Raw genomic sequence first — 56,199 nt, forward strand, 5'->3', positions numbered from 1 at the left:
ACGCTGCCGGAAAACAGCGTTTCAGGCAAAAGCCGTCCGCCCGGGGTTGAGCGGCGGCTAAGCGCGGTCGCAATCGGGCAATCAAACTGGGAGCATGACATGAACTGGAAGACGACGGCGACGGCTGTAGGCCTCGCTTGGCTGGCGACGACGGGCCTCGCCCGCGCCGAGGGCGAGCTGAACATCTACAACTGGGGCAACTACACCAGCCCGGAGATGATCAAGAAGTTCGAGGACGCCTACAAGGTCAAGGTCACCGTAACCGATTACGATTCCAACGACACCGCGCTCGCCAAGATCCGCCAGGGCGGCCACGGCTTCGACATGGTTGTCCCTTCCGCCTCGGTGGTGAAAGTGTGGATCGACGAGGGCCTGGTTCTCGAAAGCCGTCCTGATCAGATGGAGAATTTCAAAAATGTCGATCCCCGCTGGGTCGACGTGCCGTTCGATCCGGGCCGCCATTACTCGGTGCCGTGGCAGTGGGGCACGACCGGCGTTACTGTTAACAACTCGGTCTATTCTGGCGATCCGAACACCTCGGCGATCTTCATGGACCCGCCCGCCGAACTCGTCGGCAAGGTCAATGTCGTGCCCGAGATGTCCGATGTCATGTATCTGGCCATCGCCTATGTCGGAGGCGAGCCCTGCACCGGCGACAAGGAAGTGCTGAAGAAGGTGCGTGACATGCTGGTGGCAGCCAAGCCGAAATGGCTGTCGATGGATTTCGGCAACATCGAGAAATACATCAAGGGTGATATTTCGGCCGGTGTAAACTGGAACGGCGCCTCCTTCCGCTCGCGGCTGAAGAACGACAAGATCGTCTATGGTTATCCGAAGGAAGGCTATCCGATCTGGATGGACAATCTGATGATCATCAAGGACGCCAAGAACACCGAAAACGCCAAGCTGTTCATGAACTTCGTGATGGACCCGGAGAATGCCGCGATGCTTTCGAGCTTTGCCCGCTACGCCAACGGCATCAAGGGTTCGGAAGCCTTCCTGCCTGAAGACATGAAGGATGCGCCCGAGGTCAATATCCCGGCCGAATTTGCCGCGCACGGCAATTTCAACCTCGCCTGCGCGCCGGATGTGCAGGCGCTCTACACCCGGATCTGGACCGATCTCCTGAAGTGATATCGACGCGCCGCCCGGTTCGCCGGGCGGCGGCGTCCTAAACAAGAGGTGTTGCATGGCGCTCGATCCGGAAATCAAGGCGATGCTCGACCGGCTCGCGGCCGAGCAGGCTTCGTCGCAGCAAAAGGTCACGCTGCAAAGCGCGCGCCGCGACTATCGCGCGCAATACCGCGAAATGAGCCGTGCGCCCGAAGGTGACGTGTCCGAAACCACGATGCGGCTGCCGGGCGGCCATGCCGATGCGTCCCTTCGCATATACACGCCTGCCGGCCTTGCCAGCCCCGCGCCGGTGATCCTCTATCTGCATGGCGGCGGCTTCGTGCTTGGCGACGCCGACACCTATGCGCCGCAATCGGCCCGCATTGCGCTCGAATGCGGCGCGGTGGTCGCCTTTCTGGAATATCGACTCGCGCCGGAGCACCCGTTTCCCTCGGCTCTTGAAGACACGCTGCTCGCGGTGAACTGGATTGCCGGCAACGCCGCGTCGATCGGCGGCGACCCAAGCCGTTTCGCGCTGATGGGCGACAGCGCTGGCGCCAACCTGTCGATCGCCGCCATGTTGAAGGATCGCGGGCCGTTCAAGGGTGCGTGCCTGCTCTACCCGCTGGTCGATGCGCGGCCATATCTCGGCCTTGCGCCGAAATCGGCGTCGGACGAGGCTTTCGCCACTGGCCATTATCTGGAATTCGCCGAGACCGAGTATTTCGCCAGGGCCTATCTGCCGGATCACGCTCTGGCGTCCGATCCCCGGGTTTCTCCCGTGCTGGCCGCAGATTTGGGCGGGCTGCCGCCGATCCTGTTCTACTGCGCCGAAAACGACATCCTGCGCGATCAGGGCCGCGCATTCGCTGAACAATTGAAAGCTGCCGGCAATGATGTGAAATACCGCTGCTTCGACGAACTCATTCACAATTTCATGCAGCATTCCGGCATTTCGAAGCGCTCCGATACGGCCTTCCTGGAAGTATGCCGTGCCATGAAACAGATGCTTGCGGCATAGCGTATCGAAATGACCGCTGTGCCTTTTCGTGTCGAAAGCCTGCATATCTATCCGCTGAAGTCCGGGGCCGGCCTTTCGGTCGAAACCGCGCGGCTTGAGCCGGAAGGGCTCGTCGGCGACCGGCGCATGATGGTCGTGGACGAAGAGGGAAACTGCATCACCGCCCGCAAGACTTCGAAGCTGATGCAGGTGCGCACGCATCTGGATGGTGACGAGGTGGTGCTGACTGCGCCCGGCATGCCGGTGCTGGCCTTTGCGCGCGACACGCTGCACCGAACCGATACGGTGACGATCTGGGGTGACAGCGTGATTGCGCTCGACGCAGGCGATGCCGCTTCGCAATGGCTGCAGGATTTTCTCGGCAGGCCATGCCGCCTTGTGGTGAAGGGCGGCCAGACACGTCGCCCCCTCGGGTTGGGCGGCGGCGGCACCGTCAGCTTTGCCGATACCGCGCCGCTGCTTCTGACCAATGCGGCATCGCTTGCCAACATGAACCGCTTCCTCGAAACCGAGGCTGAAATGCAGCGTTTCCGGCCCAATCTGGTCGTCAGCGGGCCGGATGCCTATGCGGAAGACAGCTGGGCGACAGTGCGCATCGGCGAGATCGAGTTCGAGGTGGCGGGCGCTTGCGACCGCTGCGTCATGATCACGCTAGACCCGCGCACGGGTGAGGGCCGGCCGGATCACGAGCCCCTTGCCCTGCTGGGCAAGCAGCGGCGCGGCGAGGACGGTAAGGCCTATTTCGGCCAGTTCCTGATTCCGCGGACGATGGGAAGATTGACAGTCGGCGACCCTGTCGAAGTGCTTGCGCGCAAAGTCCCGATCACCATCCTGCCGGGTTCTGCGGTGCCCGTCACGCGGCTGCCTTTGACTACCGGCGCGACCGGTGGCGCCTCGAATGCCCGTGGGCGCGAAAGGCTGCTTCGCTGCGTTGCCGTTATCGACGAAACGCATGATTTCCGCACCTTCCGTTTCCAGCTGGAACCGGGCGAGGCCATCGACTACAAGCCCGGCCAGTTCATCACGCTGCTGCTCGACATCGACGGGCAGACGGTGCGGCGCAACTATACGATCTCGTCCTCGCCGTCGCGTCCGCACCATGTTTCGGTGACGGTCAAGCGGGTCGAAGGCGGTCGCATTTCGAACTGGCTGCATGACACGCTGAAGCCGGGGGACACGCTCCGCTCGCTCGGCCCCAATGGCCGCTTCCATCTCGCCACCGCCGGTTCCGTCGAGCGCCTGCTGCTGCTGTCGGCCGGCAGCGGCATCACGCCGATGATGTCGATGCTGCGCTTCATCGCCGATGCCAACCTGCCGCTCGATATCCATTTCCACCACAGTGCGCGCAATGCGGAAGACGTTTCCTTCCTGCACGAACTGGCGCTGCTGCGCCGGCAGATGGGTGGGCGGCTGCGGCTGTCCTGGAATCTCACCGGCGTCGACGCCGCGCAGGAAATGCTTGCGTCCACCCGCTTCGGAGAAGATAGCCGGCCCAATGTCTTGAGCGGACGGCTCGATGAAGGCGTGCTGCGCGCCGCCTGTCCCGATCTTGCCGAACGCCTCGTCTTCTGCTGCGGCCCCGACGGCTTTCGCAGCAAGGCCCGGCAGATCTATGAGGACTGGCAGCCCACACCGAAACACCCGTTTCTGGAGGAAACCTTCGGCCCGGATCGCTCGGCTGCACCGGAAGCCGAGATAGGCACCTACACGGTATCTTTCCTGAAAAGCGGCAAGTCGGTGGAAGGCGAAGGGGCCGTCACAGTGCTCGAACTCGCCCGCAAGGCTGGCGTCGAACTGCCTGCCGATTGCGAGGCGGGCATCTGCGGCACCTGCCGCTGCAAAGTCGTTTCGGGCGAATGGCGCATCGCGCCTAACGCCGCCGATCCCGAACGTGCGGCACTTTCCGACGAAGAAAAACAGTCAGGCTACATCCTGGCCTGCTCCACCAACCCGGTCGGCGCCGTCGAGCTGGATATCTGACGAGAACGGTTTTCCCGTTGCCTTCAGCTGCGTGCGTCGGGGAATTTGACGTGTTTCAGAAGATGCGTCGCGCCGTCGTTTATGTCGCGCGTGATTGCAGCGCGCGCCCGCGCGCCATCATGTTCCTCGATCGCAGCCACTGCTTCTTCATGGTAGTCGATGTCGAGAATGGCGGCGAGATTGTTCTCGAACCCTGTCGTCAGGTTCCGCAGAAACGGACCTACCTGCATCCATACGGTTTCGATCAGGAAGATCATTTGCTCGTTGCCGCAATGGCGGTAGATGGAGAACTTGAAATTGTAGTTCTTCCGCAGATAGTCGTCGATGTCGCCCTTGCGCGCCGCCTCGGTGAGTTCGGTGCAATGGCGGCGGACCGTGCGCAGGTTGTTTCCGTTGATTCGCTGCGCGGCAAGTTCGGTTGCCGAGCCTTCCAGGATCATCCGCACGGCGGTCAGTTCCGAGAACCGGTCGGCGGAAATCATCGGCACTTCCATGCTGCCGTTCGGCATCGGGCTCAGCGCCCGCAGCGCCTGCAGGCGCATGAAGGCACTGCGCACCGGCATGTCGCTGGTGCCGAGCTCCTTGGCGACCTTGCGCGACGTCAGCTTCTGGCCGGGTGCGAACTGGCCGGACATCAGCGCCCGCACGAGTTCCAGATAGACCTTCTCGTGCAGGGGAACGGTGTCGACTGCAGTCAGTCCGAATTGGGTTTTATCGGCCATTGGCGGTGTGCTGCTTCATGCGTCCTGAAAACTACGCAGATGGCTTTATCTGCCGCTATGAAAATAAAGGTGCTGAACAATACCTGACTGCGGAAGTCAGCGATTTTTCAAGTAGATAATAGACTCTTGATCCGCAAAGCCGCAAGCGGCGATGTCACGTTATCTACGGTTGTTCGCAGGCAGCGCGGCATGAAATTCCGCCTATATTTTCCTGTCGGTAGATCGTAGTTCTCGAACCATCGGCTGCGAGCGTCGTGATTTCCCACTAGCGGTTACACCTGGCAACAATATTTTATCCAACTTTCGAGGCCCTTGACGCGTTGTCCCATTTCTTATGCTAATGGGCTGCCTGATCACTCGTGATCACCAAGTGAGGAATTCGATCCATGCGTAAAATGATCATTGCACTGGCCGCTGTCGTTGCACTGAGCGGCTGTACCTCAACCGAACGGGATGTCGGTATAGGTGCGGGTGCCGGTGCCATCATCGGTGGTATTGCAGGCGGCGGCAGGGGCGCGTTGATTGGCGCCGGTGCCGGTGCACTCGGCGGCCTTCTGGTGCGCAATCTGCGCAACGGCTACTGCCAGTATCGCGACCGTCACGGCCGCATCTACACGGCGCGCTGCCGCTAATCGGTCAGCAAACACCGAAGATTGCGAGGTTTTCGCGGTCTAGTTGAGACAAACTGATGCCAGCTCTGTATTTCGGGCTGGCATCAGCCGTTTGCAGGCAGTTTTCCTTGAAATCTTTCGATCGCTGCCGATCACCACATCCGACGCAGAAGCGCCCGGCACTTGTTAAGTCCGACCCCGACTGACATTCCGATAAACGTGTCGCCGACCTCGCCGGTCTGGGTCATGATGCCGATATCGACGCCTACAATCGCAATTCCCTTAAGTGCCTCAAGAGCGTCTTCGGCCAGTTCTGGTTGCGGATTTTGCGCGAACTCCGGATCCTTTGCGTATCGGCAGCATACATCCCGGATGAGCCGGATTTTGCCTTCGACTCTGTCGAAATCGAAATCGTCGATCACGCCAAGGAGGCCGGAGAGTTCATCCGCTACATGAATGGTGGCACCTTCGTTGACTCCGGATTGCCGTAGAACCTCCCCCTCAACGTCACGAAAGCGCTGGACAAAGCGTTCGAATTCTTCACCTTCGCGCGGCATCCCTTGAGTTGCGCGACGCCCGACCTCGACACACTCGCGCAGGTCCGCTTCAAAATCAGGGTCTTCAACCAGATCGGAGAAAGCCCGGCAGGCTTCTTGCATCACCGCAACTGCATCTTCACGCGGCATCACGTCACCCCGCGTCAATGCCCTTCTTTCTTCAATGCGGTTGATAACTCTGCCCCAATACTGCGGGTCCTTGAGTATTCCCATGTTCCCCTCCGCACATCTTGCAGAAAGTTACAGGCATATAATCAAGTCTGCATAGTTCTCAAAATGGTGGAGGTGTGATCATCAAGCCTGAAATCGCTTGAGAAAAATGGTGCCCAGACGCGGATTCGAACCACGGACACGCGGATTTTCAATCCGCTGCTCTACCAGCTGAGCTATCTGGGCCTGTTGTGGAACCCGGTTTGAGCCGGTTCCCCACTTTGCAAGGGCTTGGCAACCCGGGAAAGCGGGTGGGTTATAGCATGAGATTTCCGCCTGTCCAGCGCTTGAAAGCCGATTGCGACAAGAAAGAACGCAAGCTTGAAAAAAGCTCAGCCGGCGTCAGGCCGTGATCCCGAAAACTGGGTACCGGTTTTCGGAAAAGATCACGGTCAACCCTGGAGAGGTTCAGTTTTTGATAGAATCGTCGAACCGCTCTAAGTATTTGTTTTCACGAAATTCCGGACGGAAAACCGTTTCACACTTTTCCTGGAATTGCTCTAATTCGCCGGCTCGTCGCCTTGCTCTTCCTCGTCGTCGCGAACGGGAATGGCATAGCTACCCGAAAGCCAGCGGTTGAGGTCGACATTCTTGCAGCGCGTCGAGCAGAACGGGTAGGTTTCGCGCGCGGACGGCTTGCCGCATTCGGGGCAGGGCCGCTTCGGCCGCAGCGGCGTGACGTTGCCAGGCGCGTCAGCACTCATGCCCGCGCCCCCGACAGCCAGTTGAAATGCACCTTGAAGCCTTCTGCCGTCAAAAGGCCGACCGTCTCGTAGAGCGGCAGGCCGACGACATTGGTGTAGGAGCCGACGAGCTTGACGACGAAGGTGCCGGCCAGCCCCTGCACGGCATAGCCGCCGGCCTTGCCGCGCCATTCGCCCGAAGCGAGATAGCTTTCCAGTTCCTCGCGTGCGAGCCGCTTGAAGCGCACGCGTGTTTCCACCAGCCGCTGGCGCAGCTTGCCGTCCGGCGTGATCAGGCAGACGCCGGAATAGACGCGGTGCGAGCGGCCGGAAAGAAGCTTGAGGCAGTTCGAGGCCTCGTCAAGCAGTTCCGCCTTGGGCAGGATCCGCCGCCCAACAGCGACAACAGTATCGGCGGCCAGAATGAAGGCCCCGGCAAAGTCAGGCTCGGTCTTCAGCGATTCGAGCGCCTTCTCGGCCTTGGCCTTGGACAGGCGCTTGGCCAGCGAGCGTGGATGCTCGGCGCGCAGCGGTGTCTCGTCGACATCGGCCGGCAGCAGCCGGTCGGGCTCGAGGCCCGCCTGCTGCAGAAGCTCGATCCGGCGCGGCGAAGCCGAGGCAAGCACAAGCTTCTGGAAAGCGCTCATCTAATTCCCGTCGGTTGGAAAACGCGACTCGCGAACCGCTTACTTGAAACGGTAGGTGATGCGGCCCTTGGTCAGGTCATATGGCGTCATTTCGACGAGGACCTTGTCGCCCGTCAGCACGCGGATGCGGTTCTTGCGCATGCGGCCGGCCGTGTGGGCAATGATTTCGTGTTCGTTTTCGAGCTTGACGCGAAACATCGCGTTCGGCAGCAGTTCTGTTACCGTGCCCGGAAACTCGAGGACTTCTTCCTTCGGCATTCTTTACCTTTGGTCTGGATTGTATTTCGGCACGCCGGCCGGAATTTCGGCGGAACCTATATGATTATATGCTCTTTGTGAACACGCTTAATCGACGTAGGCCCAGCGGCCTTCAAGGAAGGAAACGCTGGGCGATTCTGGCCTTCAGCCGCTCGCGCACATCGCGGTAGGCAGCCATGATCTGCTCGCGCGTGCCGGTCGCCGTTGTCGGGTCGGCTGTCGGCCAGTATTCGACCTCGACGGCCATGGAGCGCGTCAGTTCCAGTGCTGCGTGGTGCGCCTCCGGCGCCAGCGTCACGATTAGGTCGAAATAGTCGTCCTCCAGCTCGTCCAGCGAGCGTGGCTGGCGGTCGTTGAGCGACAGGCCGTCCTCGGCAAGCACGGCGTCGACGAAAGGGTCGCGCTCGCCTGTGCGCACGCCCGCCGAGGCGACGAAGGTGGTTGCCGGCAGCACCTTGCGGGCCAGAAGCTCGGCCATCGGAGAGCGCACGGCATTCATGCCGCACATGAACAGAATGGATCGGGGAGGGGCGTTCGGCTCGACCAGGACTAACCCCGCCAGTGCAGGACGCAGACGAGCGTGAAGACGCGGCGCGCCGTGTCGAAATCGATGTCGATCTTGCCGGCCAGCCGGTCCATCAGCGTCTGCGAGCCTTCGTTGTGAAGGCCCCTGCGACCCATGTCGATCGCCTCGATCTGGTTCGGGCTTGAGGTGCGGATGGCCTCGTAATAGCTCTCGCAGACCATGAAATAGTCTTTGACGATGCGCCGGAACGGCGTCAGCGACAGGATATGAGTCATCACCGGGCTGTCGTCTTCATGCGTGATGGCAAAGACCAGCCGGGAATCGATCATCGAGAGTTTCAGCTTGTAGGGTCCGTTGCCCTCGTCATTGGCCGGCTGAAAACTGTTTTCCTCGATAAGGTCGAAAATCGCCACCGCCCGTTCGTGCTCGATGTCGGGCGTCGAACGGCCGATCGATTCGTCAAGCGCGACGTCGATCAATCTGGAGCGTTGGCGGGTGACGTCGTCCATCCCTCACTCTTGCAGGTTCAATCTGATGCCGACGGAGCGGCCATGCGCGTCGAGCCCCTCGGCCGTGGCGAGCGCGATCGCTGCTGGCGCCAGCGCACGCAACTGGTCCGGCCCGAGCTTCAGCAGCGAGGTGCGCTTCATGAAATCCAGCACCGAAAGCCCGGAGGAAAACCGTGCGGATCGCGCCGTCGGCAGCACATGGTTCGAGCCGCCGACATAGTCGCCGATGACTTCGGGCGTATGGCTTCCGATGAAGATCGCGCCGGCATTGCGGATTTTCGGCAGCAGTGCCTCAGGATCGGCAACGGCGAGTTCGAGATGCTCGGCAGCGATACGGTTGGCGAGCGGGATCGCCTGGTCGATATCCTTCACCAGGATCACCGCGCCGAAATCGCGCCAGCTTGCCGCTGCAGTCTCCGCCCGTGATAGCGATTTGAGCTGGCGTTCGACCGCTTCCTCGACCGCCTTGCCGAATCCGGCGTCGTCGGTGATCAGGATCGACTGCGCCGATGCGTCGTGCTCGGCCTGCGCCAGAAGGTCGGCGGCGATCCAGTCGGGATCATTGTCGGCGTCGGCTATCACCAGCACTTCCGATGGGCCGGCGATCATGTCGATGCCGACGGTGCCGAACACCTGCCGCTTGGCCGCCGCGACATAGGCATTGCCCGGCCCGACGATCTTGGCCACTGGCGCGATCGTTTCGGTGCCATAGGCAAGGGCTGCCACGGCCTGCGCGCCGCCGACGCGGTAGATTTCACTGATGCCGGCAATATCGGCGGCCACCAAAACCAGCGGATTGATGCTGCCGCCCGAGGCCGGCACCACCATGACGATGCGCTCGACGCCAGCCACCACGGCTGGAACCGCATTCATCAGTACCGAGCTTGGATAGCTCGCCGTGCCGCCCGGCACGTAGAGGCCGACGGCCTCGACTGCGGTCCAGCGCGAGCCGAGTTCGACGCCGATCGGATCGACATAGCGGTCGTCCTGCGGCCGCTGGCGCTGATGGTGCGAGCGGATGCGGTCGCGGGCGAATTTCAGCGCTTCGACGGTCGCTGGGTCGGCATCGCGATAGGCTTGCGCGATATCTTCCTTCGACACGGCGATGCCGAGCTTGTCCAGATCGGCGCGATCGAACTTCAGCGTCAATTCCTTGAGCACAGCGTCGCCGCGTGCGCGCACATCGGCAATGATGGTCCGCACCACTGCATCCACATCCGGCGAAGCTTCGCGCTTGGTCGTCAGAAACGCTGCAAAGCGCGTCTCGAAATCGGCATCGGATGTGTTGAGCGTAATTGCCATTTTTTATGAGAACTCGTCATGCTTTGTGTATGGGGCGGGAACTTGCTTCCCAGGCAGCGCCCAGGTCGGCCAGGCGCGCTTCGATGCACTCGACCTGCAGCGCGATTGCGCCGCCGCCGGCGAAAATCAGTTCGATGGCGCCGGCCGGTGCGTCTCTTTCGTGAAATTGTATCGCCAGGAGAGAGAGCACGTCCTCGGGCTTTTCGCGGTCGATGCCGGTTGCCCTGACGCCGAGCACGCGGTTGAAATCGAGCACGCTCTTGCGGCGCTGATAGCGCGGGCGGAAGAAGCCCTCCCTGGTTTCCCAGGCGAAGCGGTTGACGCTCATGATGAAGCGCTTGGACGCCGCGGAAAAATCCAGGTCGCCGACCTTCATGACGGCGTCCTGGACATGCGCCGAGACGATCTTCAAATCCTGTTCGTCGAGTGCGACGAGTTTAAGCTGGTCCATGTACGCGCCGGCGCCTGTGCGAAGGTTTCTGGCTTTGTGTTATGCGGTCTTGGCAAAGCACGCAACCGAAACGCCAGCCGGCGCGGAGCAGTTCCTACGAAGACAGGCGTTCGATGGTCGCGCCGCAGCCGGAAAGCTTCTCTTCCAGCCGCTCGAAACCGCGATCGAGGTGATAGACGCGGTTGACCACGGTTTCGCCTTCGGCAGCCAGCCCGGCGATGACCAGCGATACCGAAGCACGCAGATCCGTTGCCATCACCGGCGCGCCCTTGAGCTTCGAGACGCCCTCCACGATGGCAGTCTGGCCGGCAAGCGTGATGTGAGCGCCGAGACGGGCCAATTCCTGCACATGCATGAAGCGGTTCTCGAAGATCGTCTCGGTGATGCGGGATTTGCCCTTGGCCATGGTCATCAGGCCCATGAACTGGGCCTGGAGATCGGTCGGGAAGCCGGGGAAAGGCTCGGTCGTCACGTCGACAGGTGAGATGCCGCTGCCGTTGCGGCGAACGCGAATGCCGGAATTGACCGGAATGATTTCGGTGCCGGTCTGCGCGAGCACGTCAAGCGCACCTTGCAGCAGGTCGGCGCGCGCGCCTTCCAGCAGCACATCGCCGCCGGCCATCGCAACAGCCATGGCATAGGTGCCGGTCTCGATGCGGTCGGGGATAACGCGGTGACGCGCACCGGACAGCGCATCGACGCCTTCGATGGTTATGGTCGAGGTGCCGGCACCGTCGATCTTGGCGCCCATGGCGATCAGGCATTCGGCAAGGTTGACGACTTCCGGCTCACGGGCGGCGTTTTCCAGCACCGTTTCGCCGCGCGCCAGCGTTGCCGCCATCATCAGCACATGCGTCGCGCCGACCGAAACCTTCGGGAAGACGTAGCGATTGCCCCGCAGCCGGTTCTTGGCCTTGGAGAGTATGTAGCCGCTGTCGACATCGATATCGGCGCCCAGCGCCTGCAGGCCGTCGATGAACAGGTCGACCGGGCGCGTGCCGATGGCGCAACCGCCTGGCAGCGAAACCTTGGCCTCGCCCATGCGGGCGAGCAGTGGCCCGATAACCCAGAAGCTGGCGCGCATCTTGGAAACCAGCTCATAGGGAGCGGTGGTGTCGACGATGTTGCGCGCGGTGAAATTGATGGTGCGCGAGTAGCCTTCGTGTTGGCTCTCGCGGCGGCCATTGACCGAATAGTCGACGCCGTGATTGCCGAGAATGCGGATGAGCTGCTCGACATCGGCCAGGTGCGGCACATTTTCCAGCGTCAGCGTGTCGTCGGTCAAAAGCGACGCGATCATCAGCGGCAGGGCGGCGTTCTTGGCGCCGGAAATCGGGATGCGGCCTTCCAGATGGTTGCCGCCGACTATTCTTATGCGATCCATGAGAATCATTTCTCCGGGATGTTTCCCGGTTTTGTCCGTTTATCCTTGCGGTCCGTCTAGACCATCGTGAAATGCCGTTCAAGAAATAGGATTTCGGTCGTCTCGCCGAAAGCCCGCTCATGAATCAGCTAGTTTCCTCGTCATGCGTCTGCGCAGCGGCGATTCCCTCGGGTCGTGCATCTTCCTCGCCGGTCCGGCGCGACCGCGCCTGCGCCTTGCGCTTCTGCAGATTGGCGCGCAGTTCCTGGGCAAGACGTGCCTTGCGGTCGTCTTTCGTCGGCGAAACTTGCGTAGTTTTGTTCGAATTCATGAAGATTGCCCGAACGTGTCCCCTGTTCGATCATCGCGAGAGGCGAAAATACCTATCATTATGGCCGCGCCGTGTCCGTGCAAAAACACTGCAAACAAGTTTCACACATAACTTGCGCTTGCCGGATTGATGTGGCAGAAGCGCCGCATTCGACAGCTGCGGTAGCTCAGTGGTAGAGCACTCCCTTGGTAAGGGAGAGGTCGAGAGTTCAATCCTCTCTCGCAGCACCATCCTATCCGCTTGATAGGAAACAACTATCTGATTTCCCTACCGTATCGGACGCCTCCAGTGGTACACAGGAGCGATACACAGTGGGTATTTCTATGCCGTCTCCGACACGCAATCCGGACACCGGAATCTTCCAATACCGCGTTCGAGTTCCCACCGATTTGGTCGAGCGGGCCAAGGGGAAGTCGATCATGCTGCCCGTGGATGGGCGGCACCGGCCTGTGAAAATCGGGGTCCAGGTCAAAGTTTCTCTCTCAACGCGAGACCTCCGAGAGGCCAAAGAGCGCTTCCGCGAAGTTGATGCAATCGTCCAAACCTACTGGGACGGGCTTCGGAAGGGTCCCCAGCCGCTCACCATGAAGCAGGTGTATGCCCTGGCGGGAGAAATGCGGGCCGTCTTCATCGAGGCCTTTGACGACGAGCCCGGAACGCCGGAAACGTGGCTACAGGTCATGAAGGCCAATGCCGAGGCAGGGGCTGGAACATCGTCCCTCGCGATCCCCACGCCAGCGGTGAAGCTTGCCGCGATGGAGAAGCGCTTTGGCGGCCTAGTGAGCGCCTACTTAGCCGGAAAGGGCCTTCATGTGGACGAGAAGTCGCGGAAGGCATTGGTTGGCGTGGTAGCCGAGCCATTGTCGGATGCTGCCCGGATCAACATGGCGAAGGCATCCGGCGACTATTCCGACACGGGCGAAACTCAGCGCTACCCGAAATTCGTCCCCACTGAGGTCCCGCAAACGGCCACGGGAAAAACCGCCTTCAAGTCCATTATTGACGAAGAGGTGCGGAGACGTTCACTCGGCACAGAAGGCCGAACCGTCAACAGCAAGTCCATAAGCAAGTTCCGCCGCCACACCGACGCATTCGAAGCCCACCGCGACAACAAAGACGCGGCCACCATAACGCCCCAGGAGGTCCGCGTTTGGGTCGAAGCGCTACAAACCGGCGGGAAACTCAAAAACAAGACGGTCGGGGATTACCTTTCAAGCGTCCAAACGGTGCTGGAGTGGGGCAGGGAGCACGACAGCGCTTTTCATCCCTCAGTCAATCCGGCCTCACGGGTGAGGGGACCGACCGTCCGCGCCGCGACAAGTGGGGAGCGAGCTTACACGCTCGAAGAGGCGAAGCGCGTCTTGCTGTCCGCGCGAGAGGCCCGGAGCGACAGCCTGCGGTGGCTGCCGTGGCTGTGCGCCTACTCCGGGGCTAGGATTGAGGAAGTGGCAGGGCTCCGGAAGGAAGATTTCTTCGAGACTGGTGGGCGCTGGTTCTTTCATATCAGGCCCTATGAGGGGCGCGATTTGAAGAACCTTTCCAGCGAACGCCGGGTGCCCGTTCATCCTGCCTTGGTGGAAGAGGGGCTTCTGGCATTCGTGGAGGCAAAAAAGAAGGGAGGGAGGCTCTTCACCTCCTCGCCTTCTCAGGCCATTTCCAGGTGGCTGATATTGACCGTGAAGATCACCCGAGGGGTGCCACCAAGCCACGGATGGCGGCACCTCTTCGAAGACCTTTGCACCGCTGCGGGTATGTCGGACACCGCCCGGTCGTACATCACTGGCCGCGCGTCAGGGACCTCACGGGACCGGTATGGCCGTAGCGATGCCATGCTTCCCGGCCTTGCTGCTGAAATGGATAAAGTCCAACGGTTGCTGTGAAGGGTCTCGAACAAATCGCTTCTCAACTCAGTCGGCTAAGCCTATCCATGTGTTCGGGCGATAAGGGGGAGGGTGCAACATTTCGGTGCGGCGCAATTTCATCATTCAGATCACGTTTGCCATTTCAGTTTTGTGGCTGGCTTTCTTTATCTGGCTCCTTATTGGCGCTGAAAAATGTTCGGGGGTTGTGGCTCCCTGGTGGGATATTCGGGCCCAATTTCTCAGTTGTAAGGGGGCGAACGAGGTTGGCGACTTCCTAGCGGGAGCATTCGCGCCCGTGGCGTTTATATGGCTTGCGGCTGCGGTGTTCATGCAACGGTCCGAACTACGCGCCCAGCTCGAAGAGCTTGCCAGCACAAGAGCGGCACTAGAGGCTCAAACCGACGAAGCGCGGAAGCAGGCTGAGTTTTTAGGCATTCAGTCTGCGATCCTCCAGGCACAAGAGGCTGAACGGAAGCGGGAGCAGGCTGACGAAGAATTTGATGAGGCCACAAAAGCTCTTATCATTTGGGTAGAAAATACACTTCCATCTACTTTGGTGGTGTATGTTTGGTCTGGGCCCCTCGAATTCAGTAGAGCTGAGACGACTGACCTTGCGCCTCTTTTTGTACGCCGCTCTGTCCTGGGTTCAGACGTGGAGTGGGTACGCTCGTTTGCAAATTGCCTGCATAGCGCAGTTATGAGCTACGACACTTTCCGCGAGGACGGGGCTCTAAGCGAAAGAAATAACCTCAATGTTTCTATCCGAGAGATCAATCAGCTAATTGGCTTGTTTGATGAGATTGGCTCAATGGTTCCTGGCCTATCCGCCCCACACCGGCGGAAGTACGAAAGCTATGACTTCGTCCTTGCCAAAGAACGGTTAGAGAAATTTATCCAAGGCTGTGGTGAGCGTTTGATTCAATTTTAAGTTCTTTAGCTGCCCTTTGAATGGTGTGAAAATGTCAACGGCGAGGGAGGGCCGCATTCGCGCGGCCCTTCACGCTACCAAGGCAAAGACGTTCCACCACGCGGAGGCGTAGCCGGTCGGTCCTGGATGAGGTGCGCAAACAGAGAGGCCAGAGGGATGAAATTCCCCATAGGCACAAATGCCCTGTTTATCGTCTTCAGCTCAGATTGAGCCAGCTCGCGATCCTCCGCCACGCTTTCTATCAGGGCCTTTGATCCCCTGGCCGCCTCTGCCATCCACCCGCCCGTAGGCGACCCGAGCACGGCGTCTGTAGGGGACCCAGAGGCACGAGCGGACCCGAACTGGGGACCGAGCGGCGTGAACATCAGGCCACTGTCAATCACCATGGGGATGATCGAAGAGGTGGCCGTTCGGGCCGCGCCGTTCTTGAGGAGGTTCGCGGGGTCCATGGTCTCTTCCCAAAACTTGTCCGTACCCTCTTCACTGGCGAGCTGTACAGGTGCCGAGCGGACCACGTAAGTCGCCACACCAGCCGCCAATTCGCCCAACAGAAAGACCGCCATACGGGGGTCCATGTGGTGGAAGTTGTAGAGCGTGGACTTGGCCCAGGCTCCCAGCACGAAGTTGCGGAACTGGGTGAATAGCCCGAACACAGGGACGCTCATCCACTTGGACAAACCACCCACGTCGTTCTGCTGCACCAGCCGGTTGGTGTACCGGTTCATGGTGTAGGTGAACTTGGTGAGGATCGAAGGGTCCCACTTGTTCGACCCGAGGGCCACCAGCTTCCTACCCTCCACGGTCGAGTGATCGAGCATGTTGGAGAAGAGGCTCTGGACCTCCTTTGGGCCGAGGCCAATGGATGCTAGGCGCTCCTTGTTCCTGCCGGAGAGCTTGTCCAGGTCGAAGGCTCCCTCAGCCGTCCGGGTCTTCTTAGCGATCCCGTAGAGCTGCTGAGCGATCGCCTTCACCGCCCAGCGTTGCTGGTAGGTGTGAATGGCTCTCATCAGGGAGACATCAGCGGTGAGCTTCTGCCCGTAGTCGAGGACTGTATCGACCCCGTTAGCGAACCTGGAGGACGCAGTCGCTCCAATCCTGTCGTCATCGAAACGGAAGTCGTAGCGGCCCCAGAGGTCGTCCAGACCGGTCCCTGTGATGGCCTCCAGCTCTGCCAGAAGGTTGTCCTTACGGGCGACTGATTGGCCCGCTTCGGTAACCATGCGGCGCATTGCGGGGAGCTGTTGGGCAGCCGCACGGAAGCCTGTCATGGACGCAATCTTCCAGCTCTCCTGTATCTGGTTCAGGCCCATGTTGGACATGAGCCGGATGAACTGGAGAACCTTGAGCCTGCGGACCCACTGGTTGTACGCCTTCTCCTGACCAAAGACCGGGGTGCCGTTGATACGGGCCCAGCCGAAGTCGATGTTGTCGATGGCGTTCTGCATGGCCGCCTTGTTCTTGGCATAACCTCCGGGCTGCTGTCTCCAGCTCTCCCGAACGTGGTTCTTGAGCTTCTCCAGGTCGCCTTCGGTCTTGATACCGTCCATCAGAAGGGCCCCGGTCTCGGGGTTCCTGATCTGGGTGTTGGCGAAGGCGACACGACCCGAGAGGTGCCGGCCATAGCGGCGGGCAGTGAACTCGGCGTCCTGGATGAACAGGTCGTGGATGGTCAGGTCCATACGCCCACCCGTGCGGGTAGGGACGGAGGCCCCGAAGCCATAATCCATGAGCGTCCGACGCTTGAGGCGGGAGATGCCCTTGGAGCCGTCTTCCTTCTTGGCCTGATCGACCAGTCCGGAGAGCACGTCGAACACCTTATCCATCTCGTCGTCGGAGATGACGTTGGCATCGTCCAGGGCTTCCGTGAACGCTCTCTTGAAGGCGTCCTTATCACCGCGCCCGAGGGCTCCGTTGATGCCATCCTCGATCCCGAAGCCAGCCTTACGGATGTTGGCCCAGTAGCCCTTAGCCATGCGGTTGGCGAGGCCGTCGTCCAGCTCGGCCGTGTGCTTGAGGATCGCCTCCTTGATGAAGGCTTCCATGTGGCGAGCCTCCACCGTGTTGTCCAGCTCCGCGATACGGGCGTGGTCCGAGTACATCGGGACGTAGTTCGGGTCAGGGTTAAGGTCGGCTAGGCCGCTCTTGCTAATCTCCTTGGCGTAGGAGCCGTAATAGGCCCTCAGGGCACCGGCAGCTCGCTGGACGGACTGTGGGGTGTCCGGGGAGAGATGCTCGTCCTGGGCCGCTTTCCAGACCGCTGTGCGGAACTCGTCGGCAGCCTTTGCGCGGGCCGTCAGGTTGAGCCGGAAGAGGCCCCGCTCCTTGACGTGTTCGGCCATTGCTGTCTGGAAGACCTGGTTGAAATTCCCGAGGAGCTTCTTCTCCAGCGCGGAGGCGCGGACAGTGACGCTATCGGGGACCACTTCATGGCCCTTGAAGCCAGCCGTTTCCTCGAAGAAGGTCTGCCCTACGAGGCGGGTGAGGGGGTCCGGAGCGGTGGTCATCTGACCAGCCACGTCGAAGCGGAGGCCGCCGCCTATGGCTGTGGGAACGTCAGCGTCGTCCAGGCCCCATTCGCCGGGGACAAGGGCGTCTTTCAGGTCCGTGTTACGGGCCGCTCCGCCTGCCCCTTGGCCTCCTGGGATGAACCCACGGGCCGTCCTGATGGCGTCCTGTCCTGCCTGAGCGAGGACCTGGGCTTCCAGCTTGGTGGCCGGGTTACGGGCGAGGGCACCGGAGACACCGCCGAGGAGTGCGCCCACGCCAAAGGCCATGAGCGGGTCGGTGTTGGGGTCTCCGAACATCTCACGAGCGCCCACTTCCATGGCCGCGTTGGTCGTGCCGCCCACTAGCGCCGACCCAGCTACACGGGTAAGGAGGCTTCCGCCGGCTGTTTTTAATAATGCCCCTGTGAAACCGCCTGTAAGGGCGTTGATGGGCAAAGACACCGGGTCTGCCATTCCCGCTATGAGGCGTGCGCCGATGCCCGACCATCCTCCCTCAGCAAGGCGCTGTTGCCGCTCTATGTCCTCGTGAACGTGTCGGAGACGGCTCTCAAAAGCCGCTTGCGATCCGGCTGTGAGAAGGCCGTCGTGATAGTTCTCCGGGATGGTCTCGGTGATCGTTTTCCAGTCCTCGGAAGAAAGTCCTTCATAGTCGGGATCAATAGCCCCCTCGGAGAACTTTCGCACGGCCCAAGCGGTATACCAGTCAGTTTGTGCCGCTGCCGTGAGTTCGTCCAAAAAGCTATCGTAGGGCTTGACCCGTAGAGCCTCCCTCTCGGCCACCGTAAGCACCTGAGGTGCCGACGTGTCCTGGTGAATGTCGTAGTTGATGGGGGCGTTGGTTTCCTCTACGCCCTCGTAAGGGTTCGTCTGGGGGGCCTCGTAGGTGCCACCGAGAAGGGCCGCAGCTTTCGCCTTGTGTCCTTCCATCTGGTTGTTCACCTTGTCGGCTACGGTGCCTGGAGCGCCGCCGTTGTTGGCGTCCGAGGCGCTCTCGCGACCGACTGAACCGGCGTTGATGGCGGAGTAGATGTCCATGAGGCCCATGCCTGGGCGAACACCAGCATCCTTGAGGTACTTACCTGCGGCTGCCACCTGGGCCTCCACGGGCATTCCCTTGTAGACGCCGTACTTCTCGCGCTGGGGCTGGCCCCACTGGATGAGGCCGAAGTGCTGGCCCCACTGGGTGGTGGGTCCTGCCTTCCATTCGTCAAAGGTGCCACCGGTCTCATAGGACATGACAGTGGCGAGGTCTTGGGGGCTGACCCCTAGGAGGGCGGCCTCATTCTTGATTGCCTCGGCTAGGCGAGTGCTCATTCTTGCTCCTGAATTGTTGTAATCGTTGGTTTGAGGGAGTTGAAAAGGCCCCGGAACGTGATGCTCTCGGGGCCTTGCGGTGGGTGAGGGGGGTATAGTGATCGGAGTTGGCGTGGGGCCACACTGTCCAAAGGACGAATCGTCTCCCGTTCGGCAAAGCGCCAAAGAACGGCTGTAAGCGAGGGCTTGGCGACGGTTGAGAGATTGGTACTCTAGGTTGAGGCAAACATGGGAGGGCGTCTGTTGGATCAGAAAACCGCAGAGTTTATTTTGTCACTGCAAGAGGAAATCGATGGCCTATGGCGATATCTAGGCCATAAAGATCGAGCAGACGGGTTTCACCAGCAAGCAGAGTCCATCCGCGAGAAAACTGACGCATACCGAAACGAATTTCGGGACTTTCATCTCAGGATATTCGACCAAAGCGAAAGGTATATAAACGTCGTCGCCGTCGTGGGCTATGCCGCATACTTTGCCACATGGAGCTTTGCGAAAGAACTTCTCCTGAAAGAGGAAGTCGCCTTCGTTGCGCTAATGGGCATGATTTCCGCTGGGCTTTTTTGCCTATGGGAGATGCTGGTTATTCAATATCGAATGAAACAGCTTGGCGAACTAGGGCAGGCCTTTCGGGATATGATTTCGCCGGACGATTTTGAGCCAATCCGGCAGGCCATCCTCAACCGCGAAATGAAGTGGACGTTGTTTCTCACGCCGATTTGGCGAATTTCGCTGACTGTTTGCATGATCACGGTCTTTATAGGGGCCGCAGTAATGGCGCGAAGGGCCTACCTGTCGCTTTAGGTTGGCCCTTGCCGTTCATATCAGCGACCCTTCTCAACGCGTACAATGCCTGCCCGAACGGCAGCTCCCCACGACATCGTAGGGCGGCCCGGTACGGTGATCGCCCAGTTGCCATTCTGGTCCTGGGATAGCGCCTTACGCTCGTCCTTCGGCAGTGTAGAAATCCACTCTGCGAACTCAGCGGGGCTGCGAGAAGGCATAACCTCCAGGCGGCCTAGCGCCTCCCTGCCAAGCTTCTGGAGGGCTTGGTCGTCTCGGGTAACGGTCGCTGTGCGGGCCTGACGAGCCTCGGAAGCGCTCAGCATTTCGTCAAGCAACGCCACGTTCGCCCCCGTCGCCTTCAACACGGCATCTGCTTGCGCCACAGCACCAGCTACAATGTGGTCCACGACTTCAAGCGGGATATCAGAAGGAAGCTCGGTAGGGGCTTCACCTGTCTCAGCGGCAAGCCAAACGGCATTGTTCACCGCGTCCTGGCCGATGATTTCACCGATGTTCGCCAGCGCGTTGTCAGCCGCCTTCACGGCCTCCGGCATGACTATCTCGTCACTCTTGGCGCTGGTGTTGTTCTGCTGCTGCGTCTGCTGGGCAGTTGCCGGGGCCGCCTTGCTGGAAGGATCAAATCCGGCCTGATTAAAACCCGGGGGCAGCAGTCCCGCCGCGCGGGCCGCCTCAACGGTAGTCTCCCCCACGCCGGGGATGATGACATGGCCGGGGCGGAGCTGCTGGACGGAGACACTCTGCGGAGCAAGGTTCTGCGTCACCTGATTACCTTTCCCATCGAAAGACACAGAATGCTTCTCAACGGGGTGAACGCTGGCCTCAGCCCGACCGGGGGAGACATTGCGGGTTTCCAGATAGCTCCGGAGCTGGGTGAGTTCATCGCCTGCCGGTACGGCGGACCAATTGTCGGTGTTCGAGTATTTAATGCTCATATCTTTTCCTTTTGTGGGTTTGTGGATGGTGTGTCCGAGGACAAATTGATGACACCCCAACTAGGGGTTAGGGTGTTGTAGGCGGGGGAGAAGGACGGGATCGACACCCCGTCGCGGGGGAAGACACAAGGAGGGAGGAGACCCCAGGAAGGTGCCTATAGGTGGCCTATCGGGGGCTGTAGGTGGACGTTCAACGTCGCCTAGACGTGCGGCGATCCATGGTCCTTTGAGGGTGGACCTACCTACGTCTCTCTTTCTGGGTCTTTCCTGTAAGGGATCGATGATAGTGGGATGATCGTTGGAGGCCGTAGGCCGTGGGATGATCGTTGGACTATCGTTATAGAGGATCGTTGATTTGGGAGGGGCTGTAGGTGGTCGCCCTATTCGGTGAAACCGGTAAGGACAGCCTGTCGGTAGCCTATAGGTTCTTACTACACGGACGTTCCCCACCCCACCTATCACGCCACTTTCAGCAGCCTCGGCATGGCTAGACGCTTCACGTGATAGGCTACTGTCTTGTGATCGCAGCCGAGCTTCCTGGCTATCGAGCGGTGGCTAAGCCCTGGTGTCATGTTGAAGAGGCGTTCAACCTGGGCCCTGATGGTCCCGCCCGAAGCTCTTTCAAGGTTCGACCGAACGAAGCCCCGACCGTCTGGCGTAATGAGGTCAACAGGCTTCCCGTCAGGTGCCGTGAGGGTGATCCCATAGCTTTCCTTGATGGCCCAAGGCGTCAGCCTGTACCGGTGGAAATACTCGGGACGGGTGGTTCCCGGCTGGGTGAGCATAGGAACCTCTTTCCAGTCTAGGATCGGCCATAGAAGCCCGAGAGCGCTCATTCTGGCAGAGAGTTCACGAGAGCTTAGCCCAAGCTCATCGGCCAGCCTTCCCACAGTGAGGCATCCCCGTATGAACTCGCCGGTATTAGGATTGAATACCTCGCCTTTCGTCCTGGTACTGACTGTCAGGGGGAGGGGTGGTCTACCGGCGTCGCGCCGCTCCGTGGGGATGTAGCGCAGCGGTCGCCCTCCATGGGCCCGAGCGGTGGCCTTCTGGCCTTCTAGCCATTCGTGAAATCGAGTGGTCAACGGCGCTGACGCCATTCAGCAATCGCCGCCTCCGCCTTGTAATATTTCCTATTCAGCACCTTGAGTTGCAGGGCCCCATGCCACGTGGCCTCGGTAAGCATCTCCTTTGGATAGCGGCCCACGAGGTGCGCCCAGAGATTGAACACGGTATTCACCTCCACGTAACCGAGGCCAGACGCCTTCTCGGCTAGGCCGCTTGACCCCACCCCGTGCTGGGTGATGGTTCTCCAGGCGATATCCCGGCGCTCTGTCTGGGGCGTGTCTTCCGCTGGGGGAACGGTGGCGTCCCACAGGGCCTTGTCTGCCGCTTTCTTTTCGGCCCTATGAATTTCCCACGTCGTCATGGTCGCTGTTTCAAGCATTACGCGCATCTTCCACCAATTGCTGGTCGTTGCGCTTTGCCCGGCCTCGACTAGCGCTGAGGTTCAAACGGCGGAGGTCGAGCGTGTCACGGTTATTATAGCGGACAACCTCGCGGCGACCGACGCCAAGGATTGCTCGCGCAACGGTGATCTTCCTGCCCGGTATCCCATTGATGGACGTGCGGACATATTCCTGGGTTTGGTGTCCGTTCGTGAACCCGTACCAAGCGCCGGTCACGCCGCCCTCTTTTAGCCTGTCGTAGTCCCAGGCGTCAGCCAGCGCGAAGCACCTGCCCTCATCGTCCAGCGGCACTCGGACTGCTTCTACGCCCCATTCGTCAATGAAGCGGACTGCTTCTCTATTCGCTTTCCGTGGCCGCCCACGCGGCTGGGAGCGGCGCTGATATGGTATTGTTTTTGCTGTCATTTCGGTATCCTTACGGGGGGTTTAGGTGGTGTGTTGGATTGGGGTCATGCGTGTAAAACAGAGGAGACGCCGTGTTTGGTGGTCGTCTTGGTGGATTGAGGTCATGTCTGTAAACCGATGGTCCGACGCAGACGCGCCAAAGCAGGGAGGGGCCGCAGCCCAGCGTGCTCCCTCCTCCCCGCCAGCGGAGAGCCACCTGACACCGCTGGAGACGGACGGGCAGACCACTAGGCTGGCAAGGATGAGAAGAGTTGTTGGAACAAGTATGAGCGGAGGCACGACAAACGGAGGAACTACGCGGAGAGAAATGAAGGGGATGCGTGGTTCCTGAGGGACGACCTAATTGAGGTCATTCCTAAGGTGCGTCCCAATCAAAGGTCGGTCATTCCTGAGCTAGGCCGTAATTCCCCCACGGCCCCCTCCAAGACAACGAAAAGCGCCAGAGCAGTTCCCCGCTCCAGCGCCATAAGGTTCGGCTGGGTGGCCTAGAGGCTCCCTGCCTGGGCCTTAGTTCGCGGTGGCTTCCTCGTCCTCCCGATCCCCCTTCGGCCCCCAGAGCTGCTTCACCAAGGGCACGTACCTGTCCTTGCGGATCAGCCGCATCATCTCACCTAGCTTCCCTTCGGCGGCGAGGTAGTTGACGAACACTGCCCGGTCGGTGATTTCGCCACCCGCTGAGAGCCTTTGGGCCGCCATTGCGGACTGTTCCGCGACGTGAGAGAGCGATAGAACCATTCCCCCTTCGTCGTCTCCTATCCCCATCGTGTCTTCCTGCCACCCATTCGGCATTTGGGCAAAAGCCTTCAAGGCGTCCTCGGTGGTCTGGAACATTTCCTTGAAGTGCCACGTATCGGTGGGAGCGCCACAGGCGATAGAGCGGATGGACGAGGTAAGCCCCACCACGGCATCGCAGAGGTGCGCTATGGCCTCGCTGCGGCGGTTGCTGGTGGGGATAGGAGTGCTGTTGCCGGTGTCTGTCGGTGCGGGTGTCATTTGCATCTAGCGGCCCAAGCCGCCCCCTTGTTTGAGTTGTGTACAAGGGGAGTGAAGACAGAGAGTAGATTATCTAACAAGTTGTTTTTAAACGATTATGTCACCACGTAGATACGTGATAGATTATGTCACCACGAGGCGACGTTTCTTAATTGGTATATTTCAATGAGTTCTTTAAAATTGCTTGGCCGCCCGGTCATTAATGGACAAATTGTCGCACCTGCTATTGTGCAGCCTTCGCGCTGCGGAGTATGCGAAACACGCTGGTCCGCCCGATCTTAAGCTCCGCCGCAATGGCGTCTGCTGTCTTGCCTTCCCCTTTCAGCCGAAGGACCTCAGCGGCCTGCCTCCGGGCTGTGGGCACCCGGCCTTTGTACTTGCCGTCCGCCTTGGCCTTCGCAACGCCTTCCCTCTGGCGCTCCAGCATTAATTCCCGTTCGAACTCCGCAATGGACCCCAAAAGGTTCAGCATTAGCTTGCCGTGGGGGGTGCCGGTGTCCAGGTTCAGCGCCAGAATGCGGAGCGCCACGCTCTTCTCTTTCAGTCGTTCGGTGATCCTCACGAGGTCCGCCACCGACCGCGCCAGTCGGTCCAGCTTAGTCACCACGAGCGTGTCTCCCTCGCGGACGTAATCGAGCGCCCGTTCAAGCTCGGGCCTCTTGTCCGCTACGGAGGATATCTCTTCGCTGAATGTCCGGTTGCATCCGGCCCCCGCTAGGTCCCTTAGCTGCCCCTCTAGGCCTGCTTTCTGGTCAGTGGTGGAGGTGCGGGCATAGCCCACGAGTTGGCCTGTCATTGGCTCTGTTCTCCTGTCCTGCGTTGAAAGTACCACACGGTCTTAAGGCATTGTGGTACGCCCAGTGCCAAAAGTCAATATCAATGTTATTGGCACTGTCATGGGCGGGCCTGTTGAGGTGCCACACGGGCAGGGTCTATTGGAACTAGTTGCCGCTCGGCTGGGAGGCTTTCACGCGGGGTATCGGCACGGGCGCGTGTGAAGGGCCGAAGGCCCCACGGGGGGTATTCGCACGAGCCACAGATGTCGATCTGGGGTCTCACATTTTTCAGTCAATTTGAAACGGTTTCGTTGCCGCCACTGGCCTGAACACGGGACCAGACATTTTTTATGAACTGCCTTGCCTCCGCCAACTCAGGGTCCTTGCCCAGGTCGCGCTCAGCAATCACTGTCTGTACCCATTTGGGGCCATGATTGCCGATGCTCTTGCAGAAATTCTCAAGTTCGCCAACCGGAACTATCCAGAGACCATGTTGCTGGCACATACGACGAAGTATTTTCATCATTTTGCTAGGATCGCCTCTTGGGATGGCGTCGTCACCGGCTTCTTTGATGGCTCCCCAGGGGGAACCTTTTTTCAGGGCAGTTTCAATCTCGCGCTTAATTTCTAGCGGGAACTCAGTGGCCTCTTCTACCTTAGCCAGTGCTGCCTCAATTTGCTTTGTAACGCCCTTGGCATCGAGCCACGGCTTCCGCTCCTCAATCGCCTTCTTAAGGGAGCGCCAATGAGGCTCCACGGCATCCCAATTAATTCCGAGGGCCCTGGCAGTTCTTTCGAATGGCCGTTGCTCGTTCATGATATCAACGTCAGCAATTACATCGACGGTAACGCCAACGGATCGCAGGGCCTCGGCCAAGGCAGCCATACGGTGTTTCCCGCTCGCGTGGATGAACATGACATCTGGCGCGGGCCCGTCATGAACCTCGGGCTGAGCAAGGAGGGCCTGGTAAAAGAGGCAGTCAGCGTCGCTTTCACAAATGACAACGCGTTGGTGAAACAGGCCCGACAAAACGGATGAATACTTCATAAGCGGGTCGTTCGAGATTTCGCGGGCCTTCTCCTGGTCTAGCTCTTTTACCCGGTTAACTGCACCGTCGCGCTGTATTCGGACGACACGGAGGTTTGCGGGAGCAACATTGAGAAGCCCTGTGAGGACATCGGGACTATGGGTTGCAATAAAGAGTTGCGCGTGTTTCGGTCGCTCTTTCGCTAAGAATTCTCCTAGTAGTCGCGCTTGTGGTGGATGAAGAAATGCCTCTGGCTCGTCCAATAAGAGTATGGACGGGGATTGGGCCGTTAGTGTGTGCAAAACGACAGTGGCAAAACTGCGCATACCGTCGCCTTGCCGTTCGAGCCTAACAGTAGAGGCTATGAGGCGCTGATTGTATGACGAAGATGTTCTATCTTCGTCGGGCTGCAACAGGGGGCGGCGGCCTACCAACAGAGGTATCGAACTTCCACCAACTTTAAAAACAATGAGGTCTTGGTCAAAGGCGGTTTTGAAATACTGAGAAATACGCTCCTCTGTTTGGTTGTCTGTATATAAAATTTGGATTGGATGCGAAGCGGGCTCTAACAATACTTCGAAACTGGCTACGGAATTGCTTCCAGTTATGCGGTGCTCAGTGTTTATCCGCCTGCAAAAGAACGGCCTAACTTGCTCAAGGTAGTGTTCCCAGCCATTCAGAATTGCAGAGGTCTCAAAGGTGTACCCATAGCCGGACAAGCGGATTGAGTTGTCCGATACGCTGCCGGTCCGCTGGCTCTCGCGTTCAACTAGCTCCAACACCTCGGACGATGTTCCCACTTTCCGCAACTTCACATTAGGGATGATCGTGCATTTGCTGCGGGTTCCAATGTGGTACTCCAATTCGCGCAGAGCTTCACTTTTTCCGGCATTGTTAGGGCCGACGAACACCACAATGTCGTGAGGGTGGAGGTTGACGGTCGTGCCGTCTGAGAAGGTGAGGCTCTCATAGGTGATCGAAGGGCGTTCCGGGGTAGTATCGGAGCCCGCAGGTTCTTGGACAGCCTCGCCATTTGTCCCCAGCGCGTCATCTCCCAACATTTTCACGCCCCCTAGCGTCCAATTCCCCTAGACCAACGGTGGTTCGGAAACGTCGCGATTGCAATCCCTTGAGAACTGCAAAATGTGCCTCGGGCGCTGCGCAGCTCAATTACGCCAATCGACACCCTGAGCGTTCAGTGCGATATTCTGACCATGGGTTCTGCAGTTCCGGGGGGAACAGATGCGGTGGGTCTTCTTTTCTGCCATTTGCGCGGCGTTTCTATGTGGCTTCTCGGCTGTGCGGGCGGAAGGAATACTACAAGGGGTTGTCTCTACTGAGCGGCTCAACCTCCGGGCCGCCCCCAACCCCTCTGCGGAGGTTCTAGCGGAGCTTCCACAGGGCACACGGGTTTTGCTTTTCCCCGATAGGTCGGGCGAGTGGCGGAATGCCGGAGCCACGGTAGGAGGCGTCTCGAAGGTTGGATGGCTGCATTCAAAGTTCGTGCAAGAACTCGCAACGGAAGCAGCCCCCGTCGCCCCCGCTCCTCTGCCAGTCGCTCCCTCTCCGGCTGCCCTTCCTCGACACTCTCCGTTGTCGATCACAAACACCAATCTAAAATGCCGGGAAAATATAATAGGAGAAGGCCTAGAGCGCTGTAGTCTTTGGATCGATCTTAGTTACGCCGGAGACCGTGACGTTGAAGGAGAATTTCAGGTTTCTTGTAATGCGTCGGCAGAGTTGGAGCATCGGGGAGATATCTTCACCAACAGAAAGACGTTCGATGCGAGCACGACGCTATGGGTCAATAACGGGTATGGCTCAGCGATGCTGGAAGTCGTTATTCGTCCCAGCTTCTCAATTGAACCCCTTAATCGGGTGAAGGTGAGGGACCTGGAGTGTCGACATAGTCGATATTGACTTGTCTTGAGGTACATAGGGATGGTACACAGCCGCTTGTAATTGGCCGCCAGATGCCAAAGGAAATCAAATAGTTAGTGCGAAGGCTGAAAAGTTCAATCCTCTCTCGCAGCACCATTCCCAAATCATTGATAATCTTCAAGCATTTGATTGCTGTAGCGTGCAGCATCGTTGCGCAACTTCAGTTGGCATCGATTCCAGATCGCGGACTATGCTCTGAGAAGCTACGGTTGCTTGCTGCTAGCGTAGGCGCTGCCATTGCCCCGGAAATGGGCGGTCCTTGGGGGTATCAGGAGAGTGTCTGCCAATATCGACCGGCATTCTGCCAGCCGGAACAGGCCTTGTTCTAACCGCCGTATTTTGGCGCGGAAGCCAGTGCTGCGTTGAGGTGTTCGTTCATCAGCGTTGCGGCTCTGGCTCGGTCTTCGGATGCGATTGCGTCGATGATCATGACATGCTCGCGACACCAGTCGCGCACGCGCCTTCGATTTGTGTAGCCGCCGAATTCGAGGAGCCTGCGCAGCCTGTTCTGCTGCTGGATGGCCTGCTGGAAGAACACGTTGCCGCTGAATTCCGCGATCATCTCGTGAAACTGGGCATCGGTGTCGAACAGCTGGCGAGGATCGAGCGCGCTGATGTCCGGATGCGCTTCCAGATAAAGATGATGCATACGCGAGCGCTCAAGTGCTGCCGCATCCGACCGGAAAGTTTCGAGCATGATGCCCGCAGGCTCGATCGTCCTGCGGAAATTATAGCTGTTGCGAAGCGCCATCTGCGTGTCGAGCGTGGGCAGGAACGTCCAGCCCCTGCCGCTGCTTCTGGCCAGCAGGCCGTCGCTTACAAGATGGGTCAGGGTTCTGAGCAGCAGTGTTCTGTCGACGTCGTAGCGCTGGAGAATCTGGGTCTGGGTAAATGTTTCCGACAGACCGCCCGAAAGCCGGTCTTCGACGATCCTTGTATAAAGATCCTGGTCGGCCGTTGTCGGAACCTCGACCTCAAGCCGGTGCAATTCTTCCGGGCGCGCAGTCAGCAGAAATCCGTGATTCTTCTTGGCTTCGACAATGCCGCGTTCTGCCAGCAGGGAGAGGGCTGCTCGCACCGGAGTACGCGAAACGCCGAGCATATCGCCCAATTGCTGCTCACGCAGGCGATGTCCGGGTTCGAAACGAGCGTCCCGCGCAATTTCCAGAATCTGATTTGCCAGACGGTAGCGATTCTGGCGTGGACTGCTGACCATGCGTGCTCACTTTCGTATTTTCTATCGTATATTCATACAATGATTTGCGTCAATCGTACAAGAAGGTGCAGTATGAAAGCTGTACGCCTTGCCAAAAAAACAAACAGGGGCGGTCGATAAACCTCGAGATTTTTCGAATTTTGCCTGTGTTTTTTGCAGTTTATGCCGTGATAGCTCGTTTATCGAGCAGATTTTGGGCTGGCTCGGCCTCACCGATTTCCGCTTGACTTCCATTTTTTCAAGATTGTATGTTTGTTCTCAAAAAGAGCAATAACTTATCCAGAGAAAGGGAACTGACATGTTTAGATATTTGCTGGCCGCAGCTATCCTGCCGCTTTTCGCCACTGCCCCGACAATCGCCGCAGAGCTTCCGAAAGAGGGTCTGGTGGAGGCCGGTGCCGTCAACTATGGCGTCGCTGCTACCTTTGCCCCATTCGAATTCCAGAAGGATGGACAGCTGACGGGCTTCGACATTGACCTGATCGGCGCGCTCTCCAAGAAGCTTGGCGCCGAAGCCAAGGCGTCGAATATGGAGTTCAAGGGCCTGATACCGGCTTTGATCGGCGGACGGCTCGATATCATCAATTCCGCAATGTACATCAACCCGCAGCGCTCCGAGCAGGTCGACTTCGTTCCCTATCTGAAGATCGGCAATCAGGTCATCGTCCAGAAGGGCAACCCGTCGAAGGTAACCGGCCGCGACGATTCGCTTTGCGGCAAGACCATCTCGGTGACGCTTGGCGGCATCCAGGAAAGCCAGGCGCGCGCCGACGACAAGCGTTGCACCGACAAGGGGCTGGACGGCATCAAGGTTCTGACGATGCCGACCGCTCAGGACTCCGCGCTGACGCTTCGCCAGGGCCGCGCCGATGCGACCTTCGATTCCACGCCGGGTGCAGTTGTGCTGCTGGGTGCCTTGCCTGACGTCTATGAGACGGTCGGCGAGGAATTCGAGTCCAATACCAACATCGGCATCGCCACGCGCAAGGGCGACACGCAGATGCAGGAATCGCTGAAAGCCGCACTTGCAGAAATCGTCGCGGACGGCACCTACAAGAGCCTGATCGAGAAATGGAAGCTGCCCGCAACGGTTTCCATCTTCAACTGATCTGACATCAAACAAAGAAAAAGGAGCGCGAATGTCACTCGAACTCGTCTTCGAATATCTGTTTTCGCGCACCTTCTTCGATGGTGCGGTGCTCACGCTTTTGATCACCATCACATCGCTGTTCTTCGGCGTGCTGGCAGGGCTGGTCGTGGCCCTGCTGCAGGAAACGAAAATCCGCAGCCTGCAGGTGGTGACGCTCGTCTACCTCTGGCTGTTCCGCGGAACGCCGGTGCTGTTCCAGATCATCTTCATCTATAATGTCCTGCCGACCTTCGGCATCCGCCTTTCCGCCTTCCTCAGCGCGGTGATCGCTCTCTCGTTGAACGAGGGCGCCTATATGGCGGAAATCCTGCGCTCCGGCCTTCAGGCGGTGAAGACCGGGCAACGCACCGCCGGTCTGGCTCTCGGCATGACGAAGGCAAAGGTCATGCGCTTCATCGTGATACCGCAGGCCGCCCGCATCGTGCTTCCGCCGATGGGCAACCAGATGATCGGCATGCTCAAGACGAGCGCGCTCGTCTCTGTCATCGCGGTCGAGGAATTGCTGCTCGTTGCCAACCAGACCGCGAGCGCCAGCTTCCGCTACTTCGAGGCGCTGACGGCCGCGGGCATCTATTATCTCGCTTTGACGACGATCTTCATGGCCGGACAGTTCTTTCTGGAACGTTCGCTCGATCCGAAGCGTGGACGCCGCAAAGCTGCCCCTGCTCCGCTCATCGAGCGCCTCACCCATATGACCGAAACTGCCGAGACCCGGTGAAGGATCAAGACATGCGTTCGCAAGATCATCAGCCGCTTCTGGACATCATCAATATCGACAAGAGCTTCGGTGCTTTGAAAATTCTCAAAGGCTGCAGCTTGAAGGTCAACCGCAAGGAGACCGTCGTCGTCATCGGCCCGTCCGGGTCGGGCAAGTCGACATTGCTGCGTTGCCTGAACCTTCTTGAACCGGCAGACAGCGGTGCCATTCTCTTCGACGGCAAGGATATTGCCGGCGATCTCCGTAACGCGCCGGCGGTGCGCCGCGAAATCGGCATGGTCTTCCAGAATTTCGAGCTGTTCCAGCATCTGTCGGCGGCGGAAAACATCATGCTGGCGCCGATGAAAGTGTCGGGCCTCAGCAGGTCAGACGCCCACGATCTGGCCACCGATCTTCTGCGCAAGGTCCACATCCCTGAAAAGGCCGACTTCTTCCCGGACGAGCTTTCCGGCGGCCAGCAGCAGCGCGTGGCGATTGCCAGGGCGCTGGCGATGAAACCCAAGCTCATGCTCTACGACGAGCCGACTTCTGCGCTCGATCCCGAGATGATCCGCGAGGTTCTCGACGTCATGGCCGAGCTCAGCAGCGACGGCATGACCAGCATCGTCGTGACGCATGAAATGGGTTTCGCAAAGCGCGCGGCCGACCAGATCGTCTTCATGGAAAGCGGCCAGATCATCGAGAATGCCACCAGCGAGGATTTCTTCAGCGGCACGGTCAATGAACGTGCGCAGCGTTTCCTCGATCAGATCCTGCATTAGACCACAGCCCGGAACCCACACATGTCCATCGCACCAGATGCCGCTCGGATGAAGCGCGAGCTCGCCGAACTGATTGCAATTCGCACCGAAAACCCTCCGGGCAATGAAGCCGAGGCCGCGGTCTACGTGCGCAATCTGCTCGAAGCCGAAGGGTTCGCAACCGTATCGACCGAATACAAGCCGGGCCGCTTCAACATCGAGGCAAAGCTCGAAAACGGACCCGGACCCGTCTTTGCCTTCAACACGCATATGGACACGGTTCCAGCAGGCGAGGGGTGGTCGTCCGACGCTTTCACGCTTCGCGAAGCCGATGGCAAACTGTTCGGCCGCGGTGCATGCGACTGCAAGGGCCCGCTCATCTCGATGATCGAGGCGATGCGCATGCTGGCGCAGGACCGTTCGTCCTGGTCGGGCACGCTGCTGGGCGTTTTCGTCGGCGACGAGGAAATCGCCAGCGAGGGCGCGAAGTTCTACGCCGCTTCAAAGCCGAAGATCGATTTCGCCGTGGTTGGCGAGCCAACCTCCAACGCGACGTTTTCGGCCCATAAGGGAAGCCTGCGGCCGGTCGTGCGCATTCACGGCATTACCGCGCATTCGGGCACGCCGCATCTCGGCGAAAACGCGATCTACCGGGCCGGCCAGTTCCTCACCATCGTCGAGGCGCATCACGAAAATTACGTCAGGCATCAGTCGCATCCACTGGTCGGCAATGCCAGCCTGACTGTTACGCGCATCAATGGCGGCCATGCAGACAATGTGCTGCCCGGTGCCTGCGACCTGCTGCTCGACCGCCGCATGGTTCCAGGCGAGGAAGAAGAAGCCGTCCAGAAGGAATTCGCGCTGCTTCTCGAACGCGCCCACACGCAGTTCGGCATCCGCGCCGAGATCATCGACTACAAGGCGACCACCGGTCCGGCGACGCAGACCGAAGAAAGCACTTCGATCGTGCAGGCGAGCCTCGCCGCGTGCCGCGCGCACGGCACGGCGGAGCCCGGTCCGTTCGGGTTCCAGGGCGGTTGCGACCTTGTGCATTTCCGGTCTGTCGGAGCGCAGGGAACGGTTATCGGGCCGGGAAGCCTTTCGGTTGCGCACAAGCCCGACGAATTCGTTCCCGTGGACGAGTTCATAACCTCGAGCCTGATTTACAGGGACGTCGCAAAAGCGATGCTCAAGGCATAGGACATGCGCGCCTCACTCCATCGCGCGATGTTGCACTACGGCGGCAACTTGATGCTGCACACGGCATCGTCGGGACCGGTCTCCGGTCTCGATGCGCTGTATCTGCATCTGGATGATGGCGACGTTGCCGGCACCGGTGAAGTGCGCATCAACATCGCCTATCTCAACGGTCTTTCGGAAGATGCAGTTGAGCAGGAGGCGATTGCGCTGTTCGAAACCATCGACTGGTCAAGAAAGCCGGAAGCGTTGCTTGCCGATGCGACGATCCTGAAAGGCGTGAGCGCTCCGGTGCGGATGTTGCTGGATGGCGCGCTGCACGATCTCGTTTCCCGACGCGCCGGCTTACCCCTGGCGCATTGGCTGGGCGGCGACCGGACGCGCCCGGTGAGGCATGCTACCAACCAGACGCTTTTCATCTCGTCGTCGGAGCGTTTTCTGGAGCAGGCGGAAGCCTATGTCTCGCGCGGCTTTCGGGATCTGAAGGTGCGGGTCGGCTCTGGTGGCTTCTCCGAAGATATGGCGCGGCTTGAAAGCCTGCGTGCCCGTTTCGGATCGAAGATCAAGCTTGCCATCGACGCAAATGGCGCGTGGACGTTCCACGAAGCCTTGGAAAACCTGTCGGCACTTGTGCCGATCAACCTTGCCTATGTCGAACAGCCGATCGCTGCCGGCGACTGGGCGGCACTTTCCGAACTCGCGAACAAAAGCGCCATACCGCTGATGCTCGACGAAAGCGTCGCCGGCCAATCCGACGTCGATGCGATCATCGCGGCTAACGGACGGCTTTGGGCGCATCTGAAGCTGGTGAAGATGGGCGGCATCGCCCCCACGATTAAAGCCGCAACCCGGCTTCGCGAGGCGGGTATCCCATTCATGATCGGGCAGATGAACGAGGGCGGTCTGGCGACGGCCGCCGCCTTGCACGTTGCCTGTGCAGCCCAGCCGCAGTTTGCCGAGCTCTATGGCGCGGACGGCATCGAGAACGATCCGGCGCCGGGCCTCGCATACGAAAACGGAAGCGTCAGCGGCACGCAGTCTCCGGGTCTCGGTTTGGAATTCGACGCGTCGAAAACGCGTCTCATAAGGGAGTTTGGACAGTGAAGAATATCGGCGTTCAGCAGGGACAGGAATCCGCCTTTCCCAAGGAAGAGTACGAAGCACGCCAGGCCCGCGCGCGCCAGAATCTGGTCGAGGCAGGCATCGATGCGCTGGTTGTGACGGGACCGGAGAACATCTTCTACCTGACCGGCCAGCAGACGCCCGGCTACTACACGTTTCAGGCGTTGGTCCTTCCGGCGGAAGGCGATCCGGTATTCGTGATCCGCCAGCTCGAATATTTCAACTTCATCGCCAACACCTTTATTTCCGATGCCGAGGTCTATCAGGACGGCGATGAGCCCGTCGGCTTCCTCGTCGCGCTTATCGAGAAACGTGGGCTCGCTTCAAAGCGGGTGGCGATAGACAAGCGCGGCTGGTTCCTTCCGATTGCCGTTTACGAGACGCTGCAGGCGCGCCTCGGAACCATCCATGACGGTGCCGGCGTGCTTGAAAAGCTTCGTGCCGTCAAATCTCCGTTGGAAGTCGAGAAGCTCGAAAAGGCTGCCGGCTATGTCGATGCTGGCATGAAGGCCGGTCTGGCGACGGTGCGCGCGGGCGCGACAGAAAACGATCTCGTCGCCTCGATGATGCAGGCGGCGATTGCCGCCGGCTCCGAATATATGGGCATGGAGCCGCTGGTTTCCTCAGGGCCACGCACCGGCGTTCCGCACGGAACATGGCGTCGCCGCAAGATCGAGGACGGCGATCCCGCCTTCCTCGAAATGGCCGCCTGCCACGACCGCTACCACGCAGCCCTCATGCGCTCGGCCTGGGTCGGCAAGCCTCCGCGCGAAGCGGTCGACATGATGAAGACCTGCCAGGAAGCACTTCAGGTGGCGCTGGACGCCATCCGCCCGGGCGTTGCCTGCGAGGTCCCGCACATTGCCTGCCAGAAGGTCATCGACGCGGCCGGCTACACCGACAATTTCCGCAAGCGGCTGGGCTACAGCGTCGGCATCTCCTTTGCGCCTGACTGGGGCGAGGGCGCAATTCTCAGCCTCAATGCAGGCGTGAAGACCGAATTGCAGCCGGGCATGACGTTCCACCTGCCACCTGCGTTGCGCATCTACGGCCGCTTCACTGTCGGCGTTAGCGAAACCATCGTCGTTACCGAAACCGGATACCGCGCACTCGGCACGATCGGGCGCGAGCTTCTGGAAGTCTAGGGTCAAGGAAACAGGAATAAGAACATGAAAGACATCAGCGAGACACGGGCCCGGCTGAAGGGCATCTTCAACATCACGGTCACGCCGTTCACCGCAAATGGCGATATCGACACGGCCGGCTTCGCACGCAGCATCGAGCGCGTCATCGGGCTCGGCTATGACGGCATCCTGATCGGCGGCACCTATGGCGAGTTTCCGGCGATGTCGACCGAGGAGCGGGCCGATCTTTTCCGGCACGCGATGAACGTTGCCGGAGACCGCGTGCCGGTCATGCTGTGCAGCGCGCATTCGGATATCCGGGTCGTGAAAGATCTGACGCGCCTGGCAGGCGAGCTCGGCGGCCTGCCGATGGTGACGCCGCCATACGTCTCCGAAGTCACCGACGGCCAGATCGTGTCGTTCTTCCGTGACATGGCGCCGCTCTCGAAGACCGGCATTCTTGTCTACAACGCCCCGGGCATCGGCATCACGCTTTCGCCTGCCATTCTCGAGCAGCTTGCCGATATCGACAATGTCGCGGGCGTCAAGCAGGGCGATCTTACCCCCACCGCAATCGACCAGATCGCCAACCGCATCGGCGGCCGTATTCGCCTGTTCTGTGCGTCGGATCTCGCTTTCCTCGGGCCGATGATGGCAGGGTTCGACGGCATCAGCTCGACCAACAGCTGCGCGCTGCCCGAGCTCATTCTCGATACTTATCGCGCTCTGGAAAAGGGCGATGCAACCACCGCGCGCGACCTGCACCGCATCTGGTATTCGTTCCGCGCGCTGGCGCGCAAGCACGGCCAGCCGCAGACGACCAAGGCCGCGATGAACCTTCGCGGGTTCGACGGCGGTTCGGTACGGGCACCCCTGCGCAATCTGGAAAAGCCGGTGATCGAGGAGATTGCCAAGGTTCTGGAGACGCTGCGCGGCGATACGCGCACGCAGGTTACGCTCGCCGCGTAAAGGCAAAAGCCTCCCAAACAAAAACCCCGGCTACATCGCTGTAGCCGGGGTTTTTGTTTGCCCGGTTTCAGGCGGCGTTGCGTCCGTGCAGTTTCGCGCAGGCATCAACGATACGGTCGCAGGCCGTTCGCAAGGTTTCCGTGTCGACTGCATAGGCAATGCGAACATGTCCCGGTGCGCCGAAGGCCGAGCCATGGACCACGCCGACATGCGCGGTTTCGAGAAGGTAGGACGCGAACTCGAGATCGGAACTTATCACGCGCCCGTCTGGACGCGCGGTGCCCAGCAGCTTGGAGCAGTCGGCAAAGACATAGAACGCGCCTTCAGGCGTATCGGCGTGTAGCCCATCGATCTTGCCCAGTGCTGCAAGAACGATATCGCGCCTCTGGCGCAAGGTTTCGATCCAATCCGCCATGAAGCCGATCCCGCCATCCAGTGCAGCGATGGCCGCGCGCTGGCTGATCGAACTCGGATTGGAGGTGCTCTGGGATTGCAGAACCTGCATTGCCTCGATCAGCCAGGCCGGTCCTGCGGCATAGCCAAGGCGCCATCCCGTCATCGAGTATCCCTTCGACAGGCCATTGACCGTCAGGACGCGCGCTTTCAAAGCGGGTTCGATTGCGGCGGGGGTGGCGAATTCGCCTTCGAAGCGCACATGCTCGTAAATGTCGTCGGCCATTATGAGAACGCCATCGTGGCCTAGCAGAACGTCGGTCAGCGCCTTCATTTCAGCGTTGCTGTATACCGCACCGGTCGGGTTGTTCGGCGAGTTGAGGATGACCCATTTCGTCTGCGGGGTCAGTGCCGCCGACAGCGCTGCGGGAGTGAGCTTCCAACTTTCCGCGGCAGAGCATTGGACGATGACCGGTTCACCGCCTGCGAGCCGGATCATGTCCGGATAGGAAACCCAGTAGGGGGCAGGTACGATCACTTCGTCGCCGGATGCGAGCGTTGCCAGAAGCGCGTTGAAGATGAGCTGCTTGGCGCCGGCGCCAGCAATTATCTCGGAAGGCTCATAGGAAAGGCTGTTTTCACGCGCGAATTTGCGCTGGATCGCAGCTTTCAGCTCGGCTGTGCCTGCCACGGCAGTATATTTCGTGTCGCCGTCGCGGATCGCCGCGATACCTGCTTCGCAAATCGCCTCGGGCGTCGCGAAATCGAGTTCGCCTTCGCCGAGATTGATGACGGAATGGCCTGCTGCCGTAAGCGCGCGAACCTTGTTGGAAATTTCAGCGGTCGGCGAAGCGCCAACGAGTTTCATGCGGGGAGCAAGCGATGGATGCACGGTCAGATTCCTTGTGGTGAATTCTTTACATTGTATAATTGTTTTCATATTGTGCAATCTGTGATTGGCAAATTATGTCGTGAAATCAGCATTTCTTATGAAGAAGCGCTTGTTCGCGTGTGAGCAGAAGTGCATATATTGAATGATTGCATGCGATCATAAATTACAGGGTTTGCGATGAGTTTGGTGCTTGTCACGCATGAGATTGACGAACCCGCGCTGTATGGTGCGGCGGCAGCGGTGATCGCAGCGCGACGTGGCGGCCGGGTGCTCTATCCCGAATTCCGTTTTGACACCGGCCTGCACGCGGATGCGGTTCAGCATGTGCTCGCAGCGGGCGGACTTGGGCCAAGCGGGCTCTATTGGGCCGATCGCCTGACACAGTCGCCGGCTCGCGCGGCTTCAAGCGTCGATGAGATCGTCGCGGAGGCGCATGAGAACGAAATCGTTGTGCCTATCCATCTCGAGTATCTTCGCAACCCGACCCTTCCTGGCACCATCGTTCGTGCGGCCCAAAATGCAGGGGTCGAGACGACGATCGTCACGATAAGAACCTCCGGCGATAGCTTTGTCGTTGAAGGCGATACGCTTGCGGGCAGGGACGGTTTCGGGCGGATCACGGATCGCCCGGAAAGCGCCTCAGAAAATAGTATTCCCCTGGAGATAGGGCTGATCGCCGCCGAAGGGGACCAGCGCGGCGTCTACCCAGCTACGCTCGCCAGCCTCGCCGACGCTGCGGACAGCCTGTTGATAAATCTTACGGTCCGGTTCATCGATCCCGTTGCGTTGCGCGACGCGGGTAATTTTGTAATTCCCGCCTCGCTTGCCGGCCTCGTTCTGCCGGGCGGTGCAGCGATGAAGAATGTTCCCGGGCAGATAGAAGCTGCGGCGGCTGGTCTCGCTGCCGGCGTCCCTACAGTTGGCTTGTGCCTCGGCATGCAGACGATGGCGACGGCGATCGCATGGCGTCGTTTTGGACGCGGAACCGCCAATCTCGCTGAGGCCGATCCGGCAGCGCCGATCAAGACCTTCGTGCCGATGGCTGGAGAGAAGGGGCCGAACGGTCGTCCCTTGCCGGAACACCGGACCGGGACACATTCGAGCGCTGTGACGGCGCAAACGCGTCTTGCTGAAATTCTCCCCGCCTCGGCAGATGTTCATTACAATCATCGCTATCGGCTCGATCCAGCGCTCGTGAAAGACCTCGAAGAGGCTGGCTTGCGTGTCGCCGCTACGGGTCTCGATGGCGCAATCGTTGATGCGATCGAGGATCGGGATCATCCCTTCTTCATCGGCATGCAGGGCCATCCCGAACTTGGCTCCCGCGAAAACAATCCGCACCCGCTGCTGTCCGCATTCCTGTCGGCAGCACTCGCTCACGCTCATTCGCATTGAAACCGGGACTTTAAAAAATGGATCTCAACATAAAAGGCCGCAGCGCGCTCGTGCTCGGCTCCAGCCAAGGGCTGGGCTTTGCCATCGCGCGCAATCTGGCGCTTGAAGGCGCATCGGTCACGCTGATCGGCCGTTCAGGCGAACGGTTGAATGCGGCTGCGGAAAAGATCCGCGCCGAAAGTAGCGCGGAAGTGAATACCGAGGTGCTGGACCTCTCCGATTCCGCCGCGCTCGAGGCATGGGTTCCGGTCATCAGCACGCGTGCCATCGATATTCTCGTCAACAATGGAGGCGGTCCTCCGCCCGGTGCGATTGCCGGTGTTGCTGCCGATGTCTGGCGCGCGCAGTTCGAAACCATGGTCAACGCGCCGTTCCGCGTAACAGCGGGTGTGTTGCCGGGAATGCGCAGCCGCAAATGGGGCCGCATCGTCAATGTCGTCTCGTCGGGTGTCGTGCAGCCAATTCCAAACCTTGGAATTTCCAACACCTTGCGCCTTTCGATCCTGGGCTGGGCAAAAACGCTTGCAGCCGAAGTTGCGGCCGACGGCGTCACGGTAAACTCGGTCATTCCGGGCCGCATTCATACCTCGCGCGTCGACCAGCTCGACAAGGCCGCGGCAGACCGCACCGGCAGCACGCCGGAAGCCGTGGCCGAGGCCTCGCGCGCCGGTATCCCGATGGGCCGCTACGGCAAGCCCGAGGAATTTGCGGACGCCGTTGCATTCCTGGCGAGCGAGCGGGCCAGCTACATCACCGGCACGACTTTGCGCGTGGACGGTGGAATGCTGCGGAGCGTGTAAGGCCGGAACGCCAGCATTTCGAGCCACCTCCGCTTGGGAAAACCGCTGCGATGTCGGCTGATGACGCATCTTTGCATTGCAGCATAAGCCGCACATGCTACATCCTCGCGGTATGAAGAAAATCGGCTTCCTATCGTTCGGGCATTGGTCGCCCTCGTCCCAATCGCAGACGCGGTCTGCGTCCGATGCCCTTTTGCAGTCGATCGACCTGGCGGTCGCTGCGGAGGAACTGGGCGCGGACGGTGCTTATTTTCGCGTGCATCACTTTGCCCGCCAGCTCGCCTCGCCGTTTCCGCTTCTGGCGGCAATCGGCGCGAAGACCAGCCGCATCGAGATCGGCACGGCAGTCATCGACATGCGCTACGAAAACCCGCTCTATATGGCGGAGGACGCTGGCGCTGCCGATCTGATCGCCGGAGGACGCCTGCAACTCGGCATCAGCCGCGGCTCGCCCGAGCAGGTGATCGACGGATGGCGCTACTTCGGTTACGCCCCGCCGGAAGGCCAGACCGACGTCGACATGGCCAGGCGCCATGCCGAGGTATTCCTGGAAGTTCTGCGCGGGCAGGGCTTCGCGAAGCCCAACCCGCGGCCGATGTTTCCAAATCCGCCCGGGCAGCTGCGTGTCGAGCCGCATTCGCAGGGCCTGCGCGACCGGATCTGGTGGGGCGCTGCCACCAACGCCACCGCAGAATGGGCAGCTGCAGCGGGGATGAACCTGCAGAGTTCGACGCTCAAATTCGATGAGAGCGGAAAGCCCCTTCATATCCAGCAGGCCGACCAGATCCGCGCCTTCCGCACCGCATGGAAGACGGCGGGACACGAGCGCGAACCGCGGGTGTCGATCAGCCGCAGCATCTTCGCCCTGATGGACGACCGCGACCGCGCCTATTTCGGCGGCGATGAGAGCGAGGATCACTTCGGCTATATCGAGGCCGACACGCGCGCCGTGTTCGGCCGCAGCTATGCCGCCGAACCGGACGTCCTCGTCGAGCAGCTGAAAAAGGACGAGGCAATCGCCGAGGCCGACACGCTGCTCCTGACCGTCCCCAATCAGCTCGGCGTCGACTACAACGCACATGTCATCGAGGCCATCATGACCCATGTTGCCCCGGCGATGGGTTGGCGCTGACGTCTGCCTTATTGCTCAGCCGACATACCGATTTCGGATTATGGAAAGTACATCTTGTCGACCTTTGTGAATACTTGTCCGTTTTTGGCAAAGATGTTTGAGTAATAGAGGGGGCAGAACAAAGGTTCGCCTCTATGTTGCATCTAGTCGGAAATGCTCGTCTGCGGAGCATTCATGATCTTCTCGGCCCGCTTATCAAGGGCAGAAGAATGCTCGACATTGGAACCATCGGGCACGAGTTCGAGGCCCGGCAGGAGATCGGCACCTTCTACCTTTCCGAATTCGTCGGCCTTGCCGGCTATGTGAAAGGCATCGACATTCTCGAAGAAGATGTCGCCCGCGCCCGCGCCGCCGGCTTCGAGGTTGTCGTCGGCGATGCCGAATCCTTTGTCGATACCGAACCCTATGACGTGGTCTTCGCCGGCGAACTGATCGAGCACCTGAGCAATCCGGGCCTTTTTCTCCGCTGCTCGATCCGCAATCTGAAAAAGGACGGCGTCCTCGTCATCACGACGCCGAACGCTTTTTCCATGAGCCGGCTGCTGAAATGCATCTTCGGCCTGACCAACGAGCCGCCGGTCAATCCCGAGCACACCTGTTACTACACGCCGCAGACCTTGCAGCAACTGTCCGTTCGCGAAGGCTTCGAGATCAAGCAGATCTATTTTTCCGACTATGACTACGGAACGCGCGGCGTGACGATGAAACGTGCTTTCATGCTGCGCGTGAACAAGATGCTCTGCGATCTGTTCCCGCAGCTCAGCCAGTCCTTCATCGCGGTCTTGGGGCGGCCGTCCGAAGCACGCGATGGGCTTTCGCCGTCGGGTGCCTGAAGCGCTTCCCATTCACGCCGACGCCCGCTCCGCCGCCGGCCGCCACAGTGGCTGAACCTTGTGGCCGGCGTTGAACAGGAAGATCAGCACGCCGGAGCGGTTGATGATCTGCAGCCCGACGATTGCGCTTATCACCGCCAGGATGGGAAGCGTGAAGAACGTGATCGGAAACAGGTCGGAGCCGTAATTGCCGAAAAAGCGGCGGAAGATGATGCCGGCGTAGTCGAACAGGATCGCGTGGCTGCAGAACAGGAAGAAGCAATAAGGCTCGAACCGCATGAACGGTTCGGCAAAGGATGACTTCCGGATAAGCTCCGTCAGATACCAGAAACCGGCGGCCATGGTTATGCGCAGCAGCGTGTCCAGTGTCAGCCGCAGCGTATCGTCCATATCCGAAAGCAAGATACCCTGAATGCGGAAATAGAGGAAAATCGCGGCCGTCGCCGCAAGGCCGATCGCAAGAGGGTGCGCGATCCGGTCGATCTCCTGCTCGTTCGCCCATGACAGGCGAATCCACATGCCCATGGCGAAAAACAGCATCAGCTGCGGCCTTTGCAGAATGTAGAGGTCTTCCCCGAAAAGTGTGAAGACGACGAGCAGCAGGATGGTCGCAACCGGCAGCCGCTTGATCGCGAAATAAAGCAGCGGCGAGAACAGGCAGCAGACGAAAAGGTCGCGCAGGAACCACAGCGGCACGACCAATGGCCACTCAGTCACGGCAAGGAAGGCGTTGGCCATACCGGGCACGGTAAACTCCGGCCAATTCCGCCAATTGTCGGAAAGCAGCCCGTAGGCACCCAGCAGCGCCAGCGCCAGCACGTTCCAGGCCACCAATGGCACGACCAGCGTCTTCAACTTCGATTTGTAAAGATCGAGCGTGCCCAGCTTGAGCAGGCTTGAGACGATGAAATAACCCGAAACCACGCTGAGCAGCGAAACCGAGCTCAGCCCCATCAGCCTTGTCAGGATGAAGTAGACGATGTCGAAGAAGCCGGCGTCGCGGTCATAGACATTCTCGGCGATGCCCGGCTGGACGTGGACGAAGGTCATGAAGAAGATGCACAGCGTCCGCGCGATCTTGATGCGGTTCGACATCGTCTTGGCGACAGGCGACAGGCCGGTTGCGCTTGGCGCGGGCGAAGATGTTCTTGCTGTCAAAACGTTCTCCTTGAACAGCCGCGCGGTGGTTTCACCGCTTGGCTGCAGGTGTTCTCGTTGAAAGAGCGATGCCGGAGCGAATCCGGGTGCAACATCGCAGCGTGCCACTGAGGCAGCTCCCATCCCTGGCGCCCTGCATGCAGGGCCAGATGCCGGCCGACTTGCGGCTGGCACAGGACATCGACACCATGTAAGCCGTTTGGGTGGTTCAAATGTGAATGTTGTGCAATTTCTGCGCGATTTCCGATTCACGAAATGCAACGTCGTTTAATACAAAGGCTGCAATGGGAGCTGCGTCGCTGGAAAGCAGAGATTATCGCCTATGAAGAAATTGGCAGGCCTGTTTGGTCTGGACAAAAACCCGGGGCGGGAACGGCGCGCCCGGTTGAAGATCGAGACCGCGGGAGCCGCCGTCTACGTGATCGGTGACGTCCATGGCTGCCTCGACCTGCTTCTGGCGCTGGAGCGCTTGATCGTGGCCGATGCGCGCGATCTGCCGGGGCGCAAGATCATCCTCATGCTCGGTGACTATGTCGATCGCGGGCCTGCCTCCGCGCAGGTGATCGATCACCTGATGGCCCCGCCGCCGGCCGGTTTCGAGCGCATCTGCCTGGCCGGCAACCATGAAGTGGCGATGTTGGACTACATCGACAGGCGACTGACGCTGGGCGACTGGATGCATATGGGGGCAGGGCCGACACTTCTGTCCTACGGGGTCGACCCCGAACGCCTCGGCTCGATTTATCAGTCCCGGCAGGTCGACGACATGATCAGGCATGCCATTCCGGCAGGACATGTCGCGTTCCTGCGGTCGCTTCCGATTCTCATCGAGGCGAAGCGATACATCTTCGTCCATGCCGGCATCCGGCCCGAACTCGATCTCGACCGGCAGTCGGATGACGATCTGGTCTTCATTCGCACCGCCTTCTACGAGAAGGCGCATCTGATGAAGAAATATGTCGTCCATGGCCACACGCCGGTCACGGAAGCGAAGCTTGAAGGCACGCGCATCAATGTCGATACGGGCGCCTTCTTCTCCGGACGGCTGACCGCCCTGCGGATATGGCAGAACAAGGGCCGGTACCTCACGACCTGATCCGAGCGGCAGGCGGCTTCCTCGGGCGGAAACCGTCAGGCCCTCAGGCTTTTGTCAGGCCGGCCTGCTCGATATAGTAGGACGAGTAACGGTCGAGATATTGTTCCGAGCCGCCATAAGCGCCGTAACGCACCAGCTTTTTCATGTCCGTCTTGTTCAGGATGATGCCGAGCAGCTTGGAGGCGATCTGCGGTTCGCCCTGCAGCGTCGCCTTCACCAATGCGCGCGGCGTCACGCCCCACTCGGAGACCATCACGAATCCATCGGCAAACGGCGCGAACGCCTTGGCGTCGACCACCGGGCCGAGCGGCGGCAGGTCTACGACGATGTAATCATAGGCGTTGCGGGCGTCGGTCAGGAGGTCGTTCATTCCCGGTCCCGAAAGCAGCTCGCTGGTGTGCGACAGCCGCCCGCGAACCACGGCGGGGATGATGTTGAGCTTGGTCGTGCGGTCGACCATGACCGTGGTTTGCCAGCGCTGCTCGCCGACGATCGCCTCGACCAGCCCTCTGTCCGGGGACAGCGACAGTCCGCGGCTGAGGCCCGGGTTGCGCAAGTCGCCGTCGATCAGCAGGGTTCTCGCGCCGTTGGCGGCCAGAAGCCCGGCGAAGTTCGCCGCAACCGTCGTCTTGCCTTCGCTCGGCAGCACGGAGACGAAACCGATCACCTTGCAGGGCCTGCCCTGCAACACGACATCGCAGGCGATCTTGGCGTTGCGAAGCGTCTCTGCAAACGACGACGAGGGGGCATTGATCGCGACCCGCAGAATACGTGGCGTGACGGGTTCCGGCCCTTCGCGTGGCGGTTTGTCGGCGCCATTTGCACCGTTCTTGGGTGGAGCACTGGAAAGGCGCGTACCGACGATCGGCAGATAGCCGAGGAAGTTGATGTTGAGCGATGCGCGCACGTCTTCGCCAGTGCGGAAGAACCGCTCGCGGAACTCCTGGAAGGCGCCAACCCCGGCCCCGCCAAACAGGCCGAGCACCAGCGACAGGCCGAGCACCATCGTCTTCTTGGGGCTTGAGGCGCCCACCGGATCGACGGCTTCCGAGATCACGCGCGCCTTGGCGATCGGGAAGGAGCGCTGCTGCGAGGCTTCCTCATGGCGGGCGAGGAAAGTCTGGTAAAGCGTCGCCAGTGCTGCTGCCTGCTGTTCGAGTTCGCGCAACTGCACCATCGACTGGCTGGTTTCGGAGCTTTCTCCGGCCATCAGGCCGACATTGGCGCGCAGCGAATCCTCGCGCGATTTTGCAACCTCATATTCCGTGCGGTAGCTCTCCGTGAGCTGGTTGAGTTCCTGGAAAATCTGCCGCGAAAGGTCTCCCTGTTCGCGCCGCAGCGCGACGGCCTGGGGATGATCCTGGCCGAAACGGTCGCTGATCTCGCGCTCGCGCTTGGTGACGTCGAGGTAGCGCCCCTTCAGGTCGTTGATGACCGTGTTGTTGCTGCCCTTGTCGGAGGGGATCGTCGCGTTCTTGACGGCGTTATCCGGGCCGCTTTCGATGATCGACTTGAACTGGTTGTAGCGCGCCAGCGCGTTTGCGGTATCGGCTTGCGCCAGGATGAGCTGGCTGTTGAGGTCGGCGAGTTGCCGCTCGGAGATAAGCTCGCCCCGGGCCGAGGTCAGGCCGTTCTCGGCGCGGAATTTTTCCACGGCAAGTGCTGCGGCCTGCGAACTGTCGCGCAATTCGGCCAGCCGCCCCTGAAGCCAGACGGTTGCTCGCTGCGTGGCATCGAAATTGGCGTCGAGCTGATCGGAGAGATAGGCATTGGCATAGGCGCGGGTGATCGCGCCGGCGAGTTTCTTGTCGTAGGCCTGGAACGACAGGTCGATGACATAGCTGCGCCCCACACGCTCGGCTGACATGCCGGCCTGCAGCAGTGCTGTCGCCTTGCCGATCTTGCCGTTTGCGATCGAGGTCGCGGAGAGTTCGGGCTGCGAGGAAAACAGGCCGATGACCGACTTGATCTGATCCTTGACCCAGCCGATCGGCGAGCGCGGCGGATTGAGAAACGCGTCGTTGTTCTGAAGGTTCTCGGCCATCACCACCGCGCGGGCGAGGCGGGCCGATTTCAGGATTTCGACTTCGCTCGAAACCATCGAGTCCGCCTGAACGCGGGACGGCCCTGAATCCTTCTCTTCGGCAAACTTGGTCAGCGTGTCATCAAGCAGGATGCGGGTGCCCGATGTGTATTGGGCGGGCGTGAACAGAAGATAGACGACGCCGAGCGCAAGGCCTACCGCCGCGCAAAGAGCCACCACGCGGATTTGCCGCATAGCGATAGTCATCAGGCGTTCAAGATCGATGAAGCGATCCGCCTCATCCGGCTCCACGGCCAGTCTGCTGTTCAAGGGAATGTTTCTCTGGTGCATGATTTCGTCGACGCCAGGCGTCACTTTCGTTTTGGATGCTCTTCGATCTCATCCGATGTGCTCCGCCACTGTGATGCGGCATCAAGCATGGTTATGAGGCGAGAATGCGTTTGCGGCGGCCTTGCGCCGCTATCTATCTTCTTGACGATCATGCCATGTCGCGGCCGATACGCTCGGCCGCGACGAGCAGTGTTTCGATCAGGCTGCCGCGCTGCGGCGCTGCTGTGACGCGATCATTTCGACGATCGGGTCGAACACGAGATCGCGGATGTCGTCGCGTGCCAGCGCGAAAGCAACGTTGGCCTGAATGAAGCCTTCCTTCGAGCCGCAGTCGAACATGCGCCCGTTGAAGGGTGCCGCGTGGAATTCCTGTGTCTGGGCGAGCCGCTTCATCGAATCCGTAAGCTGGATTTCGTTGCCAGCACCGCGCTCCTGCGTGCCGAGGAGGTCGAACACCTCAGGCTGCAGGATGTAGCGGCCGTTGATGTAATAGTTAGATGGTGCGACGGCGGGCGCCGGCTTCTCGACCATTTCGGTGACCGCAAATCCGGTGCCGACGTCCTTGCCCTTGCCGACGATGCCGTATTTGTTGGTTTCGGTCGGGTCGCACTGCTCGACGGCGATGACATTGCCGCCGGTCTGCTCATAGAGCTCCATCACGCCGGCAAGGCAGCCCTTGTCGCCAAACGACACCATGTCCGGCAGCAGCAGCGCGAACGGCTCGTCGCCGATGATATCGCGCGCGCACCACACTGCATGGCCGAGACCATGCGGGGCCTGCTGACGGGTGAAGCTCACCGCGCCCGCGCTCAACTGGATCTTGTTCAGCGAAGCAAGCTGCTCCTGCTTCTTGGAGCGCGTCAGCGTGTCCAGAAGCTCAGGCTGGATGTCGAAATAGTCTTCGATGACGTGCTTGTTGCGGCCGGTGACGAACACGATGTGCTCGATGCCCGCTTCCAGCGCCTCGTCGACCGCATACTGCACGACGGGACGATCGACCACCGTCAGCATTTCCTTCGGCATTGCCTTGGTTGCCGGCAGGAAACGTGTTCCAAGCCCAGCGACCGGAATCACTGCTTTTCTGACTTTTTTCATTCTATCATCCCTGCTTTGAGTGCTTTTTTCAAAATATCCCCCGTCCAATTCCGAGATTTCAGATTATCCTGCCTGGCCGGCCGCCTTTCGGCTTCGAAGCGGTTCGGCAAACCGTCGCAGCCGCGCTGCGATCGGCATTCTGAGATGCGTCAGCGCGACCGGATCGCGCAACGCCGCGCCCATCGCCTTGAGTGGCGCGCGGTCCTTCAGGTGCTGTACGAGCGCCAGAAACGATGCCGCCTTTTCAAGGCTGCGGGTGCGCCGCGCCTGCGCCGATTTGGCGGCATCATCAAGGCGATGCTCGCGCAGGAACGCTGCGTCAGCCTCGAACATCGCCTTGACGTGATGCTGCTCAAGCACGCGCGAAATGGAGCCGTCGCGGATGTGGTAGCCGTAGCCGGGTTCCGGCTCGGCCACGCAGCGCCCGCCCTTGGCCAGTGCCGAAGCGAGGAAGATATAATCCTCGCCGATGCGCAGCTTCTCATCGTAGCGCAGCTGATGTTCCTCGATGAAGCGACGCTCGAATATCGGCTTCATGTAGCCGTAGTTGAACGTGCCTTCGAAAAGGATGTTCGCGGCAATGAAGTCGGCCAGCGTGATCTCGCTGACGCCTTCAAGATGCGAATGGGGAAACATCGTCTCGCGTGTGCCGGGCTCTTCACGGATCACATCCAGATTATCGACGGCAATCTGTGCGCCGGCAACTTCTGCTCGTCGGATCATCCGGGCGAGCCGCTCAGGCTGGACCGTGTCGTCCGCGTCGAGCACCGCGATCCAGCGGCCGCTGGCAGCTTCCAGCCCTGCATTACGCGCGCCGCCGGGACCACGATTCTTGTCGAGAGCAATGACCTTGACCGTCTCGGGCGGAAAGGACCGCGCGAGCTCGACGGTGCCGTCACCCGAGCAGTCATCGACGACGACAACCTCGACGGACACTTCCCGCTGGCCGAGCGCGCTTTGAACGGCCCGGGCGAGGAAAGTTTCAGCATTGTAAGCCGCGATGACGAATGTCACGTCAGGCTGCATTGCTGCTTCTCCGCGCAGGTTCATGGTCACCATATTGTTTGATTTCGCGGACGCCGAGAAGTCCACTGACGACGCCGATATGCATAACGCCGCGAAGGGCGAAACGGTTGCGTCGCTCCGGCAATATTGCGAGGCCTGCGGCTGCCGCGAAGCAATAGGCTGCCTTTGCCGAAGCAAGCCCGATCTGGGGCAGGGCAGAGCCCGCCGATGTCTGCCGCTCGACAATCAATCTGCCGTGGGTCTGTCCGGAGCGGAACTTCCGCTTCATCAGCCACGAAAACTGTGCCCGCTTGGCCGGCACAGGCTCATAGACCCAGGCCTTTGGTGCGAAGGCTATTCTGCCGCCGGCCTGATGCAGGTGGGTGAAATATTCGGTGTCTTCGCCGCCCGTCTTGCCCAGTGCCAGGTTGAAGCGGCGTCCGGCCACCGGCTTTGCAGCACGGCGCAGCAGCACGTTGCAGCTATAGCCTGTCCGTATCTCGCCCTTGACCCAGACCGGCAGCGTCGAATGGAAGTCACCCCGCGCCATCCAGCCCGGAGCGCCGTTCCCATATGTCGCTTCGACCGGCCCGAGCACGGCATCCGCGCCGGTTGCGAGTGCTACGTTCATGAGTTCCGAAAGCCATTCCTTCGAGACGGTCTCGTCGTCATCGATGAAGGCGAGAAAATCGCCCGAACTGTTTTCCAGGCAGGCATTGCGCGCGATCGAGATGTTGGAGGCCGGGCAATGCACGTAGACCACCGAAAACGGCAGCTTCGCGGCAATGGCATAGACAAGGTCGCGTGCGCTCGGCTCGGCGTCGTTGTCTGCGACGATGACCCGAACCGTCGTATGCGGCGGTATGGTCAGCGCGCCGAGCGACAGCAGCGTCTCTTCCAGTTCCGGGCGGCGATAGGTGCAGACGCAGACGTCGATCCGGGTCGGCTTGGTGGCGGCTTCGTTTTGCTTGTTCATGATGCCGGTGCCTCTTTCCTTCGAAAATCGAGGAGTTGGAGCCAGAAGCCCGCGGACCATGCCAGATGCATGACCATCGCCGAAAAGCCGGCCAGCGGCCCGTAGGGGTTGCGCTGGCTGAGTGCCATCCAGACGCCGTAACCCAGGCATGCCGCCGCCCAAAGGACTGCCGGAACGACGGCAGCCCAGCTGAGGAACGCCAGCGATGTCCCGGCAACGACCGGAAACACCATCAGCGGAATCATCTGTCGAATCTTGGGCATGGCGCGGTGCTTCAGAATGTTCTTGGCGCGACCCCTGCCGTAGCCCAGATACTGCCGGAAGAGCGCCGGCACGGACGCACGCGGATAGTAGACCATGAACGTCTTGTCGGTCATCCAGAGCCGGTAGCCTGCAGCCCGTAGCCGATAGTCGAGTTCGGCATCCTCATTGTGGCTGAACGTCTCGTCATAGCCGCCAACCGCACGAAACGACTTCACCCGCATGAAGGCGTGGTGACCATGATCGGTCCAGTGACCCTTGGCCCCTTGGCGGTGTGGCGAGCCGCCATTGCCGAGCTTGGAATTCTGCGCGATCGCCGTCGCTTTCTGGAATGCGCCGAAGCCGCGCGTCGCCATCGAAACGACCACCGAATCCGCACCTGTCTCGTCCGCATCCTCGATCAGTCGGTCGCAATAGTCGGCGGGGTAATCGCCATGCGCATCGATGCGGATGAAGCTCGTGAACTCGTCGCCAAATCTTTCGACGGCGAGATTGATGGCAGCACTCTGTATCTTCTTGGGATTGGGAAGCAGCGTCACGCGCGGGTTTGTCGCCGCGATCCTTTGCACGATCGCCTGCGTCCCGTCGGTGCTGCCGCCATCGGCCACCACGATCTTCATGTCCAGCCGCTCGACCGAAGGCGTCAGCCGGTCGATCAGCGCCTCGATATGCGCTGCCTCGTTCAGGCAGGGAATCACCACCATGCAAGGGGTTGCCGGCAAGGCTTCGGTTGTCATTTCAGCCATCATGCCGCCTGCAACATTACGTTTGGAACGCGCACAGGTCTCAAGCCGGCCAATCGCTCGACCAGCGCCCGGCAATCGCGCGCATCGCAGACCCATGTTCCGCGATCCTCGGCCAGGATTTTCCGGCGGGAAGCGGTATAGGTTTCGGGTGTAAGGTCTTCGAAAAGTGCCTCCAGCGCGTCAACGGACGGCTCGTTGAGCAGCTTGCCCAGATGCCGGTCGGCCAGGAAACGCCCGGTTTCGGTATTGCGCATGGCAATCGGAACCGCGCCGTAGCGGCAGCCTTCGTAGAGCCGGTTCGGCAGCAGCCAGCTCGAATTCAGCCCTTCCTCGAAGAAGTCGATCGCCCAGGAGAAATGCACCTCGCCATAGACGCGGGGCAGGTCTTCCGGGTTGCGATAGGCGCCCTCGAAACGCAGATAGGGCTCGGCGGCAACGAAACCGTCGAAATCGGTAAATTCGGAATAGGCCGGCCGCCCGCGCAGCACGACCTCGAAGCGGCCCTCCATGCGGCGGGTGAAGGCGGCGAGAAGCTCCAGCGATTTGCGGCAGCGCAAGGCGCCGAACCAGCCGATCGTCCAAGGCTCGCCGGGCGTTGGCCCTTCGAGCTTCTGGTCGGCAGCTTCCGTCCCGCCGTTCAGTTCCAGCACCTTGTTCTGCAGCAGTGCTACAGGGGCATCGATCTGGCGGAAGCGCTGGAAATAGTCGCGCACGAAGGCGGGTGAACTGGTCATCAGCAGCGATGCGTTCCTGCCCAGCACGCGCTCGGTGCGCCGCAGCGCCCGCGAAATGCGGTTCTGCCCGAGCAGCAGGCGATGGATGTCAAGGCACTCATAGACGATGGGCGCATCGTTGGAAAACAGCGCCTTTGCACGGTTGGCCAGTGCCAGCATTTCCAGATTGCGGCCGATGATGACATCCGGCTTGCGGATGCCCTGCAGCTTGCCGCCGAGCGACAGAGCTGCCTTTGCGATCGCCACGATGCGCTGCGCGAACCGGCCGTCCTGCGTCGGGCCGAGATCGATCGGCGACAGTGACTCGAGACCGGCCACGGGCTTGTCGGCGCGCTTGAAGCCCGCCAGCGTGACATCCGCGCCACCGGCCTGCAGCATGATCACCCGCCGGCGCACTGCCGGATCGGAGAGATCATGCACGAGATAAAGAACGTGCAACATGTGGGACCCAGCTATTTCAGCTTGCAGACAACCGATTCAGGGAATTGGCACGCATCGCCTTCGGCGGTGTAAGCGATGCGATCGATCTCGGCCGTTACCGGCGCGCCGGGATCAGCGAACGTGCCCATCCAGGATTTCAGGATGTCGCTGCTCCACAGGCTGACGAAAATCTTGGACGCGTGGGTCGGCAGCTTTGCCGGGTCCGTCGCTTCGCCGACGAGTTCGCCGTTGACGTACCAGCTGATCCTGTCCTGCTTCCAGACGAAGGCGTAGTCGTTGAAGCGCTGGTCGGCACCGCCGGGAACATCGACCAGCTTGGCATCGCCGACAGGCTTGCCGTTTACATACTGGTTGATCTGCACCTTTGCCGGGTTCTTGCCGAGCACTTCGAAATCGATCTCGTCATGCGGCTGCTTGTCGACCGGGCCGATATAGGTGAAGAAACCGGTGTTGAGGCCGGAGCCCTTGGCAGCCTTCATGCGGACTTCGTAAGTGCCGTAGCTGTAGCGCTGCTTGGTCTGGATCTCGCCGCAGGCATAGTCGAGGTTCTTTATCGACTGCTTCTGGAAGCCCAGCCGCAGCATGCCGTCCGAGACCTTGACCCGATCCTTCGACCAGATGCAGTTCTGATGCTCGCCGTTCGTCCAGCCGTCGGAGACATACCACTGCTTCCTGTCCAGCTTGTCGAAATTCTCGACGAAGGATTTTCCCGAGGCTTTCTTCTCCTGCGCGTGGGACGCATTCATCGTGCCCACGGAAGAGACGAGGAGGGTGCCGACGCAGAGAATGATAAGCGTCAGGCCGCGCCGTGCCGTGCCGGTTTCGTTTGAAATCACGTGGCTTGCCACCTTTGTTTTGGCGGCGCCTCCCACGCCCACCTGTTCAAGTCACAGCATCGAAATGCTGCACTGCACATAGGTCGGTGGCAAGTTCAGAATGTGACGTGGGGCCTAATTTCGGCCTCGCGTCCGGTAACATTTTATAAGCGCACGTTAACCCTGTTCGGCCGCGGCGGGGTTCGCCGAGGCACCGTCGCCTGCGTTTGCTTGGGAAAATTGCTCGATGCGCCCGCGCAGTTCGGTAACAAAACCGATCTGACCGTCAAGCGAGGCAAGCCGCTTGGTGTAGCGGATCATCGCTTCGGTCAGTTCATCTATCTTCGATGACATGCCGGCATCGACGCGATCGTCCTCGAGCGCCTGCTGGGAGAAGGCGGCGTCGGCCGTCACCTTGTCGTAGCGATTGCGCAAGCCATTCTTTTCATTCTCGATTTCGTCGTGAATCTCATCGAGAACCTGCCTCAGCCGTTGCATGCGGCCGGCATCCGTCTCGCGGTCGCGATTCGGGTTGCGGGTTTTGAAGCGGAAAAGAGCCATATCGTTGCGCCTTGTCGAATCGCCATGCGGCTTGGCCAGAGCTTACAGGAAAATCTCACCGACCCCCGAGATAAACAAGAGGATGAGGGCGCCTGACCCTCACCTCGACCATGGTCGCCAGCGCGTGCCGCTCGCGGCTGAAAACCGAACAAGGCTGGAGCCGCGGCTGGCGGCGCGCCGACCGGTTCCGAAGCCGTCTTCCGATGAGGCTCGCGCCGGCAATTGTGCACTGCATCAAAAGTGAACGGACTGCGTCGCTGCAAAGCTGGATTGAGGTGAGAAGGACCACTATCCTGAGAAGGTATGCGGTGAAAGATGCGCGCTCGGATAGGTGCGGTGACAAACTTCAGCCCGAATGTGCTGGTTTGGGACCGATCGCTCCAGCCGACATCATTCGTCACAGTTTCGGGTTAGTGGCAGGCAGCATGGACCGGCGTCGTTTGGCTCTCGGTGGACGCCTTGTTCTCCAGCAAGCCCGGAATTAGAGCGTGTCGCGCAAAAGTGTGTAGCGGTTTTGCGATAACGACATGCGCAAAAACAAAGACTTAAAGCGCGGAAAGCGAATCTGAAAGATCGCGACGCGCTTTAGCCAGCCGACCAGAATTCATCGAGCGCTCATCGATAGCCTGCGAGCCTCTCCCCTAGACTTCATAAGGCGCAAGAAATGACGAAGTGCACAGCCATTATCCCTTACTACCAGCGGCAGCCCGGAATACTGCATCGCGCGCTGAAATCGGTATTTGCGCAGACCCATCCGGACTTCGACGTGATCGTCGTGGACGACGCTTCGCCGTCGCCCGTGGAGCTGGATCTGGAAGGGTTTTCGCTGGAGGAGCGGGCCAGGATTACCGTCATAAAGCAACCCAATGCAGGCCCGGGGGGAGCACGCAATATGGGCCTCGAGCACATACCCGCTGATAGCACCTATGCCGCCTTCCTAGATTCCGACGACGAGTGGACACCCGACCACCTCAAGAACGCGGTCGCCGGCCTGTCACTTTTTGATGCAGATTGTTACTGGGCCTCGATAAAAGGCGGCGACGCCTTCTATTACCACTTCGGCGTGTCGGCCCTGGCCGACGTCACCACCGTCAACCGCCTGTCGGAAGAACCGCCGATCGTCGAGGTGCCCGACCTTGCCGGCGTGATGCTGAAAAACTGGAGCTTCATGCACCTATCCTGCATGGTCATCGGCGAAAACCTGTTCCGCAAAGTGCGCTTCGAGGCTGAGTTGCGGCTTGCGGCGGAAGATGTGCTGTTCTTCTACGAATGCGTGCGCAACGCGCAGCGCAGCATCCTCAGCGAAACCGTCGGTGCGACGCGCGGCGAGGGCATCAACATCTTCCACGGCCTCGACAACGATTCACCGCAATTCCTGAAGCAGCAGTTCAACACCTGGGTGGCGCTGGACCGTCTCGAAAACGGCTTTCCACACAAGCCGGAAGACAAGGCTTCGATCGAATCCTACAAGCAGACGGCGCGCCGTCAGGCCCTGTGGGGCCAGATGCGGCTGGTGCGCAAGCGCAAGGTGCCGCAACTGGGGCTGTTGGCCGAATGGGCGTGGCGCGACCCGAAAATTCTGCGCAGCGCGGTGGAACTCGCCGTATCCAAGATTTCTCGATAGGCGAGGGCGTCATGCATCCATTCTATTGGGAATCCGCACACGGCAATTTCGGCGACGACCTCAATCTCTGGCTCTGGGACTTTTTGCTGCCAGGCTTTCGTGAGGTTCATCCGGAAGTGCTGCTGGTCGGTGTCGGCACCGTGCTCAATCAGGCGCTGCTGCCGGCCGGCGTCAAGAAACTCGTGATCGGCAGCGGCTTCGGCTACGGCACGCTGCCCGATTTTTCCGACAAGTCGGAATGGGACGTTCGCTGCGTGCGCGGTCCGCTGACTGCCGGCAAGCTCGACATCGATCCTGAGCTTGGCATCATCGACCCGGCTGTGCTGGTCGCCGACATGCCGGAATTCCAGAACCTGCCCAAGACCGGCGGGCCGATCTTCATACCCCATTGGGAATCGACGGTCGGCGGCATCTGGCCTATCGTCTGCAAGGCAGCCGGTCTCGGTTATGTCGATCCCTGCGGCGAGGCGAAGTCGGTTATCCGGTCGATCGCACAGGCCGAACTCGTCGTTGCCGAATCCATGCATGCCGCGATTCTCGCCGATGCGTTCCGCGTGCCGTGGGTGGCAGTCAGCACCTCGCGCAGCATCAACAATTTCAAGTGGAACGACTGGGCCTCGACCGTGAAGGTCGCCTACAAGCCGTTGCACGTGCCGGTTTCGTCCCGCGCCGAGGCGATCACCAAGGGCGCGCGTTTCTGGGGCGTCGATTTCGAGAACAAGGCGCCACCGCCACTCGACGATCCCAACAAGCGCAGCTTTGACGAAAGCCTCGTCATGACCCGCAACGATCCGCGCCAGTCGACTTTGCGCACAATGGCAAAGCAGGTGCTGGCGGCTCCGTCGACGCTTGCTCTGCGGCAGGCGCGCCGCGCCGTGCCCCAGCTCAGCGCCGACAGCGTGCTTGCCGAGCGCAAGGAGCGTTTTCGCGAAGTGCTGGCCGGGATACGGCGTGATTATCTCTAGAGCAATTCCAGGAAAAGTGTGTCGCGGTTTTCCGTTCGGAATTGCGTAAAAACAAATAGTTAGATGACGCGCGCAGGCAGCAGGTAGCGCGGCGGCATCGGTTTGTCGCTTGCCGGCCTGTGCCGCGACTTGCGCGCTTCGAGCTTGTCGGCGGCGACGCCACCGACAATCGACGGCAGGGAGGCCGGGTTCGTCAGCGCGGTGAGGCCGGCTCTTGCGAGCCCGGCCTTGGCTTTCAAATCAAGGAAGTTGCGCAACTCGTAGCGTCCGCGAATGTGGCGTTCGTGCAGGCGCAACCAGCCTTTCGCTTCCCTCGGCAGATCCGGCGAGGCGAGGATGGCCCGGTCCGCTTCATAAAGGCGCTTGAGATCGAGCGTGCGGTGCCGGCCGCTCAGCGAGTCCGGTCGCACCACCGCGCCATAGCCGCAGCCGTGGAGGATCTTGTAGCGCGCGCCCTTCACCAGCGCGCGTGCATAGAGGTCGTAATCCTCGCCGAGCCGCAATTCTTCCTTGTAGCGGATGCCGTGCGCGTTGAGAAAATTGCGGCGCATGACCGGCTTGAGAAAGCCGATCTCGCCGCGCGCCTTGCCGCGCCGGGAAATATTGCCTTCGATGAAGCCGCCAAGGTCGAGGAAGCGGGGTTCTGCGGCGAAATATGGAACGTCCGGTTCGGCGATGTCGCCACGGGCGTCGATGAAGACGATGTTGTCGGCAACGAAATCCCAGTCGTCATTGTCGAGAAGCCGGTCGAAACGGCCTTTCAGGAAAAAGTCGTCCGCGTCGAGTATTGCGATCAGCGGGGCCGTCGAATTGGCGATGGCATGGTTGCGGGCAAATGCTGGCCCCTTGTTGGTATCGAGCCGAAGAACCTTGAGGCGGCCTGTTCCGTCATCGGCAGCAATCGAGGTTTCCGCCGTACGGTCGCTCGAACCGTCATCGACAACGATGACCTCGGCGGTCTGCCGCTCGCGCAAGGCGGAGCTTATGGCCCGCGAAATCGTGTCTGCCGCATTCTTGGCTGCAATGATGACGCAGACGCTAGCCTCGGATGATGTCACGTGCACCTCTTTCAATCCGCTTGTGGATCACCGCTCGACAGCGGCGCGCCGCTTCCGGCTCCAATACAGGCAGATTGTTCGCAGTTGCGAAAGGCTATTTCATGACATGCGGGAGGTCGCAGCAGTGATTAGGGGTGCTGCGAACCGGAAACGCCGGGCAGCTGGCTGATCTTTGCCGAAGGCTGTTCCTCCGGGCCCGTGGTTTGAATTGAATCGTCGGAACGGCTTGCAGCGCCCCGCGAATTCTTGCCGCCCGAGCGCCAGACCATGAACAAAACAGCGGCGAAATAGCCTATTTGCAAGAGAATGGCGCAGATCACGGTCTGGATGAAAGTAGTCCATAGCGATTGCGTAACGACGTAAGTC

Annotated in this window: 52 protein-coding genes, 2 tRNA genes and 1 pseudogene (1 of these 55 running past the window's edge); 22 read left to right on the forward strand and 33 right to left on the reverse strand. The window is 60.2% G+C overall.

Annotated elements, in window-relative coordinates; translation table 11 throughout:
- The first annotated feature begins 99 nt into the window (after positions 1-99).
- From G6N74_RS04155 to G6N74_RS04165, 3 genes are read left to right on the forward strand one after another with little or no spacing between them, the layout of a single operon-like run.
- Complete coding sequence (locus G6N74_RS04155) at positions 100-1,134, forward strand: extracellular solute-binding protein (protein WP_165114725.1); 1,035 nt, start codon at positions 100-102, stop codon at positions 1,132-1,134.
- 55 nt (positions 1,135-1,189) lie between these two features.
- Complete coding sequence (locus tag G6N74_RS04160) at positions 1,190-2,134, forward strand: alpha/beta hydrolase (protein WP_165114727.1); 945 nt, start codon at positions 1,190-1,192, stop codon at positions 2,132-2,134.
- Positions 2,135-2,143: 9 nt separating this feature from the next.
- The gene (locus tag G6N74_RS04165; RefSeq protein ID WP_165114729.1) at positions 2,144-4,114 is read left to right on the forward strand and encodes an MOSC N-terminal beta barrel domain-containing protein; all 1,971 of its coding nucleotides are present in this window, start codon (positions 2,144-2,146) and stop codon (positions 4,112-4,114) included.
- Positions 4,115-4,137: 23 nt separating this feature from the next.
- On the opposite strand, the gene G6N74_RS04170 is transcribed toward G6N74_RS04165, so the two are convergent.
- Complete coding sequence (locus G6N74_RS04170) at positions 4,138-4,836, reverse strand: GntR family transcriptional regulator (protein WP_165114731.1); 699 nt, start codon at positions 4,834-4,836, stop codon at positions 4,138-4,140.
- A 386-nt stretch (positions 4,837-5,222) separates the two neighbouring features.
- On the opposite strand from G6N74_RS04170, the gene G6N74_RS04175 reads away from it, so the two are divergent.
- Positions 5,223-5,468, forward strand: a complete 246-nt coding sequence (locus G6N74_RS04175; protein WP_091914192.1) for a YMGG-like glycine zipper-containing protein — start codon at positions 5,223-5,225, stop codon at positions 5,466-5,468.
- 131 nt (positions 5,469-5,599) lie between these two features.
- Here G6N74_RS04175 and G6N74_RS04180 read toward each other — a convergent pair whose 3' ends face one another.
- The 11 genes from G6N74_RS04180 to G6N74_RS04230 all read right to left on the reverse strand — a co-directional run bounded on the left by G6N74_RS04180 (position 5,600) and on the right by G6N74_RS04230 (position 12,284).
- Positions 5,600-6,217 (reverse strand): hypothetical protein, encoded by a 618-nt coding sequence (locus G6N74_RS04180; protein ID WP_165114733.1) that lies wholly within the window; start codon positions 6,215-6,217, stop codon positions 5,600-5,602.
- A gap of 107 nt (positions 6,218-6,324) precedes the next feature.
- A tRNA-Phe gene (locus G6N74_RS04185) sits at positions 6,325-6,400 on the reverse strand.
- 314 nt (positions 6,401-6,714) lie between these two features.
- Entirely contained in the window at positions 6,715-6,918 is a 204-nt protein-coding gene (gene yacG / locus G6N74_RS04190; RefSeq protein ID WP_165114735.1) for a DNA gyrase inhibitor YacG, read from the reverse strand.
- Positions 6,915-7,544 carry a Maf-like protein gene (locus tag G6N74_RS04195; RefSeq protein ID WP_165114736.1) on the reverse strand — a complete coding sequence of 210 codons (630 nt, stop codon included), beginning with the start codon at positions 7,542-7,544 and terminating at the stop codon, positions 6,915-6,917. Before G6N74_RS04195 ends, yacG begins: the two co-directional genes overlap by 4 nt.
- Before the next feature lie 39 nt (positions 7,545-7,583).
- Positions 7,584-7,802 carry a translation initiation factor IF-1 gene (gene infA, locus G6N74_RS04200; RefSeq protein ID WP_019172992.1) on the reverse strand — a complete coding sequence of 73 codons (219 nt, stop codon included), beginning with the start codon at positions 7,800-7,802 and terminating at the stop codon, positions 7,584-7,586.
- Between the two features lie 112 nt (positions 7,803-7,914).
- The gene (locus G6N74_RS04205; protein ID WP_165114737.1) at positions 7,915-8,310 is read right to left on the reverse strand and encodes an arsenate-mycothiol transferase ArsC; all 396 of its coding nucleotides are present in this window, start codon (positions 8,308-8,310) and stop codon (positions 7,915-7,917) included.
- 41 nt (positions 8,311-8,351) lie between these two features.
- Entirely contained in the window at positions 8,352-8,837 is a 486-nt protein-coding gene (locus G6N74_RS04210; RefSeq protein WP_165114739.1) for a UPF0262 family protein, read from the reverse strand.
- 3 nt (positions 8,838-8,840) lie between these two features.
- Positions 8,841-10,139 (reverse strand): histidinol dehydrogenase, encoded by a 1,299-nt coding sequence (hisD, locus tag G6N74_RS04215; protein WP_165114741.1) that lies wholly within the window; start codon positions 10,137-10,139, stop codon positions 8,841-8,843.
- A gap of 16 nt (positions 10,140-10,155) precedes the next feature.
- Positions 10,156-10,590 (reverse strand): DUF2948 family protein, encoded by a 435-nt coding sequence (locus G6N74_RS04220; RefSeq protein ID WP_165114743.1) that lies wholly within the window; start codon positions 10,588-10,590, stop codon positions 10,156-10,158.
- A gap of 94 nt (positions 10,591-10,684) precedes the next feature.
- Positions 10,685-11,974 (reverse strand): UDP-N-acetylglucosamine 1-carboxyvinyltransferase, encoded by a 1,290-nt coding sequence (gene murA, locus G6N74_RS04225; RefSeq protein WP_165114745.1) that lies wholly within the window; start codon positions 11,972-11,974, stop codon positions 10,685-10,687.
- Between the two features lie 124 nt (positions 11,975-12,098).
- Positions 12,099-12,284, reverse strand: a complete 186-nt coding sequence (locus tag G6N74_RS04230; protein ID WP_165114747.1) for a hypothetical protein — start codon at positions 12,282-12,284, stop codon at positions 12,099-12,101.
- Between the two features lie 155 nt (positions 12,285-12,439).
- Between G6N74_RS04230 and G6N74_RS04235 the strand changes: the two genes are divergently transcribed.
- The 3 genes from G6N74_RS04235 to G6N74_RS04245 all read left to right on the forward strand — a co-directional run bounded on the left by G6N74_RS04235 (position 12,440) and on the right by G6N74_RS04245 (position 15,074).
- Positions 12,440-12,514: transfer RNA gene (locus tag G6N74_RS04235), tRNA-Thr, on the forward strand.
- Positions 12,515-12,607: 93 nt separating this feature from the next.
- Positions 12,608-14,164 carry a DUF6538 domain-containing protein gene (locus G6N74_RS04240; protein WP_312857840.1) on the forward strand — a complete coding sequence of 519 codons (1,557 nt, stop codon included), beginning with the start codon at positions 12,608-12,610 and terminating at the stop codon, positions 14,162-14,164.
- A gap of 85 nt (positions 14,165-14,249) precedes the next feature.
- Positions 14,250-15,074: a hypothetical protein gene (locus G6N74_RS04245; RefSeq protein ID WP_165114751.1), complete on the forward strand. Its 825-nt coding sequence runs from the start codon at positions 14,250-14,252 to the stop codon at positions 15,072-15,074.
- A gap of 74 nt (positions 15,075-15,148) precedes the next feature.
- On the opposite strand, the gene G6N74_RS04250 is transcribed toward G6N74_RS04245, so the two are convergent.
- Positions 15,149-18,895 carry a hypothetical protein gene (locus G6N74_RS04250; RefSeq protein WP_165114753.1) on the reverse strand — a complete coding sequence of 1,249 codons (3,747 nt, stop codon included), beginning with the start codon at positions 18,893-18,895 and terminating at the stop codon, positions 15,149-15,151.
- A gap of 243 nt (positions 18,896-19,138) precedes the next feature.
- Here G6N74_RS04250 and G6N74_RS04255 point away from each other — a divergent pair, with 243 nt between their 5' ends.
- Positions 19,139-19,696: a hypothetical protein gene (locus tag G6N74_RS04255; RefSeq protein ID WP_165114755.1), complete on the forward strand. Its 558-nt coding sequence runs from the start codon at positions 19,139-19,141 to the stop codon at positions 19,694-19,696.
- 20 nt (positions 19,697-19,716) lie between these two features.
- On the opposite strand, the gene G6N74_RS04260 is transcribed toward G6N74_RS04255, so the two are convergent.
- The 8 genes from G6N74_RS04260 to G6N74_RS04295 form a co-directional block, all read right to left on the reverse strand.
- Complete coding sequence (locus G6N74_RS04260) at positions 19,717-20,631, reverse strand: hypothetical protein (RefSeq protein WP_165114757.1); 915 nt, start codon at positions 20,629-20,631, stop codon at positions 19,717-19,719.
- Positions 20,632-21,089: 458 nt separating this feature from the next.
- Complete coding sequence (locus G6N74_RS04265; RefSeq protein WP_165114759.1) at positions 21,090-21,416, reverse strand: helix-turn-helix domain-containing protein; 327 nt, start codon at positions 21,414-21,416, stop codon at positions 21,090-21,092.
- Between the two features lie 296 nt (positions 21,417-21,712).
- A complete protein-coding gene (locus G6N74_RS04270; protein WP_165114761.1) occupies positions 21,713-22,078 on the reverse strand; it encodes a hypothetical protein in 366 nt (121 codons plus the stop codon).
- Positions 22,071-22,505 carry a hypothetical protein gene (locus G6N74_RS04275; protein WP_165114763.1) on the reverse strand — a complete coding sequence of 145 codons (435 nt, stop codon included), beginning with the start codon at positions 22,503-22,505 and terminating at the stop codon, positions 22,071-22,073. The genes G6N74_RS04270 and G6N74_RS04275 overlap by 8 nt, the downstream gene beginning before the upstream one ends.
- 507 nt (positions 22,506-23,012) lie before the next feature.
- On the reverse strand, positions 23,013-23,504 hold the full coding sequence (locus G6N74_RS04280; protein WP_165114765.1) for a hypothetical protein: 492 nt from the start codon (positions 23,502-23,504) through the stop codon (positions 23,013-23,015).
- A gap of 217 nt (positions 23,505-23,721) precedes the next feature.
- Positions 23,722-24,294, reverse strand: a complete 573-nt coding sequence (locus tag G6N74_RS04285) for a recombinase family protein (RefSeq protein WP_165114767.1) — start codon at positions 24,292-24,294, stop codon at positions 23,722-23,724.
- A gap of 272 nt (positions 24,295-24,566) precedes the next feature.
- The gene (locus G6N74_RS04290) at positions 24,567-26,363 is read right to left on the reverse strand and encodes an ATP-dependent nuclease (RefSeq protein WP_165114769.1); all 1,797 of its coding nucleotides are present in this window, start codon (positions 26,361-26,363) and stop codon (positions 24,567-24,569) included.
- Positions 26,364-27,568: 1,205 nt separating this feature from the next.
- A complete protein-coding gene (locus G6N74_RS04295; RefSeq protein ID WP_165114771.1) occupies positions 27,569-28,459 on the reverse strand; it encodes a GntR family transcriptional regulator in 891 nt (296 codons plus the stop codon).
- Positions 28,460-28,757: 298 nt separating this feature from the next.
- Here G6N74_RS04295 and G6N74_RS04300 point away from each other — a divergent pair, with 298 nt between their 5' ends.
- Genes G6N74_RS04300 through G6N74_RS04330 form a run of 7 tightly spaced genes read left to right on the forward strand, consistent with a single transcriptional unit; the run spans position 28,758 to position 35,479 of the window.
- Positions 28,758-29,567, forward strand: coding sequence for an ABC transporter substrate-binding protein (locus G6N74_RS04300; RefSeq protein ID WP_165114773.1), 810 nt, complete (start codon positions 28,758-28,760; stop codon positions 29,565-29,567).
- Positions 29,568-29,598: 31 nt separating this feature from the next.
- Positions 29,599-30,327: an amino acid ABC transporter permease gene (locus tag G6N74_RS04305; RefSeq protein ID WP_165114775.1), complete on the forward strand. Its 729-nt coding sequence runs from the start codon at positions 29,599-29,601 to the stop codon at positions 30,325-30,327.
- Positions 30,328-30,338: 11 nt separating this feature from the next.
- Positions 30,339-31,088: an amino acid ABC transporter ATP-binding protein gene (locus G6N74_RS04310; protein WP_165114777.1), complete on the forward strand. Its 750-nt coding sequence runs from the start codon at positions 30,339-30,341 to the stop codon at positions 31,086-31,088.
- Positions 31,089-31,109: 21 nt separating this feature from the next.
- Complete coding sequence (locus G6N74_RS04315) at positions 31,110-32,267, forward strand: M20 family metallopeptidase (protein WP_165114779.1); 1,158 nt, start codon at positions 31,110-31,112, stop codon at positions 32,265-32,267.
- Positions 32,268-32,270: 3 nt separating this feature from the next.
- Complete coding sequence (locus G6N74_RS04320; protein ID WP_165114781.1) at positions 32,271-33,368, forward strand: mandelate racemase/muconate lactonizing enzyme family protein; 1,098 nt, start codon at positions 32,271-32,273, stop codon at positions 33,366-33,368.
- Positions 33,365-34,531, forward strand: a complete 1,167-nt coding sequence (locus G6N74_RS04325) for a M24 family metallopeptidase (RefSeq protein WP_165114783.1) — start codon at positions 33,365-33,367, stop codon at positions 34,529-34,531. The genes G6N74_RS04320 and G6N74_RS04325 overlap by 4 nt, the downstream gene beginning before the upstream one ends.
- A 24-nt stretch (positions 34,532-34,555) precedes the next feature.
- Entirely contained in the window at positions 34,556-35,479 is a 924-nt protein-coding gene (locus G6N74_RS04330) for a dihydrodipicolinate synthase family protein (protein WP_165114785.1), read from the forward strand.
- A 67-nt stretch (positions 35,480-35,546) separates the two neighbouring features.
- On the opposite strand, the gene G6N74_RS04335 is transcribed toward G6N74_RS04330, so the two are convergent.
- Complete coding sequence (locus G6N74_RS04335) at positions 35,547-36,812, reverse strand: pyridoxal phosphate-dependent aminotransferase (protein ID WP_376767681.1); 1,266 nt, start codon at positions 36,810-36,812, stop codon at positions 35,547-35,549.
- A gap of 129 nt (positions 36,813-36,941) precedes the next feature.
- Between G6N74_RS04335 and G6N74_RS04340 the strand changes: the two genes are divergently transcribed.
- The 4 genes from G6N74_RS04340 (at position 36,942) to G6N74_RS04355 (ending at position 40,924) form a co-directional block, all read left to right on the forward strand.
- On the forward strand, positions 36,942-38,159 hold the full coding sequence (locus G6N74_RS04340) for a glutamine amidotransferase-related protein (RefSeq protein ID WP_165114787.1): 1,218 nt from the start codon (positions 36,942-36,944) through the stop codon (positions 38,157-38,159).
- Positions 38,160-38,176: 17 nt separating this feature from the next.
- Positions 38,177-38,959, forward strand: coding sequence for an SDR family oxidoreductase (locus tag G6N74_RS04345; RefSeq protein WP_165114789.1), 783 nt, complete (start codon positions 38,177-38,179; stop codon positions 38,957-38,959).
- A 112-nt stretch (positions 38,960-39,071) separates the two neighbouring features.
- Complete coding sequence (locus G6N74_RS04350) at positions 39,072-40,091, forward strand: LLM class flavin-dependent oxidoreductase (protein ID WP_165115629.1); 1,020 nt, start codon at positions 39,072-39,074, stop codon at positions 40,089-40,091.
- Between the two features lie 134 nt (positions 40,092-40,225).
- Positions 40,226-40,924: a class I SAM-dependent methyltransferase gene (locus G6N74_RS04355; protein ID WP_165114791.1), complete on the forward strand. Its 699-nt coding sequence runs from the start codon at positions 40,226-40,228 to the stop codon at positions 40,922-40,924.
- Between the two features lie 12 nt (positions 40,925-40,936).
- On the opposite strand, the gene G6N74_RS04360 is transcribed toward G6N74_RS04355, so the two are convergent.
- Positions 40,937-42,082: an acyltransferase family protein gene (locus G6N74_RS04360; RefSeq protein ID WP_246245641.1), complete on the reverse strand. Its 1,146-nt coding sequence runs from the start codon at positions 42,080-42,082 to the stop codon at positions 40,937-40,939.
- Positions 42,083-42,404: 322 nt separating this feature from the next.
- On the opposite strand from G6N74_RS04360, the gene G6N74_RS04365 reads away from it, so the two are divergent.
- Entirely contained in the window at positions 42,405-43,178 is a 774-nt protein-coding gene (locus G6N74_RS04365; RefSeq protein ID WP_165114793.1) for a metallophosphoesterase family protein, read from the forward strand.
- A gap of 43 nt (positions 43,179-43,221) precedes the next feature.
- On the opposite strand, the gene G6N74_RS04370 is transcribed toward G6N74_RS04365, so the two are convergent.
- The 8 genes from G6N74_RS04370 to G6N74_RS04405 form a co-directional block, all read right to left on the reverse strand.
- Positions 43,222-45,552, reverse strand: a complete 2,331-nt coding sequence (locus G6N74_RS04370; protein ID WP_165114796.1) for a polysaccharide biosynthesis tyrosine autokinase — start codon at positions 45,550-45,552, stop codon at positions 43,222-43,224.
- A gap of 198 nt (positions 45,553-45,750) precedes the next feature.
- A complete protein-coding gene (locus tag G6N74_RS04375; protein ID WP_165114798.1) occupies positions 45,751-46,647 on the reverse strand; it encodes a UTP--glucose-1-phosphate uridylyltransferase in 897 nt (298 codons plus the stop codon).
- A gap of 63 nt (positions 46,648-46,710) precedes the next feature.
- On the reverse strand, positions 46,711-47,673 hold the full coding sequence (locus G6N74_RS04380) for a glycosyltransferase family 2 protein (RefSeq protein ID WP_165114800.1): 963 nt from the start codon (positions 47,671-47,673) through the stop codon (positions 46,711-46,713).
- Positions 47,663-48,628 (reverse strand): glycosyltransferase family 2 protein, encoded by a 966-nt coding sequence (locus tag G6N74_RS04385; RefSeq protein ID WP_165114802.1) that lies wholly within the window; start codon positions 48,626-48,628, stop codon positions 47,663-47,665. The genes G6N74_RS04380 and G6N74_RS04385 overlap by 11 nt, the downstream gene beginning before the upstream one ends.
- The gene (locus G6N74_RS04390) at positions 48,625-49,626 is read right to left on the reverse strand and encodes a glycosyltransferase family 2 protein (protein ID WP_165115633.1); all 1,002 of its coding nucleotides are present in this window, start codon (positions 49,624-49,626) and stop codon (positions 48,625-48,627) included. The genes G6N74_RS04385 and G6N74_RS04390 overlap by 4 nt, the downstream gene beginning before the upstream one ends.
- Positions 49,627-49,634: 8 nt before the next feature.
- Positions 49,635-50,810, reverse strand: coding sequence for a glycosyltransferase family protein (locus G6N74_RS04395; RefSeq protein ID WP_165114804.1), 1,176 nt, complete (start codon positions 50,808-50,810; stop codon positions 49,635-49,637).
- A gap of 11 nt (positions 50,811-50,821) precedes the next feature.
- Positions 50,822-51,643 carry an endo-1,3-1,4-beta-glycanase ExoK gene (exoK, locus tag G6N74_RS04400; RefSeq protein ID WP_312857841.1) on the reverse strand — a complete coding sequence of 274 codons (822 nt, stop codon included), beginning with the start codon at positions 51,641-51,643 and terminating at the stop codon, positions 50,822-50,824.
- 159 nt (positions 51,644-51,802) lie between these two features.
- The gene (locus G6N74_RS04405; RefSeq protein WP_165114470.1) at positions 51,803-52,186 is read right to left on the reverse strand and encodes a hypothetical protein; all 384 of its coding nucleotides are present in this window, start codon (positions 52,184-52,186) and stop codon (positions 51,803-51,805) included.
- Between the two features lie 664 nt (positions 52,187-52,850).
- Between G6N74_RS04405 and G6N74_RS04410 the strand changes: the two genes are divergently transcribed.
- Complete coding sequence (locus G6N74_RS04410) at positions 52,851-53,810, forward strand: glycosyltransferase family 2 protein (RefSeq protein ID WP_165114806.1); 960 nt, start codon at positions 52,851-52,853, stop codon at positions 53,808-53,810.
- Positions 53,811-53,821: 11 nt separating this feature from the next.
- Positions 53,822-54,775, forward strand: coding sequence for a polysaccharide pyruvyl transferase family protein (locus G6N74_RS04415; protein WP_165114808.1), 954 nt, complete (start codon positions 53,822-53,824; stop codon positions 54,773-54,775).
- A gap of 59 nt (positions 54,776-54,834) precedes the next feature.
- On the opposite strand, the gene G6N74_RS04420 is transcribed toward G6N74_RS04415, so the two are convergent.
- Both G6N74_RS04420 and G6N74_RS31475 read right to left on the reverse strand, forming a co-directional pair.
- The gene (locus G6N74_RS04420; RefSeq protein ID WP_165114810.1) at positions 54,835-55,833 is read right to left on the reverse strand and encodes a glycosyltransferase family 2 protein; all 999 of its coding nucleotides are present in this window, start codon (positions 55,831-55,833) and stop codon (positions 54,835-54,837) included.
- A 314-nt stretch (positions 55,834-56,147) separates the two neighbouring features.
- A pseudogene (locus tag G6N74_RS31475) lies at positions 56,148-56,199 on the reverse strand (exopolysaccharide production repressor protein); its annotated part runs 59 nt beyond the window's last position; the annotation flags it as partial.

This window comes from Mesorhizobium zhangyense, assembly GCF_011045115.1.
Taxonomy (GTDB): domain Bacteria; phylum Pseudomonadota; class Alphaproteobacteria; order Rhizobiales; family Rhizobiaceae; genus Mesorhizobium_M; species Mesorhizobium_M zhangyense.

What these genes read in the sequence shown, in the direction of transcription:
- G6N74_RS04355 (WP_165114791.1), top strand. Translation starts at nt 40,226, where the DNA reads ATGTTGCATCTAGTCGGAAATGCTCGTCTGCGGAGCATTCATGATCTT.
- G6N74_RS04250 (WP_165114753.1), bottom strand. Translation starts at nt 18,895, where the DNA reads ATGAGCACTCGCCTAGCCGAGGCAATCAAGAATGAGGCCGCCCTCCTA.
- G6N74_RS04160 (WP_165114727.1), top strand. Translation starts at nt 1,190, where the DNA reads ATGGCGCTCGATCCGGAAATCAAGGCGATGCTCGACCGGCTCGCGGCC.
- infA (WP_019172992.1), bottom strand. Translation starts at nt 7,802, where the DNA reads ATGCCGAAGGAAGAAGTCCTCGAGTTTCCGGGCACGGTAACAGAACTG.
- G6N74_RS04345 (WP_165114789.1), top strand. Translation starts at nt 38,177, where the DNA reads ATGGATCTCAACATAAAAGGCCGCAGCGCGCTCGTGCTCGGCTCCAGC.
- G6N74_RS04295 (WP_165114771.1), bottom strand. Translation starts at nt 28,459, where the DNA reads ATGGTCAGCAGTCCACGCCAGAATCGCTACCGTCTGGCAAATCAGATT.
- G6N74_RS04180 (WP_165114733.1), bottom strand. Translation starts at nt 6,217, where the DNA reads ATGGGAATACTCAAGGACCCGCAGTATTGGGGCAGAGTTATCAACCGC.
- G6N74_RS04315 (WP_165114779.1), top strand. Translation starts at nt 31,110, where the DNA reads ATGTCCATCGCACCAGATGCCGCTCGGATGAAGCGCGAGCTCGCCGAA.
- G6N74_RS04375 (WP_165114798.1), bottom strand. Translation starts at nt 46,647, where the DNA reads ATGAAAAAAGTCAGAAAAGCAGTGATTCCGGTCGCTGGGCTTGGAACA.
- G6N74_RS04415 (WP_165114808.1), top strand. Translation starts at nt 53,822, where the DNA reads ATGCATCCATTCTATTGGGAATCCGCACACGGCAATTTCGGCGACGAC.
- G6N74_RS04370 (WP_165114796.1), bottom strand. Translation starts at nt 45,552, where the DNA reads ATGCACCAGAGAAACATTCCCTTGAACAGCAGACTGGCCGTGGAGCCG.
- G6N74_RS04240 (WP_312857840.1), top strand. Translation starts at nt 12,608, where the DNA reads ATGCCGTCTCCGACACGCAATCCGGACACCGGAATCTTCCAATACCGC.
- G6N74_RS04310 (WP_165114777.1), top strand. Translation starts at nt 30,339, where the DNA reads ATGCGTTCGCAAGATCATCAGCCGCTTCTGGACATCATCAATATCGAC.
- G6N74_RS04220 (WP_165114743.1), bottom strand. Translation starts at nt 10,590, where the DNA reads ATGGACCAGCTTAAACTCGTCGCACTCGACGAACAGGATTTGAAGATC.
- G6N74_RS04205 (WP_165114737.1), bottom strand. Translation starts at nt 8,310, where the DNA reads ATGTGCGGCATGAATGCCGTGCGCTCTCCGATGGCCGAGCTTCTGGCC.
- G6N74_RS04260 (WP_165114757.1), bottom strand. Translation starts at nt 20,631, where the DNA reads ATGAGCATTAAATACTCGAACACCGACAATTGGTCCGCCGTACCGGCA.
- G6N74_RS04290 (WP_165114769.1), bottom strand. Translation starts at nt 26,363, where the DNA reads ATGTTGGGAGATGACGCGCTGGGGACAAATGGCGAGGCTGTCCAAGAA.
- G6N74_RS04230 (WP_165114747.1), bottom strand. Translation starts at nt 12,284, where the DNA reads ATGAATTCGAACAAAACTACGCAAGTTTCGCCGACGAAAGACGACCGC.
- G6N74_RS04390 (WP_165115633.1), bottom strand. Translation starts at nt 49,626, where the DNA reads ATGACAACCGAAGCCTTGCCGGCAACCCCTTGCATGGTGGTGATTCCC.
- G6N74_RS04330 (WP_165114785.1), top strand. Translation starts at nt 34,556, where the DNA reads ATGAAAGACATCAGCGAGACACGGGCCCGGCTGAAGGGCATCTTCAAC.
- hisD (WP_165114741.1), bottom strand. Translation starts at nt 10,139, where the DNA reads ATGGCAATTACGCTCAACACATCCGATGCCGATTTCGAGACGCGCTTT.
- yacG (WP_165114735.1), bottom strand. Translation starts at nt 6,918, where the DNA reads ATGAGTGCTGACGCGCCTGGCAACGTCACGCCGCTGCGGCCGAAGCGG.
- G6N74_RS04265 (WP_165114759.1), bottom strand. Translation starts at nt 21,416, where the DNA reads ATGCTCACCCAGCCGGGAACCACCCGTCCCGAGTATTTCCACCGGTAC.
- G6N74_RS04285 (WP_165114767.1), bottom strand. Translation starts at nt 24,294, where the DNA reads ATGACAGGCCAACTCGTGGGCTATGCCCGCACCTCCACCACTGACCAG.
- G6N74_RS04395 (WP_165114804.1), bottom strand. Translation starts at nt 50,810, where the DNA reads ATGTTGCACGTTCTTTATCTCGTGCATGATCTCTCCGATCCGGCAGTG.
- G6N74_RS04350 (WP_165115629.1), top strand. Translation starts at nt 39,072, where the DNA reads ATGAAGAAAATCGGCTTCCTATCGTTCGGGCATTGGTCGCCCTCGTCC.
- G6N74_RS04365 (WP_165114793.1), top strand. Translation starts at nt 42,405, where the DNA reads ATGAAGAAATTGGCAGGCCTGTTTGGTCTGGACAAAAACCCGGGGCGG.
- G6N74_RS04300 (WP_165114773.1), top strand. Translation starts at nt 28,758, where the DNA reads ATGTTTAGATATTTGCTGGCCGCAGCTATCCTGCCGCTTTTCGCCACT.
- G6N74_RS04275 (WP_165114763.1), bottom strand. Translation starts at nt 22,505, where the DNA reads ATGACAGCAAAAACAATACCATATCAGCGCCGCTCCCAGCCGCGTGGG.
- G6N74_RS04320 (WP_165114781.1), top strand. Translation starts at nt 32,271, where the DNA reads ATGCGCGCCTCACTCCATCGCGCGATGTTGCACTACGGCGGCAACTTG.
- G6N74_RS04335 (WP_376767681.1), bottom strand. Translation starts at nt 36,812, where the DNA reads ATGAAAACAATTATACAATGTAAAGAATTCACCACAAGGAATCTGACC.
- G6N74_RS04155 (WP_165114725.1), top strand. Translation starts at nt 100, where the DNA reads ATGAACTGGAAGACGACGGCGACGGCTGTAGGCCTCGCTTGGCTGGCG.
- G6N74_RS04385 (WP_165114802.1), bottom strand. Translation starts at nt 48,628, where the DNA reads ATGAACAAGCAAAACGAAGCCGCCACCAAGCCGACCCGGATCGACGTC.
- G6N74_RS04210 (WP_165114739.1), bottom strand. Translation starts at nt 8,837, where the DNA reads ATGGACGACGTCACCCGCCAACGCTCCAGATTGATCGACGTCGCGCTT.
- G6N74_RS04165 (WP_165114729.1), top strand. Translation starts at nt 2,144, where the DNA reads ATGACCGCTGTGCCTTTTCGTGTCGAAAGCCTGCATATCTATCCGCTG.
- G6N74_RS04270 (WP_165114761.1), bottom strand. Translation starts at nt 22,078, where the DNA reads ATGCTTGAAACAGCGACCATGACGACGTGGGAAATTCATAGGGCCGAA.
- G6N74_RS04405 (WP_165114470.1), bottom strand. Translation starts at nt 52,186, where the DNA reads ATGGCTCTTTTCCGCTTCAAAACCCGCAACCCGAATCGCGACCGCGAG.
- murA (WP_165114745.1), bottom strand. Translation starts at nt 11,974, where the DNA reads ATGGATCGCATAAGAATAGTCGGCGGCAACCATCTGGAAGGCCGCATC.
- G6N74_RS04195 (WP_165114736.1), bottom strand. Translation starts at nt 7,544, where the DNA reads ATGAGCGCTTTCCAGAAGCTTGTGCTTGCCTCGGCTTCGCCGCGCCGG.
- G6N74_RS04175 (WP_091914192.1), top strand. Translation starts at nt 5,223, where the DNA reads ATGCGTAAAATGATCATTGCACTGGCCGCTGTCGTTGCACTGAGCGGC.
- G6N74_RS04380 (WP_165114800.1), bottom strand. Translation starts at nt 47,673, where the DNA reads ATGCAGCCTGACGTGACATTCGTCATCGCGGCTTACAATGCTGAAACT.
- G6N74_RS04280 (WP_165114765.1), bottom strand. Translation starts at nt 23,504, where the DNA reads ATGCAAATGACACCCGCACCGACAGACACCGGCAACAGCACTCCTATC.
- G6N74_RS04170 (WP_165114731.1), bottom strand. Translation starts at nt 4,836, where the DNA reads ATGGCCGATAAAACCCAATTCGGACTGACTGCAGTCGACACCGTTCCC.
- G6N74_RS04305 (WP_165114775.1), top strand. Translation starts at nt 29,599, where the DNA reads ATGTCACTCGAACTCGTCTTCGAATATCTGTTTTCGCGCACCTTCTTC.
- G6N74_RS04410 (WP_165114806.1), top strand. Translation starts at nt 52,851, where the DNA reads ATGACGAAGTGCACAGCCATTATCCCTTACTACCAGCGGCAGCCCGGA.
- G6N74_RS04340 (WP_165114787.1), top strand. Translation starts at nt 36,942, where the DNA reads ATGAGTTTGGTGCTTGTCACGCATGAGATTGACGAACCCGCGCTGTAT.